We start from the raw sequence: 57,671 nt of genomic DNA, 5'->3' as shown, positions 1-57,671 counted from the left end.
ATAGTGATCACGGGAGCTGTAGCCGTCATGTCGTTCTCCTTTCGGTGGAATGCCCAAGCAGCAGATGCTCAGGGAAATATCGACGCGCATTATACCTTTCATAACCTAACCTGCAACCGCAGCGACCACGCACCAAGGCATTCAGCACGCGGCCAGCACATGGCAACGTTTTGCTATGCCAGTCGGCTAAGACGGGCCAGTTGTTCGAAATAATCAGGGAACGTTTTGGCAGTACATTTTGGGTCGAGGATAGTCACCGGGCTGGAAGAGAGCGCCACCAACGAGAAGCACATTGCCATGCGATGATCGTTGTAAGTACCGATTTCCGCGAATGCGATTTTCTCTGGAGGCGTAATACGAATGTAATCATGCCCCTCTTCAACTTCTGCCCCCACTTTGCGTAACTCAGTTGCCATCGCCGCCAGACGATCGGTCTCCTTAACACGCCAGTTATAAATATTACGCATCACCGTGGTGCCTTTTGCGAACAACGCCGTAGTGGCAATGGTCATGGCAGCATCAGGAATATGATTCATATCCAAATCGACTGCGTTAAGGTCACCACGCGTGCAGGCAATGTAATCATCGCCCCATTCCACACTGGCACCCATTTTTTCCAGCACATCGGCAAAACGAATATCGCCCTGCATGCTGTTACGACCAATACCAGTGACTTTGACCGTACCACCTTTGATCGCTGCTGCTGCCAGGAAGTAAGAAGCAGAAGAAGCATCACCTTCTACCAAATACTCACGCGTCGCCTGATACTGCTGCTGCCCACGGACGTGGAAGGTATGGTAATCGTTATTTTCCACTACCACGCCGAAAGTTGCCATCAGCTTGAGAGTGATATCAATATAGGGTTTAGAAACCAGATCGCCTTTGATCACGATCCGGGTATCATTGACTGCCAGCGGTGCTGCCATCAACAACGCGGTCAAAAACTGGCTGGAGACACTACCGTCTACCACGACTTCCCCACCGCTGAACCCGCCTTTAACATGCAGTGGCGGATAATTTTCCTGTTCCAGATACTCGACGTCAGCCCCGCCCTGGCGTAAGGCATCAACCAGATGTCCTATTGGACGCTCTTTCATTCGCGGCTCACCGGTAAGAACAACATCGCCGTTGCCAATACACAATGCTGCCGCAAGCGGGCGCATTGCGGTACCCGCATTACCAAGGAAAAGCTCAAGCGGCTCTTTTGCCTGTAGTGGCCCACCCTGACCCACTATCTCACAACGGGTGCGGTCGGCAGACAGCGAATACTTTACGCCGATCGCCTTCAACGCATCCAGCATATGACGCACATCATCACTGTCGAGCAGGTTGGTCAGACGGGTCGTTCCCTTTGCCAGCGCAGCCAGCAGTAAAGCACGGTTAGATACGCTCTTGGAGCCAGGAAGGTTAACGGTGCCGTCGACCAGGGCGATAGGTTGTAACGTCAGGGAATCCTGCATGTGAAACGTACTCTCCAAAATAATTGCAATAAAACCCCGCCGTGAGGCGAGGTTTCAGATTATAAAGCCTGCTATGGTTGCGGATGTACCTTAGCCGTGACGACGTTCGAAGTCGACCATAAAGTCAGTGAGCGTTTTTACCCCTTCCAGGGGCATCGCATTGTAGATCGAAGCACGCATACCACCGACAACCCGATGACCTTTTAAGGCATGTAATCCGGCAGCAAATGACTCTTCAAGGAACAGTTTATCCAGCGCTGCATCCGCCAGCTGGAACGGCACGTTCATGCGCGAACGGTTAGCAGCAACCACATCGTTGCGGTAAAAGTCGCTGCTGTCGATGGTACCATAAAGCAGGTCGGCTTTAGCCTGATTGCGTCTGTCCAGCTCACCAACGCCCCCCTGTTCTTTGAGCCATTTAAATACCAGACCAGACAGATACCATGCAAAGGTCGGAGGGGTGTTAAACATTGAATCGTTTTCCGCCAGCACTTTGTAATCAAGGATGGAAGGCAGCTCTTTACGCGCCTGGCCCAGCAGATCCTCACGCACCACCACCAGCGTTAAGCCAGCAGGACCGATATTTTTTTGTGCTCCGGCGTACAGCACGCCATAGCGACTCACGTCAATCGGCGTCGAGAGGATCGTAGATGAGAGATCGGCAACAACGGTCTTATCGCCGAAGTCGGGTGTTTCATGGATAGCGATACCATCAATCGTTTCATTCGGGCAAAAATGAACGTAGGCAGAATCATCGGAAAGCGCCCAGCTGCTCATCGGGCTAATCGCACGCAGGCCCTTTAGCGTCGTTTTGGCTTCAATCACGTTAAGCGTACAGTATTTTTGCGCCTCTTTGATTGCACTGGCTGCCCAATAGCCGCCATCAACATAATCCGCCTTACTGTGCTCACCCAGCAAATTTAACGGCACCGCTGCAAACTGCCCACGCGCACCGCCATGACAGAATAAAACTTTGTAGTTGGAGGGGATCTTCAGCAGATCGCGAAAATCTTTTTCAGCCTCTTCAGCAACCTGAATAAATTCTTTACTGCGATGGCTGATCTCCATTACGGAGGTCCCTAAACCATGCCAGTTGCAAAGTTCCTGCTCAGCACGACGAAGCACTTCTACCGGCAACATAGCCGGGCCAGAGCTAAAATTGAAAATCTGACTCATTTCCCCTCACCACCTTCAGAACAATCGGTTTGATTCCTTTATCGGTTTTATCATTGCCACCCCATTGCTGCAATAATTTATCCGCTAAACAACCTGGTTCTACGGGGAGTGCCGCAACAGCTTGTAGGGTAAATGTAACAGAGGACGATATTTTGTGAGGCACTATCCTGATAACAGAACGACCTGGTTCACTTTTCACTGAAATATGGCAATCTTCCCGCTATGAAATTTCCGCTGCCAGATAGCGATTCCAGCGGAAAACCCGTATCATTGCGCGCTTTCCGCACAATCAATCACGAGTGGGCAAAATGACTCAAACTTATATTCCAGGCAAAGACGCCGCGCTGGAAGTTTCCATCGCACGCTTTCAGCAAAAATTGCAGGATCTCGGCTTCAATATTGAGGAGGCATCCTGGCTGAACCCGGTTCCGAACGTCTGGTCAGTCCATATTCGCGACCGCGACTGCCCGCTATGTTTCACAAACGGAAAAGGTGCCAGCAAAAAAGCGGCGCTGGCCTCTGCGCTGGGTGAGTATTTTGAACGTTTGTCCACCAACTATTTCTTTGCAGACTTCTGGCTGGGCCAACAGATCGCCAACGACGATTTTGTCCATTACCCTGACGAGAAGTGGTTCCCACTGCCGGATGATGACCAGCTGCCCGATGGCATTCTTGATGCGCGTCTGCGTCAATTCTATGACCCGGAAAATGAAGTCAGCGCCAGCGAACTGGTCGATTTGCAATCTGGTAATGCCGCACGGGGTATCTGCGCCCTGCCTTTTACCCGCCAGTCGGACCTTCAAACCGTCTATATCCCGATGAATATCATCGGCAACCTGTATGTGTCGAACGGCATGTCGGCGGGTAATACCGCCAACGAGGCCCGCGTACAGGGCCTTTCAGAAGTGTTTGAACGCCATATTAAGAACCGTATTATCGCCGAATCCATCAGCCTGCCAACCATTCCACAAGAGGTGCTTAACCGCTATCCTGGCGTAGTGGAAGCGATTGCGACGCTTGAAGCAGAAGGTTTCCCAATCTTCTCTTACGATGCTTCACTGGGCGGCAAGTATCCGGTGATCTGCGTGGTATTGTTCAACCCCGCGAACGGTACCTGTTTTGCCTCGTTCGGTGCACATCCAGACTTTGGCGTGGCCCTGGAGCGTACCGTCACCGAACTGTTACAAGGGCGCGGCCTGAAGGATCTGGACGTCTTTACTCCGCCAACCTTTGACGATGAGGAAGTGGCAGAACATGCTAATCTGGAAACCCATTTCATCGACTCAAGCGGCCTGATTTCCTGGGATATGTTTAAGGACGATGCCGATTACGACTTCGCGGACTGGAGCTTTAAAGGTTCTACTGAAGAAGAATTCGCCACGTTGATGGCTATCTTTAAGTCGGAAGGTCAGGAAGTTTATATTGCTGATTACGAACATCTTGATGTTTACGCCTGCCGTATCATCGTTCCGGGCATGTCCGATATCTACCCGGCAGAAGATCTGCTGCTGGCCAATAACAGCATGGGCGCTTACCTGCGTGACACCTTGCTTAGCCTGCCGGAAAACAGCTGGGAAAAGGCAGACTACCTGTCGCTGTTAGAACAGCTGGACGAAGATGGCCACGACGACTTCACCCGCGTGCGCGAACTGCTGGGCCTGGCAACAGGCAAAGATAATGGCTGGTATACGCTGCGTATTGGCGAACTAAAAGCCATGCTGGCTCTGGCGGGTGGAGACCTGCAACAGGCGCTCATCTGGACCGAATGGACTATGGAGTTCAACCAATCGATCTTCAGCGCAGAACGTGCAAACTACTACCGCTGTTTACAGACGCTGCTGCTGCTAAGTCAGGAAGAAGAACGCGATCCGCAGCAGTACTATGGCGCTTTTGTACGCATGTATGGTCAGAGCGCTGTAGATGCAGCATCGGCCGCTATTTCGGGTGAAACACCGTTCTATGATTTGCAGAACGTGGATAGCGATCTGAAAGCATTCCCGGCGCACCAGTCCCTGCTGGCTGCTTATGAAAAACTTCAGGTAGCTAAACGCCGTTACTGGAAATAATATCGCCAAAATATCACACTGTTTTTAGCACAGTGATGCTGCTCTGACGCGCTATCAAAGAAAGGTAACCGTGAAAACGGTTGCCTTTTTTATCGTCAGTATTTTATCTTGCCATGAAAAATCAAATGAGTACAAAGCAATAAATATGTGAATTCTACCCTCTTCCCCGATTGGTAATGCGGGTGAAAACAGGTAGGCTGCTATGACTTTACAGATACTTCTATAAATAAATTTTAAAAAATAAAAATTATTTAATAATTAAAAAACATAAACTTAGCCTTCACTCTTCCCGTTCCTGATACCCTTCACCCAGCCTATACCAAACCAGTATGATCCATATCAATTCCTCCCATTGCCACCTTTGTTAGGCTTTCCTGGTTGACGACTTCCGGGAGGATCTTAGAGTGAATGCGGGCAACCCCTTTGATCTCATCGTACCTTCTGAAATGGCGAAAATTGCTGAAGAAGCTGGTGTTTACAAGGCTACGAAACATCCCTTTACGACCTTTTTCCTCGCTATTACAGCTGGAGTATTTATTTCCATTGCTTTCACCTTCTATATCACTGCCACAACAGGCAGTGAGGCCCTTCCGTGGGGGCTGGCAAAACTGATTGGCGGCGTTTGCTTCTCTTTGGGCCTGATGCTAGTGGTGGTCTGCGGCGCTGACCTGTTTACCTCCACCGTCTTAACGGTAGTGGCAAAGGCCAGCGGGCGCATTAGCTGGGTACAACTGGCACGCAACTGGATGCTGGTTTATGTCGGTAATTTTATCGGTGCAATTTTCTTTGTCGCTTTGGTCTGGTTTGCCGCGCAGCATATGGCCGCTAACGGGGCATGGGGACTGAATGTTCTTCAAACTGCCGACCACAAAATGCATCACTCCTTCGTGGAGGCAGTATGTCTGGGCATTCTTGCCAATCTGATGGTGTGCATGGCGGTATGGATGAGTTATTCCGGCCGCAGTCTGCTGGATAAGATGTTCGCGATGATATTGCCAGTGGCGATGTTTGTCGCCAGCGGTTTTGAGCACAGCATCGCCAATATGTTTCTTATTCCGATGGCCATCATTATTAAAAATTTCTCTGCACCGGATTTTTGGATCGCTACAGGCACAACTGCCGGGCAGTTTTCACATCTCACCATTAGCCAGTTTATCAACGACAACCTGATCCCCGTGACGCTCGGCAATATCATCGGCGGTGGTTTGCTGGTTGGGCTGACTTACTGGGTCATTTATTTACGAGATGGCGATCGTCGTTAATTTTTCCTCACTGGATTTTGTCATCGCCTGATGTAGCTCTTCGGCGAGACGACACAACGGATTTTACTTTATAGGGTAGGTATCTAATGACTGATCTCAAACAAAAGATGGCAGCAGCATGGCAACACTTTGCACCGGGCGAGTGGCAAAACAGTGTCGATTTGCGTGACTTCATCCAAAAAAATTACACCCCTTATGAAGGTGACGAAGCGTTTCTCACCGGGGCAAGCGAAGCGACCACCAGCCTGTGGGATAAGGTGATGGAAGGTATCAAGCTTGAAAATCGCACCCACGCGCCGGTTGATTTCGATACGGACCTGGCTTCGACAATCACCTCACACAATGCTGGCTATATTAACCGCGAGCTGGAAAAAATCGTTGGTCTGCAAACCGATGCCCCGCTAAAACGCGCTCTTATCCCCTTCGGCGGGATCAAGATGGTTGAAGGCTCATGCAAGGTATATGGCCGGGAACTCGATCCGTCGCTGAAGAAAGTATTTTCTGAATACCGTAAGACTCACAACCAAGGGGTGTTCGATGTCTATACGCCGGATATCCTGCGCTGCCGTAAATCGGGTGTGCTGACCGGCTTGCCAGATGCCTATGGCCGTGGCCGCATTATCGGTGACTATCGCCGCGTGGCGCTTTACGGCATTGATATGCTGCTGAAAGACAAATTTGCTCAGTTCACATCGCTCCAGGACGATCTGGAAAATGGCGTTAATCTGGAAGCAACCATTCGCCTGCGCGAAGAGATTGCAGAGCAGCATCTTGCCCTGCGACAGATGAAAGAGATGGCGGCAAAATATGGCTGCGATATCTCCGGGCCGGCGACTAACGCACAGCAAGCGGTACAGTGGACCTACTTCGGCTACCTGGCGGCGGTGAAATCACAAAACGGTGCGGCAATGTCATTTGGCCGCGTTTCAACCTTCCTTGATATTTATATCGAACGCGATCTTAAAGCCGGCGTCATCAATGAACAACAAGCGCAGGAGCTGATCGACCATCTGGTGATGAAACTGCGTATGGTGCGTTTCCTCCGCACGCCAGAATATGACGAATTGTTCTCTGGAGACCCAATCTGGGCAACCGAATCGCTGGCTGGTATGGGCGTTGATGGTCGTACTCTGGTCACCAAAAGCACTTTCCGCTTTCTGAATACTCTCTACACCATGGGGCCTTCACCGGAACCCAACATGACCATACTGTGGTCGGAAAAACTACCGCAGAAATTCAAACAGTATGCGGCAAAAGTCTCAATCGATACTTCTTCTCTGCAATATGAGAATGACGATCTGATGCGACCGGACTTCAACAGCGATGACTACGCTATCGCCTGCTGCGTCAGCCCGATGATCGTCGGTAAACAGATGCAATTCTTCGGTGCGCGCGCCAATCTGGCAAAAACCATGCTTTACGCCATTAACGGCGGCATGGATGAAAAACTCAAAATGCAGGTCGGGCCTGAAGAAGCTCCGATGATGGATGAAGTGCTGGACTACGAGAAAGTGATGGATCGCATGGATCACTTTATGGACTGGCTGGCAAAACAGTACGTTACCGCACTTAACATCATCCACTACATGCACGACAAATACAGTTACGAAGCTGCTCTTATGGCGCTTCACGATCGTGATGTCTATCGCACTATGGCCTGCGGAATTGCGGGGCTGTCGGTCGCGGCTGACTCACTGTCAGCGATCAAATATGCCAAAGTTTCTACCATTCGTGATGAAGACGGTTTGGCGATTGATTTCAAAATCGAAGGAGAATACCCACAGTTTGGTAACAATGATGCACGCGTGGATGACATCGCCTGCGATCTTGTTGAGCGTTTTATGACGAAAATTCAGAAAATGCAGACTTACCGTCACGCCGTTCCAACGCAATCCGTCCTGACTATTACCTCTAACGTGGTCTATGGTAAGAAAACGGGTAATACGCCTGACGGCCGCCGCGCAGGGGCACCATTTGGTCCTGGGGCCAACCCGATGCACGGGCGCGATCAGAAGGGTGCCGTTGCCTCGCTGACCTCGGTGGCAAAATTGCCGTTTGCCTATGCTAAGGACGGTATCTCTTACACCTTCTCTATTGTGCCGAACGCTCTGGGGAAAAGTGACGATGTCCGCAAAGCCAATCTCGCAGGGTTAATGGACGGTTATTTCCACCACGAAGCCAGCATTGAGGGAGGACAGCATCTCAATGTCAACGTGATGAACCGCGATATGCTGCTGGAAGCGATGGAAAACCCGGAAAAATACCCACAGCTGACTATCCGTGTCTCTGGTTATGCCGTGCGCTTCAATTCCCTAACCAAAGAACAACAGCAGGATGTGATCACTCGCACCTTTACGCAATCTATGTAAGCGGGTCCGGCTCCCGCAAGGGAGCCTGAACGCCCCGGCAGGTTGTTTTGCCGGTAGCCTGAATCAGACTACCGGCAAAACAGACTTAACACGGCTCAAGACCGTGTCACCTGGAGAAATCATCGCCATGTCAATAACTGGACGCATTCACTCAATTGAATCCTGTGGCACCGTTGACGGTCCCGGCATTCGCTTTATTACCTTTTTTCAAGGGTGCCTGATGCGCTGCCTGTACTGTCACAACCGTGATACCTGGGATACGCATGGAGGTAAGCAAGTTAGCGTAGAGGATTTGATGAGTGACGTCCTCTCCTATCGTCACTTTATCAATGCCTCCGGTGGTGGCGTGACCGCCTCTGGCGGCGAAGCTATTTTGCAGGCTGAATTTGTCCGGGACTGGTTTCGCGCCTGCCGTGCAAAGGGGATCCATACTTGCCTTGATACTAACGGCTTCGTGCGCCGCTATGATGAAGTGATAGACGAACTACTGGATGTCACCGACCTGGTGATGCTGGATCTCAAGCAGGTCAATGATGAAATACACCAACCGCTGGTGGGCGTTTCTAACCGCCGTACGCTCGATTTTGCCCGCTATCTGGCGCGGCGCAACATTCGCACCTGGATACGCTATGTGGTGGTTCCGGGTTACACCGACGACAATGAATCGGCGCAGCAACTCGGTGAGTTCACCCGCGATATGGCCAACGTAGAGAAGATAGAACTACTTCCCTATCATGAGCTTGGCAAGCATAAATGGCTGTCAATGGGAGAGGCATACGGGCTCGAAGGTGTACACCCGCCCACAGCCGAAACGATGGAGCGGGTAAAGCACATTCTGGAAAGCTATGGGCACAGCGTGGTGTATTAACCGTGCCTGCCCCCTGTGGCTGCCCGTTTGCTTACGCGTGTGCGATCGGCGTTGCCTGGCGATCGGCTTTTCGTAGTAGCATGACCAGATAGACCAAAGCCACGCCGCCAATCATGACAAACAGCAGACTGTCGGAGTAATTTTGCATTAATATTGATGTCATTGCCGGGCCAACCAGACTACCCAAAGTATAGCTTAGCAATAGCGCCTGGTTCATCGCCACCAGCTCGTGGTTGGCCACCGTTTCGCAAGCCCAGGACATGGCGACTGGGTATAAGGTAAACCCGGCACAGCCGAGGATAAATAGCGAAGGAGCCATAGCGGCATGACTTAGCATGGCCAGGGCGCCCAGAATAACCACAAACACCTGTACACGCAGTACCAGCAGGCGGCCATAGCGGTCCGCGAGGCGACCAATCGGCCATTGACCTATAATACCTGCACTGACCAGTAACGCCATCCAGTAACCGACCCCAGCGTCGCTCATGCCTAGATGTGAAAGATAAAGCGGCATTAAACCGTACAGGGAGCCAAGTACAATACCGGAGATAATACAGCCATTAATGCCTAAACGAGCGCTACGGCGGCGCAACATCGGCCACATCCGCCCTGCCGGCGACTCTTCTTCGCCCTGATTCGCCGTTACGCGGCAGAATACCAGCGGGAGCATTGCCGCTAACACTACCCCGGTTACCCACGGCAGCACATACATGACTTCGGTAGAAACCTTGCTCACTAACAGCTGCCCCACTACGGTGCCGAGGTAATAAACGATCATATAGGCTGCCAGCATGCGCCCACGATTACGCACAGTTCCGTTGCACATCAGCGCACTTTCGACCACCACCCAAATCAGCGCACAACCTATTCCGGCAATAAAACGCCACAGCGCCCATAATCCAAAGTTAGTGCCTAATCCCAACGCGACAATCGCCAGCGCAAATATCAGTGATGCAAGATAATAGCTGCGGTTAAAACCGTATCGTTTAATCACCCAGCCAGCGGTTAACGTACCCAGCAGATTGCCACAATAGTATGAGGAGCTAACGATGCCCACCTGCCAGGTTGGCAAGGCGTCATGCGTCATCCACAGAGGAACCAAGGTATTGAGCACGGCAATAGAAACCGTGAGCAGCAGCAGGCCGCAAAGCAATACCCGTACAGGGCGTGACCAGGTAGACATAGTAGTGAATAACCAAAACGAGGGGGATAATTTGCGCGCATCATGCCATTGCACTGACGATTGGAGAAGCGTAATACATTAGCAATAGCACAATTTGCACTTGGCCGATTTAAGATTTTTATCTGCTCAGATCCAGAAACAGCCTTATTATTACTGAAAATCAATTAACTTGTTGTATTAACTGAAACAAGAAAGAATGAGATGGAAATTATCCATCATTTATTTTGCTTAACCGCAGCCATAAAAAAACCCGCCGGGGGCGGGTTTTGTCACCGGATATCAGCATGCAGATTTAGCCAATAGAGCTTAAACCCTTCATATAAGGGCGAAGAACTTCCGGCACTTCAATACGACCATCGGCCTGCTGATAGTTTTCCAGTACCGCAACCAGGGTACGACCGACTGCCAGACCAGAACCGTTCAGGGTATGCACTAAACGGGTTTTGCTTTCGCCCTTAGGACGACAGCGCGCTTTCATGCGACGGGCCTGGAAATCTCCCATATTTGAGCAGGAAGATATTTCACGGTAGGTATCCTGCGCTGGCAGCCACACTTCCAGATCGTAGGTTTTTTGTGCACCAAAGCCCATATCACCGGTACATAGCAGCACCTTACGGTACGGCAGGTTCAAAAGCTGGAGGACTTTTTCAGCATGCCCCACCAACTCTTCCAACGCATCCATCGAATCTTCCGGGCGAGTGATATGCACCATTTCTACTTTATCGAACTGGTGCATGCGGATCAAACCACGCGTATCACGGCCATAGGCACCGGCTTCGGAACGGAAGCAAGGCGTGTGCGCGGTCATTTTCAGCGGCAGCGTTTCTTCTTCCAAAATTTCATCGCGTACCAGATTGGTCAACGGCACTTCGGAAGTGGGGATCAGCGCATAATTGCTGCTTGAAGCTTCTTCTTCCAGCGGACGCGTATGGAAAAGATCTTCGCCAAACTTCGGTAACTGCCCGGTGCCATAAAGGCTGGCCTGATTGACCAGATAAGGTACATAGGTTTCCTGGTAGCCATGCTGCTCAGTGTGCAGATCGAGCATAAACTGGCTCAAAGCACGGTGCATCAGCGCAATCTGGCCTTTCATCACGATAAAACGTGAACCGGTGAGCTTCACCGCAGCGGCAAAATCCAGACCAGCAGCCATCTCACCCAGCTCAACATGGTCGCGCACGGTAAAGTCGAACGTACGCGGCTCACCCCAGCGGGAAATTTCCTGGTTTTCACTGTCATCTTTGCCCAGTGGTACTATATCAGCCGGAATATTTGGGATCGCCATTGAAAAGTCGTTGATACTGGTCAGCAGCGCATCCAGCTCTGCTTTCGCCGCATCCAAACGCTCACCCAGCGCATTCACTTCCTGACGCAATGGCTCGATATCTTCCCCGCGTGCCTTGGCCTGGCCGATGGATTTGGATCGTGAATTACGCTCGGCCTGCAGATTCTCTGTTTCAACCTGTAGCACTTTGCGGCGCTCTTCATGCGCGCGCAGCGTGTCAACGTCCAGCTTATAGCCCCGGCGTGCCAGTTTTTCAGCGACTGCGTCTGGCTCATTACGCAGTAGATTGGGATCGAGCATGGTTGTCCTGTGAATAGTTATTGAATAAAAAAGAGGGGACACATCCACCCTGTGAATGTATTGATTTCATTACTAACCTTACCGCAACGCTACGATCAGCGGTAGCGTTTTGTCGGGCTATTTTGATCCTGTTCGGCTAGCCAGGCAAGCTTTTCACCAATCTTACCCTCCAGCCCGCGAGATGTTGGCTGATAATATCGCGTATGGGCCAGCTCCGGCGGAAAATAACTTTCACCAGCGGCATAAGCGTTAACTTCATCATGGGCATAACGATATTCCGCTCCCAGCCCCATTTCTTTCATCAATTTGGTTGGCGCATTACGTAAATGCTCAGGAACATCATAATCAGGATTCTCACGCGCATCGCGTATTGCCGCCTTGAAAGCGTTGTACACCGCGTTGCTTTTCGGGGCGCAGGCAAGATAGACGATTGCTTGCGCAATAGCGCGCTCCCCTTCTGCCGGCCCAACGCGGGTAAAACAGTCCCAGGCAGAAATAGCCACCTGCATGCCACGTGGGTCGGCATTGCCCACATCTTCAGAGGCTATCGCCAGCAAACGACGTGCGACGTAAAGCGGGTCGCCCCCCGCCGTGATAATACGCGCATACCAGTACAGGGCGGCGTCCGGTGCCGATCCGCGTACCGACTTATGCAAGGCCGAAATCAGGTCGTAGAAGCGGTCACCTTTGTTGTCGAAGCGTGCGCTGCGCTCCCCGGAAACTTCATTGAGTAAGGTCGAGGTCAGTTCACGCTTGCCTTTCTTGTTAACCTCGGCCATGTCGGCCATCATTTCCAACGTATTCAGCGCCCGGCGCGCATCGCCGTTAACCAGTTGTGCAATCATATCGCGGGTGTTGTCTGGCAATACAATGTTGTCCTTACCATAACCGCGCTCGCTGTCCTGCATTGCCTGGTTGAGCACCGCCGCAATATCTTCACTGGTTAGCGATTTCAATAAGTAGACGCGGGCGCGGGATAGCAGAGCAGAATTCAACTCAAACGAAGGATTTTCCGTCGTGGCACCAATAAAGGTGATGGTGCCATCCTCGATATGCGGCAGGAAGGCATCCTGCTGGCTTTTATTGAAGCGATGGACTTCATCGACAAACAGAATCGTGCGGCGTCCGGCATGGCGACTTTGTCGCGCACGCTCAATTGCCTCGCGGATATCTTTTATCCCGGAGGTAACGGCAGAAATGCGTTCAACATCCGCCTGACCATAGTGACCGATAATCTCCGCCAGCGTAGTTTTACCCGTTCCCGGCGGCCCCCATAAAATCATGGAGTGGAGGTGCCCGGCTTCAATGGCACGCGGCAACGGTTTCCCCACTGCCAGAAGATGCTGCTGGCCGATATATTCAGCCAGCGTGCGTGGCCGCATGCGTGCGGCCAATGGTTGAAACTCATTGTGGGCAAAGTCGAGGGACAGGTTACTCACGGAAACCTCACTGTCGCTGGTCGTCCACGGTCACGCCTTTCGGCGGTGTGAACTTAAATTTGTCGGCGCTTATCGGCCCGTTCTGCTGGCTTTTCAAGGCATAATTACTGCGCTGCCCATCCTGTTCAACCGCGCTGAACTGATTAATGGTTCCGTTTTGCGCCACGTTGATGGTGAACTGTTTCAGGTTGCCATCTGTTGATTTGGGCGTCAGCGAGAAATCGTCACCTTTTTGTGCCACATGATACTGTTTCCAGTCGCTGGCCTGGTTGCGTGCTATCAGCATAAACGGCGTGTTGCTGGTGGCATCTTTAAGCAGGCTGGCGCTGACCTGCTCAACGAATGGATTATAGAACCACAGGGTTTTTCCATCGGAGATAAGGATACTTTCATCAGGCGTGGTCATGTGCCAGTTAAATAGATTCGGGCGCTGCACCCACATCTCACCTTCGCCGTCCTGCACAGATGAACCGCTGCCATCTGTCACTTTCTGGTCAAAGGTGGCGTGGAAGCTTTTCACCTTATCCAGACGCTGTTGCAGATCGCTTGCTGCATCCGCCCACGCGCCAGCAGCAGAAAAAGTCGCCAGCAGACAGCAGGAAATGATTAATTTTTTCATTACGGCATCCTTATTGAAGCTCTTGTATCCCCTTTCGGGTTAAGCGTGACAGGGATAACTTTAGCCAGGGAGTGACTGGAACAACAGGAGAAAAAACTGATTCCTCCGAACATACCCTAAGATATGGTGATAGAAAGGGGAAAAATCAACGGGCAAGGCGAGCCTCACCCGTTGCTAACTGCTGGTTAATACAGAGAGTTATCTCTCATGCGGAGGGGGGGCAAGCACTTCACGGTTTCCGTTGTGGCCTGGAGACGAAACAATGCCCTGCGCTTCCATCTGTTCGATTATGCGCGCCGCACGGTTGTAGCCAATACGGAACTGGCGCTGTACGCCGGAGATCGAGGCGCGGCGTTTATCTACCACAAACTCAACCGCCTGATCGAACAGCTGATCCAGCTCTTCTTCACCGTCAATGCCACCAGCCGCACCCTCGCTATCCTCACCACCGCTAAGGATCCCCTCTTTATACTGAGGTCGTTCACGCGCTTTCCAGTCCTTGACCACCGCATGGACTTCCTGATCGCGCACAAACGCACCGTGCACACGCACCGGGATCGACGAGTTAGGTGCCAGATACAACATATCGCCCATCCCCAGCAGCGACTCTGCGCCGCCCTGATCGAGGATCGTGCGAGAGTCAATTTTACTGGAAACGGTAAAGGCGATACGCGTCGGGATATTGGCTTTAATCAAGCCGGTGATAACATCCACTGACGGTCGCTGGGTTGCCAGTACCAGATGGATGCCGGCAGCACGTGCTTTCTGGGCCAGGCGGGCGATCAGCTCTTCCACCTTTTTACCCACGGTCATGATCAGGTCGGCGAACTCATCCACCATCACCACGATATAAGGCTCTTTCTCTAACACTGGCGGATTCATGTCCATGCTGTCAGTTGGCTTCCAGAACGGATCGGGGATTGGACGACCCATAGCATCCGCCATATCCACTTTTTCGTTGTAGCCTGCAATATTTCGCACGCCCAAAGCCGACATCAGTTTATAACGCCGTTCCATCTCGACCACGCACCAGCGCAGCGCGTTAGCCGCGTCTTTCATGTCGGTGACCACATCAGTTAACAGATGCGGGATGCCTTCATAGACCGACAGCTCAAGCATCTTGGGATCGATCATGATAAAGCGCACTTCTTTCGGCGTGGCTTTATACAAAATACTCAGGATCATGGCGTTCACGCCCACCGATTTACCGGAACCCGTGGTCCCCGCGACAAGCAGATGAGGCATTTTGCCCAAGTCGGCAACCACCGGATCGCCGGAGATATCCTTACCCAGCACGATTGACAGCGGTGACGGATTGTCACGAAACGCCGGGCAGTCCAGCACTTCACGTAAATAGACCGTCTGACGATGCACGTTGGGCAGTTCCAGCCCGACATAAGGTCGCCCAGGGATCACCTCCACGATACGCACCGCTACCGCCGACAGTGAACGTGCCAGATCGCGTGACAGGTTGGAAATGCGCGCGGCTTTTACTCCTGGCGCTAAATCCAGTTCGAAACGTGTGATCACCGGGCCAGGAGAATACCCAACCACCTCCGCTTTAACCCGATAATCGGCGAGACGGGCTTCAATAAGACGGGCGGTCTGTTCAAGCGCAAACTGGTCGACCGGTTCGGTTTCTGACGGTGGCGATGCCAGCAGATCGAGAGTTGGCAGTGGCGTGGTTGGCCTGTGTGTCGGCTGCTCATGACGCATCAGGAACGGATGGATGAGGCTATCCATATCCGGCTCCTGTGGCTTAGCAGGCGGCGCACTTGCTGGATGAACCGCTTCAGCGGCTGGCGACTGTTGCCACGCCAGAGCCGCAGCGTGCGTTGTTTCAGTCGCTGGCGGCTGCTGCCATGCCGGAACCGCAGCGTGCGCCGTTCAGGAGCGGGCGGCTGCTGCCGTGCCGGAACCGCAGCGTGCGCCGGTTCAGGAGCTGGCGGCTGTTGCCATGCCGGAACCGCAGCGTGCGCCGTTCCAGTAGATGGCGACTGCTGCCACGCCGGAACCGGAGCAACAGCAGCAGGCTGCTGTTGCTCAGACTCGACGCTGGACAGTGTCAACAGCGGCTCAATCAGGCCTTCCTCTACAAAATCGTCTTTTGGAGAGAAATCAAATGCACCGCGCGTATCTAGCATAAAGGCGGAATCGTCGTTTTTCGCTTCAGGCCTGGTTTCAGAGGCATAACGCTGCTGCTGCTGCGCGGCGAACTGATTAGCCAGCTCGGCCTGTTGCACAGCGTCTTCATCTTCCACAACCTGATTGTCATTACTATGTTGCTGCGCCTGGAGCTGCTCCTGCTCTTTGGCCTTCTCTTCAGCCATGCGCTGTGAAGGAAGCTTAATGCCGTAAGAAGCGAGCTCACGGCGCGTGGGCAGCTTGACCGGCTTAGGCCGAGGCAGTTCTGGACCAATTCCCTGCTTAACCTGGCGATTAACATCGTCATCGCTGGTGGCGGTAAAACCAGGCATAAACGGCGTATTGCTCTTGGCGGAATGCGCAACTGCACCCAGCGCAGCCCCGGTGGCAGCAGCCGCCACTGAAGCAGGGTGAGAAGCATGCGGCGTAGAGAAATCAAACGGCGAAGCCGTTGATGCATCCCGCCAGTTGCCCATCTGCGGGCCTTCATCTTCATCAAGCGGCATTGATGGTGCAGGCGTCTGCACGTCGGATGGCATTTCAAAACGGTAGAGCGGCGGGTCAGCCGGATCGTTTTTAGTTGCAACAGCAGCCTGCTCCGGGTGTACCGCCTGCTGGCCAATCTCGATTGAAGAAGTTTGTCCAGGTGCAATAGCCGCAGTGGTAAGAGCATTCTGCTGAGCATGACCAGCCGTCGCCTCACCAGCAGGCTGCATGGTGGATTTTGCTAACTCTGCGGCGCTCTGCCCATTGGCCACTTTATCCAGCACGGCTTTTGGTTTAGAAAGAAGCACATCGTCAGCATGCGCGGAGTTTTCATGCCGGGGCATTATCGAACTCTCGTCTTGTTCATCGTCACTGTCATGCTCTTCGCGCTGCCATTCTTCGTCACCGCGCGAACGGTTACTGGCGAAGGTGAGTACGCCCATCACCACCGCACCGATTTTTTCAGCGATAGTGAGCCAAGACCAACCGGTATAAAGCGTCAGTCCAGCCGCCCAGATACACAGCAGCGTCAGGGTGGCGGCTGAACCGCTTAAATAGGGCGCGATAGCGTTGCTTAACAGGCTGCCAATGACCCCGCCAGAGGCGAAATACCAAATGTCATCAGCATTTAAAGCCGCTAAACCACAGGATGTGACGACCAGTGCCAGAACGCCGATCAGGCGCAGTGCCACGGCAAAATAGTCGATATAATCATGGGAATGGCGCTGCCGGAAAGTGATCCAGCACAGGCCCAAAATCACCGGAGGAATGGCGTAAGCCATCACGCCAAACATGAAGAACAGCGTGTCGGCAAGCCAGGCAGCCACTCCCCCTCCTATATTATGGATGGGTTCATGCCAAGCGGTTTGTGACCAGCTGGGATCGGAAGGATTGAAACTCACCAGCGCCACCATTAAATAAACGGCGAATAGAGCAACAATAATCAGTGAAGCCTCAAGCAGGCGGCGTCCGCCACTCAAGGGTTGTAACGTAACTTCTTTATCTTCTGAGTATTCCTGGCTCAAGAGTATCTCCAGGTGCCTGTAAACTATGAAGGAAACAGCGCCGGACATGTCCGACGCTTGACCTGTATGAATTCACAGGAGTGTAGCGAAAACGACAAGGTTTTGCACCTGTCCTGTGTTACCGGGTTTTAATCACTAACCGGTTACTCTGTTTTACTTCTTCCATGACCACATAGGTACGGGTATCGTTCACGCCCGGCAGACGTAACAAGGTTTCACCGAGCAATTTACGATATGCCGACATGTCCGGCACACGGGTTTTTAATAAATAGTCGAAATCACCTGAAACAAGGTGACACTCTTGAGTTTCCTCAAGTTTTTGCACGGCGGCGTTAAATTGCTCAAACACATCCGGCGCACCACGATTCAGAGTAATCTCAACGAATACCAGTAATGAAGCATCAAGATAATGCGGATTGAGCTGCGCAGTATAGCCGAGAATAAACCCCTGTCGCTCCAGACGGCGTACACGCTCCAGGCACGGTGTTGGTGATAGGCCAACGCGTTTGGATAGTTCGACATTAGAAATACGGCCATCTTTTTGCAGTTCATTTAAGATATTGCGATCGATTCTATCCAGATCTTTACCGGGTCGCTTTTTATTTTCTACCATCATTATTGTCTCTCATAGACTTCTTCCCTATACCTGCCAAAACCTGAACGACATCACCGTAACAGGTTTGATCATAAGTTGAAGACATATAGCCTGTCGCGTGACTTAACGCATTATCCGCATGACGCATGTTGTCTGTCCACATCATGCGTCATTCCAAATAACAGACTGAGTTTATTCGACCTTAAATGTAAAGTTCGGGCGTAAACCCGGCTTTACCACCGAATACTCTCTGCTTCCCATAATGTTTTCGCAAAAGCGTAGCCGATTGTCAAAGCAAAACAGAAAAAATCAGTACAACATGCCAAACGAGTAGCTGCCTGTCTGTTTTCAATGACAATTCCCCCAGGACAACCGGTGCCATCCATACAGGTGCCCGTACTTTTTTACCAAAGACTGGCCTGCTTCTGCTGTTAATTGGCGCAAGCTTTTTCATTAATTGTTAACAACATCGCAGAATGCTTTTTTTGCCTCGTCAAATTCCCTACAATCCTCTTATCTGTTTGCCAGTTAAATAATGAGGGCCTCATGAGCACGGCTAAACACAGTAAGTTACTGATTTTGGGTTCCGGTCCGGCTGGATACACCGCTGCCGTCTATGCAGCTCGCGCTAACCTGAATCCGGTACTAATCACCGGATTGGAAAAAGGCGGTCAGTTGACCACCACGACCGACGTCGAAAACTGGCCGGGCGATGCGCATGATCTGACCGGCCCACTGCTGATGGAGCGCATGCAAGAACATGCGCTGAAATTCAATACCGAGATAATCTTCGATCATATCCACAGTGTCGATCTGCAAAACCGCCCTTTTCGCCTGAGCGGTGATGAAGGTGAGTACACTGCCGATGCGCTGATTATCGCCACCGGGGCGTCAGCACGCTATCTCGGCCTGCCCTCTGAGGAAGAGTTCAAAGGCCGTGGTGTGTCTGCCTGTGCCACCTGTGACGGCTTCTTCTATCGCAATCAGAAAGTTGCGGTGATCGGTGGGGGCAATACGGCGGTAGAAGAAGCGCTGTATCTTGCCAATATCGCTGCTGAAGTCCATTTGATCCATCGTCGCGACAGCTTCCGTGCTGAGAAGATTCTGATTGACCGTCTGAATGAAAAGGTGAAAAACGGCAACATCATTCTGCACACCGATCATACGCTGGACGAAGTGCTGGGCGATCAGATGGGCGTCAGCGCACTACGCCTGCGTTCAACGAAAGATGACCAGACAAAAGACCTCGCCGTCGCCGGTCTGTTCGTCGCCATCGGCCACAGCCCGAACACGACTATTTTTAACGGTCAGTTGGCGCTTGAAAACGGGTATATTAAGGTGCAATCGGGAATTCATGGCAACGCGACACAAACCAGTATCCCTGGCGTATTCGCTGCGGGTGATGTCATGGATCACATTTATCGTCAGGCCATTACTTCTGCCGGCACGGGCTGTATGGCTGCGCTTGACGCCGAACGCTATCTTGACGGCCTGGTTAAAAACAATCAGTAAGTTGTTAAGATTCTGAGCGAATTACACCTGAGGCGACGAGCAATTGTCGCCTTTCACCCCTCTGCGTTGTACCATTGCCAGGCTTCACACCAACCTTCCCAGGCTTCTGCCTGTCTACTGTTTACGTCAGGGCAATACGGCAACAGATGAACAAAACACGACAACAAGTACTCACCCGCTGGCTAAAGAGTCAGAGCGTGCACGGCCAACGCTGGCTGCGCCTCTCATTTTTGTTAGGTATTTTGAGCACACTGTTAATCCTTGCTCAGGCCTGGCTACTGGCCTCGTTGTTACAGGCGCTGCTAGTTGACCAACAGCCGCGTCACCACCTGCTGGCCGACTTCTACATGCTGCTGGCCTGCTTTGCCGGGCGTGCACTGCTGGCATGGCTGCGTGAAAAGGTGGGCTTCCGAGCCGGCCAGGGCATCCGACAGGCACTGCGCAAGCAGGTGCTGGATCGTCTTGCGCATCTTGGCCCCGCATGGATTCAGGGCAAACCTGCCGGAAGTTGGGCAACGCTGCTGATGGAACAGATCGAAGATATGCAGGACTATTATGGCCGCTATTTGCCGCAGATGATCCTCGCCGGGGCGATCCCGGTCATGGTGCTGCTAGTGTTGTTTCCGGTGAACTGGGTTGCGTCTCTGGTGCTGTTGGCGACGGCTCCGCTCATTCCGCTGTTTATGGCGATGGTCGGTATGGGTGCCGCTGATGCAAACCGCCGTAACTTTCTGGCGCTGTCTCGTCTTAGTGGACAGTTCCTTGACCGCCTGCGTGGGCTGGACACGCTACGTCTGTTCCATCGGGCTAAGGCGGAAACGGCCACTATCGCTACCGCTTCGGAACAGTTTCGTCTGCGCACTATGGAAGTCCTGCGGATGGCGTTTCTCTCTTCGGCGGTGCTGGAATTTTTTGCTTCAATTTCCATTGCGCTGATCGCCGTCTATTTTGGCTTCTCCTATCTTGGCATTTTTGACTTCGGTCACTATAACGGGCCGGTTACGCTGTTTGCAGGCTTCCTGGTGCTGATCCTCGCGCCGGAATTTTATCAACCGCTGCGCGACCTCGGTACATTTTATCATGCCAAAGCACAGGCCGTTGGCGCAGCCGACGTGCTGCAAACTTTCCTTGAAGAGAGTGAAGCGGCCGCCATACAGCGCGGCGAGTTAACCCCCCAGCTGGAAGGCGGTTTTAGCTTGGTGGCCAGCGATTTGACGATAATAACCGCCGACGGACAGCCGCTGGCAGGGCCGCTGAACTTCAGTTTACGGCCCGGGCAGCGTGTCGCACTGGTGGGACAGAGTGGAGCAGGTAAAACCTCATTAATCAACCTGCTACTCGGTAATCTGCCCTACCGTGGTTCACTGTTAGTGAATGGCACCGAACTGCGTGACATCGCCCTGCCCCACTGGCAGCAGCAACTCGCCTGGGTAGGGCAAAACCCGCATCTACCGGCGGCAACCGTGCGTCAGAATATTCTGTTAAGCGGCAACCATGATGCAACGCGTTTACAGCAGGTGCTTGAACTCGCAGGAGTGAGTGAGTTTTTGCCACGATTACCTGCGGGCCTGGACAGTGACACCGGAGATCAGGCCACTACGCTGTCAGTCGGCCAGGCACAGCGCGTCGCCGTTGCGCGAGCGCTGATGAAACCCTGTCAGTTACTGTTACTGGACGAACCTGATGCCAGCTTAGATGCGCACAGCGAGCAGCACGTCAACCGTGCACTGCTGGAGGCATCCAAAGCACAGACGACGTTGCTGATCACCCATCAGCTGGACCGCCTGGCGCAATGGGATGAAATCTGGCTCATGCGTGACGGCAAAATTGCACAGCAGGGAAGCTGGGATGTTCTGGTAAATCATCCCGGTCCCTTTGCCGAACTGTTAGCCCTACGTGGAGGATCGCTCGAGTGAAAACTCTGCTGCCATTTCTAAAGCTCTATCGCCGTCACAGTCTGCGGCTGTTTTGTGGCATCCTGCTGGCGGCGGTCACTCTGCTCGCCAGCATCGGCCTGCTGACGCTCTCCGGCTGGTTCCTTGCAGCCACTTCGCTGGTCGGCGTGGCGGGCATTTATAGCTTCAACTATATGCTGCCCGCCGCCGGCGTGCGTGGCGCGGCCATCACCCGTACCGTTGCCCGTTATCTTGAACGGCTGGTCAGCCATGATGGCACTTTCCGCGTATTACAACATCTTAGGGTATTCACATTCAGCAAGCTGTTACCGCTTTCGCCAGCGGGTATCACCCGCTTCCGTCAGGGAGATCTGCTTAATCGCGTGGTTGCAGACGTCGATACGCTGGACCATCTCTACCTGCGGGTTATCTCACCCCTGGTTGGGGCGCTGGTCGTCCTGATGGTGGTCACCACCGGTCTGAGCTGGCTGGACAGCCGTTTAGCGCTTACCCTCGGAGGATTGATGCTGCTGACTCTGCTGCTGCTGCCGCCTGTATTTTATCGCGCCGGGCTGCCGGTCGGTGCTGCTCTGACCCGCCTGCGCAGTGAGTACCGTGGCAGCCTGACCAGCTGGTTGAGCGGGCAGACGGAGCTTAGCCTTTATGGTGGTGCCATTCGTTTTCGTCAGGAGATGGACGCCACCGAAGCGGCATGGTTGACCGCTCAACGGCGGCAGGCCAGCCTGACCGGCATATCCCAGGGGCTGGTGATGCTGATGGGCGGCATCGCCGTGACGCTAATATTATGGTTAAGCGCCGGCGGTATCGGTGGAGATGCCCACCCCGGCGCATATATTGCCCTGTTTGTTTTTTGTGCCCTGGCCGCCTTCGAAGCGCTGGCCCCGGTGGGAACCGCATTCCAGCACCTCGGTCATGTTATCGCTTCAGCAAGGCGCGTTTCTGAAATTATTACCCAGCGCCCACAGGTCACGTTTAATGCCAATGCTGCACAGGCACACCAGGATACAGCGAGACTGAGTCTGCATAACGTCAGTTTCAGTTATGATGAAGGCCCGTTTGCCATTAAAAACCTGTCGCTTGATATTGCCGCCGGACAACATATCGCGCTGCTGGGGCGTACCGGCTGCGGCAAATCCACGCTGCTACAGCTGCTTACCCGCGCATGGGATGCGCAAAACGGCAGCATTATGCTTAACGATCGGCCGTTGCACGCCTGGAGTGAAGCCGAGCTGCGTTCCTGCACCAGCGTCGTTACGCAGCGCGTGCATCTCTTTAGCGCCAGCCTGCGGGATAACCTGCTACTGGCCGCGCCGACTGCGTGCGATGAGAAACTGTGCGACGCGCTGTGCCAGGTTGGGCTGGAGAAGCTGCTTGATAACAATCAGGGCCTTAATGCCTGGCTGGGTGAAGGCGGTCGGCAGCTTTCCGGCGGAGAATTGCGCCGTCTAGGTTTGGCTCGGGTGCTACTAAAGGATGCTCCGCTGATGTTGCTGGATGAACCTACCGAGGGGCTGGATGCTGAGACCGAGCAGCAAATCCTGGCTCTGCTGCGTAAAGTCGCCATCGGCAAAACCCTGATTATGGTCACTCACCGGCTACGTGGGCTGGCACACTTTGACCAAATTTGCGTGCTGGATGACGGACAGCTGATTGAGCAGGGAAATCACCAGGAATTAATCGCAAAACAGGGGCGCTACTGGACATTTCTTCAGCGCTTTGCGCTATAGTGATTATCATCGTCCTGATGAGCATATCCCGATGCGGCTAGCCCAACTCTCTCATGAATCGCTTAACTTCCCGCCGCCTGAAAAGGCGCTGCGGGAACCGAACGGCCTGTTGGCGATGGGTGGCGACCTCAGCCCCCAGCGGCTGCTTAACGCCTATCATCGCGGTATTTTTCCGTGGTTTTCGCCGGGCGACCCTATTCTCTGGTGGTCACCCGATCCGCGTGCGATTTTACTGCCGCAGCATTTCCACCTTAGCCGCAGCATGAAGCGTTTCCACCAGCAATCTCCCTATCGTGTCACCCTGAATCAACGGTTCCAACAGGTGATTGAAGGCTGCGCCAGCGCCCGTCAGGAAGGCACCTGGATTACCCATGAAGTGAAGCTTGCCTGGCAGCGGCTGCATGAACTTGGCCATGCCCAGTCGATAGAAGTCTGGCAAGGTGATGAGCTGGTTGGTGGTCTGTATGGCCTGGCACTGGGGCAAATATTTTGTGGCGAATCGATGTTCAGCCGCAGTGAGAATGCGTCAAAGACAGCGCTACTGGTATTCTGCCAATACTTTCTGCAACAGGGCGGCAAGCTGATTGATTGCCAGGTGCTGAATCCCCATACTCAGTCTTTGGGGGCACGGGAAATCCCGCGTACCAGTTATATGTCGTATATTGATTCCCTTGCGCTCCAGCCCCTTTCCTCTGAATGCTGGTGTTCGCAGCGGCTTTTTTAGTGCAATCGTCTGATGTTTTCCACGCAAGGCAATAAGAACAGTGATATAATATGCGCGTTTGGTATGTCGTCCGCCTTTCACCGGTACAAGATGGTGATGCGGAATACCAGGTTGAGAATCGCAACGCACCTTGTCAGAACTGTTTTTTAATCGTGCGATACAAGCATAGTTAAACAGATTCTTAGCCCGCTGTTCCCCCACGCTGACGCCATTTACTCCAGATTTATTCGTAACTCGTCTGCGCCAGGCGTGCGCAAGAGGGGTTGATGTGGGTGAATTCACCCGCAATTGTTTACTTAATACGTGAAATTCGGCATTATCTTGCCGGTTCAAAACTAAGGTAGTCCACCTAGAGGATTCGATGGCCAAAGAAGACAATATTGAAATGCAGGGTACCGTACTTGATACGTTACCTAACACCATGTTCCGCGTTGAATTAGAAAACGGTCATGTAGTTACCGCTCATATCTCCGGTAAAATGCGCAAAAACTATATCCGCATCCTGACGGGCGACAAAGTCACTGTAGAGCTGACCCCGTACGACCTGAGCAAAGGCCGCATTGTCTTCCGTAGTCGCTAATTTGCCCCATTCTGCCGTGCTGCTGTACTCACTGCAACACTGATACCAAGGCCGGACAGGTAACTGCCCGGCCTTTTCTTCAGCGCAATGTTATCAGCACGATTTATGACTGGCATAAAGCGAAAAAAAAACGCCTGACGAGATTTTATCTCGCCAGGCGTTTTGCTGTGATGACGGTGAATTAATGCACCGTACCTTCCGCCTTGCGCTTTTCTGCGCTCAGGAAATGGTAGGTCAGCTGATTTTTCTCTCTATCAAGCGCCACGGAGACCGATCCACCATCCACCAGTGAACCAAACAGCAATTCATTGGCCAACGGCTTCTTCAGGTTTTCCTGCACGGTACGCGCCATCGGACGGGCACCCATCGCCTTGTCGTAGCCCTTCTCTGCCAGCCAGTCGCGGGCATCATCGCTCACTTCCAGCGAAACGCCTTTGGCATCCAGCTGCGCCTGCAGTTCAACAATGAACTTGTCGACAACCTGATGAATAACAACCTGGTCGAGGTGTTTAAACCAGATGATGTTATCAAGACGGTTTCGGAATTCCGGCGTGAAGATCTTTTTAATCTCCTCCATCGCATCCGTGCTGTTATCCTGCTGGATCAGACCAATTGACTTACGCTCCGTTTCACGCACTCCGGCGTTGGTGGTCATGACCACCACCACGTTGCGGAAGTCCGCTTTGCGACCGTTGTTATCGGTCAGCATGCCATTATCCATCACCTGCAACAGGAGATTGAACACGTCGGGATGCGCTTTCTCAATTTCATCCAGCAGCACCACCGCATGAGGATGTTTGATCACGGCATCCGTTAACAAACCGCCCTGATCGAAGCCCACATAGCCAGGAGGCGCACCAATCAAACGACTGACGGTATGGCGTTCCATATACTCGGACATATCAAAACGCAGCAGCTCAATGCCCAGCGCTTTCGCCAGCTGGACCGTCACTTCGGTTTTCCCAACACCGGTTGGGCCGGCAAACAGGAAAGAACCTACCGGTTTGCGATCTTGCCCCAGTCCGGCCCGACTCATTTTGATGGCCTCGGTCAACACTTCAATGGCATTGTCCTGTCCAAACACCAGCATTTTCAGTCGGTCGCCAAGCGTTTTCAGCGAATCACGATCGGAAGCTGATACGCTCTTTTCCGGAATACGGGCAATGCGCGCCACCACGGTTTCTATATCCGCTACGTTGATGGTTTTCTTGCGTTTGCTGACCGGCATCAGGCGCGCACGCGCCCCGGCCTCATCGATAACATCGATAGCTTTATCAGGCAGATGACGGTCATTAATGTATTTCACCGCCAGCTCTACCGCCGCTCTCACTGCTTTCGCGGTGTAGCGTACGTCGTGATGCGCTTCGTACTTCGGCTTCAGGCCGGTAAGAATCTGTATCGTTTCATCGATGGAGGGTTCAGTGATATCTATTTTCTGGAAGCGGCGGGCCAGCGCACGATCTTTCTCAAAGATATTGCTGAATTCCTGATAGGTGGTAGAACCCATCACGCGTATTTTGCCGCTCGAGAGCAGCGGTTTAATCAGGTTTGCCGCATCCACCTGACCGCCGGAAGCCGCACCAGCACCGATGATAGTGTGAATTTCATCGATAAACAGGATGCTGTTTTGATCCTGCTCCAGCTGTTTCAGCAGGGCTTTAAAGCGTTTCTCAAAATCACCGCGATATTTAGTCCCGGCCAACAGCGAGCCGATATCCAGCGAGTAAATAGTACACTCTTTAATCACTTCCGGAACATCGCCCTGCACAATCCGCCAGGCCAGCCCTTCAGCAATCGCGGTTTTACCCACGCCTGACTCACCGACCAGCAGTGGATTATTTTTACGTCGGCGGCAGAGTACCTGAACAGTACGTTCCAGCTCTTTATCACGGCCGATCAGCGGGTCAATCCCTCCGACACGGGCAAGTTGGTTGAGGTTGGTGGTGAAGTTTTCCATACGCTCCTCCCCGCTTGCTTGCTCTTCGTTAACAGGATTTTCTGCACCCGAAGCCGGGCCAGGCTCATCTTTACGCGTACCGTGAGAAATAAAGTTCACTACATCAAGGCGGCTGACTTCATGTTTACGCAGCAAATAGGCAGCCTGCGACTCCTGTTCGCTAAAGATAGCGACCAATACGTTGGCTCCAGCCACTTCACTGCGGCCTGATGATTGCACATGAAATACCGCACGTTGCAGCACACGTTGGAAGCTCAGCGTTGGCTGCGTGTCGCGCTCTTCTTCGCTAACCGGCAGAACCGGGGTAGTTTGTTCAATAAAGGCTTCAAGCTCCTGGCGTAATGCCACGATATCCACCGCACAGGCTTCCAGTGCCTCTCTGGCCGACGGGTTACTTAACAGGGCCAGCAACAGATGTTCGACTGTCATAAACTCATGACGGTGCTCACGCGCTCTGGCGAAAGCCATATTTAAACTGAGTTCCAGTTCTTGGTTGAGCATAGGCACCTCTCACAGTAGATCGCCTTTTTCAGGCTTTTTCCAGCGTACATAGCAACGGATGCTCATTATCCCTGGCATACTTATTCACATGAGCGACTTTGGTTTCCGCCACTTCGGCGGTGAAAACACCACAAATCGCTTTACCCTGGTAGTGAACGGTAAGCATCAGTTGCGTTGCACGTTCAATATCATAAGAAAAGAACTTTTGCAGAACGTCAATAACAAATTCCATCGGCGTGAAATCGTCATTGTTCAAAATAACCTTATACATCGATGGCGGCTTAAGCTCTTCACGAACTTTATCGTCGGCGAGCTGTTCAAAATTAAGCCAGTCGTTAGTCTTTCCCATATTTATCCAGTGTGCTCAGTATAACTTTCGCCAGACTAACATTATTCAGGCCAGGAAAAACCAGAACAATATGTCGTACAAGTGGGTTGAGATGGTCTGGCGGCACCGTCAGTTGCGGCCTTTGTCCGTGAATTTGCAGCAGCTTTAACTGCCTTGAATATAGATGATTTTTTCCAGGGCATCGCCTTTCGTTTGATTGCCCCTGCATGGCAACGGTGTGCAGTGCAGTTTCTCTGGCCTGGGCCTGACAGGATATACACCACCGCTTTAAACAATATGGGTGGCTGTCTGCCGATTTCAAGTGCGGGTTTTATCTTCGTGTGCAAAACGGAAAGCAGCCACTGTCAGATTTGCGATCAATCCACCTTGCCGCGCGCCAGCCACTGTACCCGGGCAAACATTTTACGTAACAACAGCGGCACCGCCTCCGTCCCGCTTTCTGCCGCCTCCATCGCTACGGCAATCGCCAGCTCAGGCTTTGATGAGTGGTGAACTGCTTTTGTGATAATGCGCCGCATATTCATGGGTACGCCAGGAGGCAAGCGGGCGAAACGATGATAAACCTCAGAAAATCCCTGCTTGTACAGGAAATGCTCCATATCCAGTGCGGGTAATTGTGTTAGATGCTGCTGTTCGGCATCGCCTTCCAGCAGACTACGGGCTGTAGCGGCATATTTCCTTCCCGCTTCATCGCCATCGGTGAGCACATACCATTCAATTCCCATTCGCTCGGCAAACTTCAGCAACGGCCGCAGCCCACACTGGGCAAACTCAATCACTTTTATCCCTTCAGCAGCAAAATGGTAACCGCACTGGCGCGCCAGTTCGTTCATCACCCAGACTTCGGTTTCGCCTTCCACCAACAGCCAGCAGCGGGCAAATAGCGAAGATGGCCGATTGAAGCGGATATGAAAAGCGATGCGTCGGCTCTCTTCAGCGCTCATGCCACCGGGGCCAACACGCCAGACAGCGATCCGCTCCGGCTCACGCACCAGCCTACAGACCTGCTCTATAGGAACCTGCGACAGTAACTCTCCAGAATTAGTGGTGGTGATTTTTTGCAGCGGCAGCAGGTTAAGCAACCCCCACGCCACCGCCAGCATGATCGGATGCAGGCGCGTTTCCGGGTCTTCAATCAGCAGCAGCGGTCGTGCCATAGGATCAAGCTGATGCGCCCCTCGCACCTGCACCAGCAGAGCAAACATACGCAACAGGATCACTTTTCGACTGCGGCTGTCAGCCTCGGCTATCAGCTGATTAATATTATCCAGATAACGCCAGCCGCTGCGTGAGGCCAGCTGATGAGATAAGCGACCGCTTTGTGATGCGGCGGCCGGAGGCTGAAGTGAAAAATAGTGCTCCAGCAGTTGTTGCATGGTCGTCAGCCCCTGACGCAATGCGCTGTCGGTCAAATTTTGCGGGCGTGACTGCAAATCACGGGTCAGGTTATCAATTTGCTCTGCCAGCGCATTAAAATCGGCCTCGTCGCTGTGCTGCGTCGGCTCAAGATGCATACGGCGGTTAAACCGCGCATCTCGCAGGCGTAAAACCGGATGCAGGCGCTTGAGAGCATGCACCAACGTGGAACGATCTCCCGCCAGCACCTCTCCCCGGGCATCTAAAAATTGATGGTGGGTCATGACCGTGCCTTCCTTCAGCAGTTCTCCCTGCACCTGATAACAAAGTTGATAGGCGCCGCCGTCTCCCCGCTGCCAAAGGCCGCTAAACGCCGCATAGCGCGGTGCCTGGCGCTGTCCGGCTTCGAACTCACGGAAAGTAAAACGGATATGGATATTGCGCTCCCGTCTGTGGGCATCGCCCGGCGGGAAATGAAAATCTCCGGAGCTGAATTGATAAGGTTCTCCGGGGGCCAACAACAGCGTCAACGCATCCAGCAGGCTGGATTTCCCCCAGGCATTTTCACCAATTAAAACGTTGTCTTCTTCCAGCCGCAGCGACAACTTGTTGATACCACGAAAGCCGGTAACGACGATTTTTTCCAGGATCATTTCTGCCTCTCCCTGCCCCTTATATATTGAGAATGGTTGGCAGCAACCGCCTGGTCAAGGAGAAACAGCTTGTTTCATCCCGCTTCCCCCCGCTTGCGCTAACCTAAACTATGCTTGTGCTGCAACTTATCCCTTCCGGCTGAAGGATAATGCCCTAACTGAGGAGAAAAGCATGAAGCAAACCGTTGCATCACTGGTGGCAAAAACGCTGGAAAGCGCAGGCGTTAAACGAATCTGGGGCGTCACCGGCGATTCACTGAACGGCCTGAATGACAGCCTGAACAAAATGGGTACCATTGCATGGATGCCTACCCGCCACGAAGAGGTGGCTGCCTTCGCCGCTGGCGCAGAGGCGCATTTGACTGGTGAACTGGCGGTCTGCGCCGGTTCTTGCGGGCCGGGTAATCTTCACCTGATTAATGGTCTTTTTGACTGTCACCGCAACCATGTTCCGGTACTGGCGATCGCAGCGCATATTCCTTCAAGCGAAATCGGCAGTAACTATTTCCAGGAAACACACCCACAGGACCTGTTCCGTGAGTGCAGTCACTATTGCGAAATGGTTTCCAATGCGGAACAGCTGCCACAGGTGCTGGGCATCGCGATGCGTAAAGCGATCCTCAATCGTGGCGTGTCGGTCGTGGTGTTACCCGGTGATGTGGCGCTACAGTCTGCCCCTGAAAATGCCACCCCGGACTGGTATCCACCACGGCTACCGCAGGTGCTGCCGGTGCCCGATGAACTGGCCAGGCTGGCGGAGACGCTCAATCAGTCCGGGAAAATTACCCTGCTTTGCGGCAGCGGTTGTGCCGGTGCCCACGCCGAAGTGGTTAAACTGGCTGAATCCCTAAAAGCACCCATCGTACATGCGCTGCGCGGCAAGGAATACATCGAGTACGACAATCCTTATGACGTTGGGATGACCGGCCTGATCGGCTTTTCTTCCGGCTATCATGCCATGATGAATGCCGATACGCTGCTGGTGCTGGGTAGCCAGTTCCCTTATCGCGCGTTCTATCCACCGAAGGCGAAAATCATCCAGATCGATATCAATCCCGGCAGCATTGGCAGCCATTCTCATGTCGATATGGCGCTGGTTGGCGATATCAAGACCACCGTCAGTGCCCTGCTGCCGCAGCTGACGGTGAAAACCGACCGTCAGTTCCTCGATAAAGCGCTAAAGCACTATGTTGAGGCGCGCAAAGACCTGGATTCACTGGCCACCGCCAATGATAATCAGGCGATCCATCCACAGTATCTCGCGCAGCAAATCAGTCAACATGCCAGTGAGGACGCAATCTTCACCTGCGATGTCGGTACGCCGACCGTTTGGGCAGCGCGCTATTTGAAAATGAACGGCAAGCGGCGTCTGGTCGGTTCCTTCAGCCACGGTTCTATGGCCAATGCCATGCCGCAGGCCATTGGCGCACAGGCGATTGACCCACAACGCCAGGTCATTGCCCTGTGCGGTGACGGCGGTTTCAGCATGTTGATGGGTGACTTCCTGTCGCTGGCGCAGCTCAAGCTACCGGTTAAAATCGTGGTATTTAACAACAGCGTGCTGGGATTTGTGGCGATGGAGATGAAAGCGGGCGGCTACCTGACCGATGGAACCGAGCTGGACAATCCCAACTTCGCCGCTATTGCCAACGCCTGCGGGGTAAAAGGCATTCGCGTGGAGCGGGCATCGCAGCTGGATGAAGCCTTGCGCGAGGCGCTGGCCCACGATGGCCCGGCACTGGTTGATGTGGTCACCGCAACCGACGAATTGGCGATGCCGCCACAGATAAAACTGGAACAGGCCAAAGGTTTCAGCCTGTATATGCTGCGGGCGATTATTAGCGGTCGTGGTGATGAAGTGGTTGATCTGGCTAAAACCAACTGGCTGAGGTAAAACCGTTAAGGGCTATGTGACGGACGCTGCGGCGTCCGTTTTACTTTGAACAGGAGAGCAACGTGATTGATTTACGTAGTGATACCGTGACCCGTCCGACACCCGCTATGCTGGAAGCGATGATGCGCGCTGAAACCGGCGACGATGTTTACGGCGATGATCCGACGGTCAACCGGCTGGAAGCTGAAATCGCTCGTCTGAGTGGTAAAGCCGCCGCGCTGTTTCTGCCAACCGGCACGCAGGCTAATCTGGTGGCGCTGCTGTGCCACTGTCAGCGTGGCGAGGAGTATATCGTCGGGCAGCTGGCCCATAACTATAAATATGAAGCGGGCGGCGCGGCGGTTCTCGGTAGTATTCAGCCCCAGCCGGTGCTCGCGGCCAGCGACGGCACGCTGCCGCTGGATGTGGTGGCGCAGTTTATCAAGCCTGACGATATCCATTTTGCCATCACTCGCCTGTTAAGCCTGGAAAATACCTATAACGGCAAAGTGCTGCCGATGAGCTACCTGCAACAGGCATGGGCGTTCACCCGTGAACGCCAGCTGGCGCTGCATATTGACGGGGCGCGCATTTTCAACGCGGCGGTGGCGCTTGACGTTCCGCTCGCAGCACTGACCCGTTACTGCGATACGCTTACCATCTGCCTGTCGAAAGGGCTGGGCACACCGGTGGGATCAATGCTGTGCGGCAGTGAGGCGTTTATTCAGCGGGCGCGGCGCTGGCGCAAAATGACCGGCGGCGGGCTGCGCCAGGCCGGTATTCTCGCGGCAGCCGGACTGTATGCGCTGGAGCATAACGTGGCGCGTTTAAAAGATGATCACCACAACGCCGCATGGCTGGCTACTGCATTACGCGCCATCGGCGTTGATGTGACCCGTCAGGATACCAACATGGTCTTTCTGCGCCTGCCGCCAGCACAGGTTGCGACGCTGGGGCAGTGGATGCGCGAGCGTGGCATTCTGCTCAGCACTGGCGCGGTGACGCGGCTGGTCACGCATCTGGACGTTGACCGGGCGGCGCTGCAAACTCTGGTTAGCGCGTGGCAATCGTTTTTAGCCGCAGGCTAAACTTCTACTGCCCACCGTATTTTTCCACCAGCGCGGCGGCGATAGCTTCAGTTTCAGCATCGGCTACGCCACGATAATCTGTCGGACGAAAGTGCATCTGAAATGCCGTAATCAGCGCCTGCTGCTGGTACGGCAACATCTGCGGCGGCACTTCATAGCCGTAGCTCGCCAGCAGGCCCAGCAGTTTCGCCTTATCTGCCCGTTGATTAGCCGACCGTCCGGCCAGATAAAACGCCACACGGTCATCATCAGGCCACGCCCCCACACCCTGCGCGGCAAGCCAGCGCCACGGAAACAGCGGCCCCGGATCCTGCTTGCGCAGCGGAGCGATATCGCTGTGCGCCACCACGTCCTGCGGGCTGATGCCATAGCGCTGCACAATATCACGCATCAGCGGCAGCAGCGCCGCCATCTGCGCAGCAGGAAACGGTGCCCAGTTTATACCGGAACCGGTGCGCTCCCAGCCTGCGTTTTCCAGCTCAATGCCGATCGAGGTATCGTTCAGTCGGGTGGCACCGCGCCAGAAGCTGACCCCGGCATGCCAGGCCAGCATCGACTCTGGCACCAGCCGCCAAACCAGCGGTTGACCGTCATACTTAGGCGGCGCGGCGGGAAGCAAATAGTGCGCGCTAACGCTACGATCGGTCAGTACGTTGAGCGAACGCGAAAAATCACCGGCCGTGTAGTGAATAACCAGTACCTTAATGCGCGGGCGCGCACCGAAAGCCTCCTGTCGGGTATCCACCATATACCCTTGCTGCGGCTGAAGCCCCTGCGGAGTGATTGAGGTAAACAGGAAGATTGCTAACAGCACCCACAGCGGTCGAATGATGGACAGAGGACGCATCAGTGCCGCAGTTTCACCGCAGTGCCGCTGACACTGACCATCAGCATACTGCTGTCTTTCCCGACGGTTTCATAATCAATATCAATACCCACCACCGCCTGAGCGCCCAGCGCTTTTGCCTGTTCTTCCAGTTCGGCAAAGGCAATCTGGCGTGCTTTACGCAGCTCCTTTTCATAAGCGCCGGAGCGCCCGCCGACGATATCGCGTATCCCGGCGAAAAAGTCGCGGAAGATATTTGCGCCGAGGATTGCCTCGCCGGTGACTACGCCACAGTATTCAGCGATCGGCTGGCCTTCCAGCGTGGGGGTTGTGGAAAATTGCATACTGCTCTCCTTGTTCTATATGGGTTTAGCTCTTAGGGTTACACATAAGTCGCTATACTCAATGATAATGCACACCCGCTGATAACAATAAGGAAATCAGAATGAAATACCAGCCTTTCGCCGCCGTGGTGCCTTTGGCCCTGCTACTTAGCGCCTGTACCACCGTCGACCCTGCCTACAAAGATGCCGGTACACGCCTGGGTTCCTGCATCAATGGCGGCCCGGACAGCGTGGCGCAGCAGTTCTACGATCTGCATGAGCAACAACCTTCAACAGGCGTGCCGGATGCGCAGCTGCTGGCTAAATACCGCCCTTATTTCAGTGAAAAATTGTACCAGTCACTGATTGGCGCACAGCGCGATGGGCAGAAAAACGCCATGCTGAGCGGTGATATTTTTTCCAGCGCCCGTGACGGCGCCACTGATGCCAGCGTTGCCGATGCTTCTACCATCCCCAACCGCGATGCCCGCAATATTCCCCTTCGGGTAACGCTAAAAAACGGCAGCCGCAAGTGGCAGGATGAAGTCTTAATGGTACGCGAAGGGGCCTGTTGGACGGTGGATGACGTGCGGTATCTTGGCACTACCCCACATTTAGCCAACGGTTCACTCAATCAGCTACTGTCAAAATAAGTGTGACCTGCGTGCCTGCCTGGCGGCGCGCAGATTTGAATAACGACGACAGTCTGGCAGGTCAGAGAGGCCGGTACGCGCTATGATGTGCTGCGCTTCACTCTTCCCGCCAACAAAAATAAATTTTAACGCACAATGATTGCATAACTATTCTGTCAGCGTTAAGATTTGCGCCATCAATTGCTATTCACTTTAAGCGCATGAGTATTCAACTAAACGCTATTAACTGCTTCTACGGTGCCCACCAGGCGCTTTTTGACATTCAGCTATCCTGCCCGGAGGGCGAAACGCTGGTATTGCTCGGGCCGAGCGGTGCCGGAAAAAGCTCACTCCTGCGCGTGTTAAACCTGCTGGAAATGCCGCAGTCCGGTACGCTATCCATAGCTGGTAACAACTTTGATTTCAGCAAACCACCTGCTGACAACGCTATTCGTGAACTGCGGCAAAATGTCGGCATGGTATTCCAACAGTACAATCTCTGGCCGCATCTGACCGTCACCCACAATTTGATTGAAGCACCCTGCCGCGTGCTGGGCCTGAGCAAGGCACAGGCTCATGAACGGGCGAAAAAGCTGTTGGACAGGCTACGCCTGACTCCATATGCCGATCGATATCCACTGCATTTGTCGGGCGGTCAACAACAGCGTGTTGCCATAGCACGCGCGCTGATGATGGAACCTGCAGTGCTGCTGTTTGACGAACCCACAGCTGCACTCGATCCTGAAATTACCGCGCAGATCGTCAGTATTATCCGTGAACTGGCGCAGACCCATATTACCCAAGTGATTGTTACCCATGAAGTGGAAGTGGCACGTAAAACCGCCAGCCGTGTGGTATACATGGAAAACGGCTACATCGTGGAACAGGGTGATGAAAGCCGCTTTAACCAGCCGCAAACCGAGGCGTTTGCACATTATCTTTCGCACTGATTGCAGGATATAACGATGAAAAAAATGGTCATTGCCGCACTGTTAGCGGGTTTCAGCCTGAGCGCCACTGCTGGCCAGACGATTCGCTTCGCCGCCGAAGCGTCCTACCCTCCGTTCGAATTTATTGATGCGGATAACAAGATTCAGGGCTTTGATGTCGACCTGGCGAATGCCCTGTGTCAGGAAATTGACGCCGACTGTACCTTCACCAATCAGGCGTTTGACAGCCTTATCCCCAGCCTGAAATTCCGCCGTTTTGATGCAGTGATGTCAGGCATGGATATCACCCCCGAGCGTGAAAAACAGGTGCTGTTCAGCCAGCCCTATTACGAGAATTCAGCCCTGTTTATCACTCAGAAAGGTAAATTGGCCAATATGAATGCGCTGAAGGGTAAGCGTGTTGGCGTGCAAAATGGCACCACGCATCAGAAATACATTGGCGAAAAGCTGCCGGATGTCAAAGTCGTGCCTTATGACAGTTATCAGAATGCCATTCTCGATTTGAAAAATGGCCGTATTGATGCCGTGTTCGGTGATACCGCCGTGGTCAACGAGTGGTTGAAGAATAATCAGGATCTGGCACCGCTGGGTGAAAAGGTCACCGACAAAACTTACTTCGGTAACGGCCTCGGCATTGCCGTGCGTCAGGGTAACGCCGAGCTACAGAGCAAACTCAATGCGGCGTTGGATAAAGTAAAAGCCAACGGTACCTATAAAACTCTCTACAGCAAGTGGTTTCAGCAGTAATTAATGAACGAACTTTATACTCTTGCCAGCGCCGCCGGGATGACCGTCGGGCTGGCCGTTTGTGCCCTGGTCGCCGGATTAATGCTGGCGATGGTGTTTGCCGTTTGGGAATCCGCACGCTGGCGTCCACTGGCATGGGTCGGCACTGGTCTGGTTACGCTGTTTCGCGCTTTACCAGAAATTCTCGTGGTGCTGTTTATCTACTTCGGCGCTTCGCAGCTGTTGCTCACCCTGTCGGATGGTTTCACCATTAATCTGGCGTTTGTTCAGATCCCGATTCAGGTCAACATTGAGAATTTTGACGTCAGCCCCTTCCTCTGCGGGGTGATTGCACTGGCGATCCTCTACTCCTCCTACGCATCACAAACTCTGCGCGGTGCGCTGAAAGCGGTGCCGCAAGGGCAGTGGGAGTCGGGCCAGGCGTTAGGAATGAAAAAATCAGCCATCTTCGTGCGCCTGATCGTGCCGCAAATGTGGCGGCATGCGTTGCCCGGTCTGGGTAACCAGTGGCTGGTGTTGCTAAAAGATACCGCGCTGGTGTCGTTGATCAGCGTAAACGACATAATGCTACAAACCAAAAGTATCGCCACCCGCACCCAAGAACCTTTTACCTGGTATGTGGCTGCTGCGGCTATCTACCTTTTAATCACCCTGTTCAGCCAGCAGGTGCTGAAACGCATTGAACTGCGAACCACGCGCTTTGAGCGAGGAGATGCCTGATGCTGAGCTATTTTCCTGAACTGCTGAAGGGACTGCACACCAGCCTGTCACTTACTCTGGCATCATTGGTACTGGCGCTGGTGTTGGCGCTGCTTTTCACCGTGGTGCTGGCATTGAAAGTCCCGGTGCTGAGCCTGATAACCCGTGGTTATATCACCCTGTTTACCGGTACTCCGCTGCTGGTGCAGATCTTTCTGATTTACTACGGGCCAGGGCAGTTCCCGGCTATCCAGAGCATTCCCTGGCTATGGGGCCTGCTGTCACAACCCTGGCTGTGTGCTCTTTTGGCGCTGTCACTGAACAGTGCTGCCTACACCACGCTACTGTTTCACGGGGCGGTTCGCGCTATCCCGTCCGGACAGTGGCAGGCCTGTGCCGCACTGGGGATGGGGCGTAAAGATCAGCTGCGTATCCTGTTACCCTATGCGCTGAAACGGGCACTCTCCTCCTATTCCAACGAAGTGGTGCTGGTATTCAAAAGCACCTCGCTGGCCTATACCATTACCCTGATGGAAGTCATGGGCCACGGACAGCTGCTGTACGGACGCACTTACGATATAAGCGTGTTCGCTGCCGCTGGCGTGATCTATCTGTGCGTTAACGGTTTGCTGACCCTGTTGATGCGGATGGTCGAACGACGGGCGCTGGCCTTTGAGCGGCGTAACTGATCCTCGCCAACGGAAAATGCGTTAACAACTGTCATCACCACCCAAACAATAAGACCGCAAGGAACCGAGAAGATGAAAAAAATCATTCTGGCAGCCCTGATTGCCAGCGCTGCCTTTGGCGCCCAGGCCGCAGAACATATTCGTTTTGCCTCGTCGGCCACCTATCCGCCTTTTGAATCCCTCAACAGTGAAAATCAGATCGTCGGTTTCGATATCGATCTGGCTAACGCCCTGTGTGAACAGATAAAGGCGGAATGCAGCTTTACCAACAATCCGTTTGACAGCCTGGTACCGGCGCTGAAATTCCGCCGCTATGATGCCGTTATTTCCGGTATGGACATCACCGCAGAGCGCAGCAAGCAGGTGAGCTTCACCCAACCCTATTACGCCAATTCAGCGATTATCATTGCCCAGAAGGGCAAATTCACCCATCTGGATCAGCTGAAAGGGAAACGTGTCGGGGTTGAAAACGGCACCACACATCAGAAGTATTTGCAGGAAAAACACCCGGAGATTGTCACCGTCGCTTATGACAGCTATCAGAACGCCATTCTCGATCTGAAAAATAGCCGCCTCGACGGTATTCTGGGGGATAGCGCGGTGGTGGGTGCCTGGCTGAAAACCAATCCGAGTCTGGCCAGTGTCGGCGAACATATTACCGACCGCGACTTTTTCGGAACCGGGGTCGGTATCGCGGTACGCAAAGACAATGCGGCGCTACTGACACAGTTTAACGCGGCACTTGATGTGCTGAAAGCCAATGGCACTATCGAAAAATTGAATCAGCGCTGGTTTCCGCAATAATCTGCGTCACGGGTGGGCGCGGCCAAAAAATGCTGCGCCCACTGCGTGCGGTCAACGTTAACCGGTTAGCGATAAAAGCGTCGACTGCTCGCCGGGACGAACAGCAGCAGGAGTACCAGCAGGTCGGGGGATTTCTCCAGTAACAGTAAAGGGAGAACCTGACTGTCATGCTCCCTGACAATGCTAAACAGCTCCGGGTAGACCCAGCCCATTGAGGCAGCAAACATATACAGCAGCACTACTCCCTGAGTGGTAAGAAAAACCCATCTCCCCCAGTTATGCCCGCGCATTAAAGCGACCGCGCTACGCAGCTCGATCAACCACACCAGCTGGCTGGCAATAAAAATCAGCGTCGATCCCCAGGCCTGGGCGCTGCGATGGACAAGGTTCAGCAGCTCCTCAAGGCCGAGTTCATTAGCCAACAACAGTACGCCGAGGCAGCGAGTAGCGATGATGGAACTACCGGCGATCCACACCGGGACCGGGACAGGACTGGCACGACTGAACAACGTATGATTATCTCCATATATCTGTGACATGACTCCCCTACTTATTCCCCGCCGCGAGACTTGCGGATATCTTTCAGGCGCTGCTGCTCTTCACGCGCCATCAGTCGCCAGGCTATAAATCCGACGATCCCCACCACGAACAGGATCAGCGATGCCAGGGCATTAATTTCCGGGTTAACGCCACGGCGCACGCTGGCGAAAATCTGCATGGGCAGCGTGGTGGCTCCCGGTCCGGTGACAAAGCTGGAGATCACCAGATCGTCAAGGGACAACGTAAACGCCAGTAGCCAGCCGGTCACGATAGCCGGAGCAATCATCGGTACGGTGATCACAAAGAACACTTTCAGCGGCGTGGCGCCGAGATCCATCGCCGCCTCTTCAATCGATCTGTCCAATTCACGCAGCCGTGAGTTGATCACCACCGCCACATAGGCGGTGCAGAAGGTCACATGCGAAAGCCAGATAGTTAACATACCGCGATCGGCGGGCCAGCCAAAGGTGTTTGCCATTGCCACAAACAGCAGCAGTAGCGACAGCCCGGTGATCACATCCGGCATCACCAGTGGCGCGGTCAGCATAAAGGCGAAGCCCGTCGACATCCTGAACCGACCAAAGCGCACGATCACCACCGCCGCAATAGTGCCGAGGATAGCCGCCGCCGTTGCCGACATAGCGGCAATCGACAGGCTTAGCATTACTGCACTAATCATAGCATCGTCGTGGAACAATACGCTGTACCAGCGCAGTGAGAAGCTCTCCCATGCGACCAGCTGCGATGAGTTAAATGAATAAACCACCAGGAGCAGCATCGGCGCATACAGAAAGAAGAAACAAACCGCCAGGATCGCCGTGCGCCATTTCGAGCGAATAACAGGCAAGGTATTCACGCCTTGTCCCCCATCTCTTTGTTCTGGTGCTTATGGAACCAAATGATTGGCAGGATCAGGATCAGCAGGATAATCACTGCCAAAGCAGAAGCGACCGGCCAGTCACGGTTATTAAAGAACTCCTGCCACAGCACGCGGCCAATCATAATACTGTCCGGGCCGCCGAGCAGTTCTGGGATCACGTACTCCCCCACCGCCGGGATAAATACCAGCATCGAACCGGCAATAATCCCGCCTTTGGTCAACGGCACAATCACGCTAAAGAAGGTCTTCAACGGGCGCGCGCCAAGATCGAGCGCGGCTTCCACCAGCGAATAATCGATGCGCGTCAGCGCAGTATAGATGGGCAACACCATAAACGGCAGATAGCAGTAAACGATACCAATATATACCGCCAGATTGGTGTAGAGGATAGTCAGCGGATGGTCGGTGATGCCGCTCCACATCAGCAAACGATTTAACACGCCATTATCGTTGAGGATGCCCATCCACGCATAAACGCGCACCAGAAAAGAGGTCCACGAAGGCAGGATCACCAGCAGCAGCAGGATATTGCGCGTTGATGCCGGAGCGTGCGCGACCGCCCATGCCAGGGGATAGCCGATCAGCAGGCAGATCAAGGTCGAAATCGCCGCCACCTGCAAAGAGTGCAGATAGGCATCGATATACAGCGGATCGTCGGTCAGGGTGAAATAGTTGCCAAAATTCAGCACCAGGTTCAACTGGCCGTCGGCCCAGCTGAGCAGTTCGCTATACGGTGGGATGGCACGCGCCACTTCCGCGAAGCTGATCTTAAGTACAATCAGGAACGGCAGCAGAAACAACAGTGAAAGCCACAGGTATGGCAGCGCAATCACCAGCTTACGCCCGTGCGCCATCTGTATACGGGTCAACAGACCACTGATACCGGTTTGCCGGGCGCTGGGATTTGGCGTAGGACGTTCAGAAAATAAGCTCATCATCCCCCCTATAGCGTCAGGATCACGCAACTGTCGGCATCCCAACACAGCTGCACTTCATCACCCCAGGTCGGCGTTCCCTGACGGAAGCGATGCGCGTTTTGCAGCTGGGCGCTGATCATCTGGCCGTTACCGAGGCGCACATGGTAGATGGACAAGTCACCGAGATAGGCAATATGTACCACTTCGCCGACGGCATAATTACAGCCATCGGCCGTTGGCTGCGTGCACAGCATCACTTTTTCCGGACGCAGCGCCACGCTAACCGGCACACCATCCACTACCGAAGCATCAGAGAGCACTTTCAGTGGACAGGCAAGCACGGGGCTGTCAATCAGCAGATGTTCAGGCTGACGTTCGCGCAGAACCCCCTCAAACAGGTTAACCGAACCAATAAATTCGGCGCTGAAGCGCGTCGCCGGGTGCTCGTAAATCTCTTCCGGTTCACCGATCTGGACGAATTTACCCCGGTTCATAATCGCAATACGCCCGGCCATCGTCATTGCTTCTTCCTGATCATGAGTCACCATGACGCAGGTTGCTCCCACGCGCTCAAGAATATCCACCACTTCGTGCTGCATACGGTCGCGCAGTTTTTTATCCAGCGCGCCCATCGGTTCATCAAGCAGCAGCAGCTTTGGCCGTTTCGCCAGGCTGCGTGCCAGCGCCACGCGCTGACGCTGGCCGCCAGAGAGCTGGTGGGGTTTACGTTTGGCGTAATCCTGCATATGTACCAGTGTCAACATCTCGGCGACGCGTGCACTGATTTCACCCTTCGCCAGACGATCCTGTTTCAGGCCAAAGGCGATGTTTTGCTCCACCGTCATATGCGGGAAAAGCGCATATGACTGGAACATCATATTGATCGGGCGTTGGTAAGGTGGCACATGGGAAAGGTCAAGCCCGTCCAGCACAACCTGCCCCTGGGTCGGGGGTTCAAACCCTGCCAGCATGCGCAGCAAGGTTGACTTACCACAGCCTGACGGCCCGAGCAGCGCAAAAATCTCGCCTTTATAGATGGTGAGATTGACATCATCTACCGCATGCTGTCCGTCAAAGGATTTGGTCAGATTACGGATCTCCAGCAACGGGTTTAGCGCCTTGCCAGCTTTGCTTTGAGAACGGGGAATTAGATCATTCACTGCCATGATACTCCGGCACCAGAAGTGCGGCCTGCAGTTAGCAAGCCCGCTGAAATGACAAGACAGAGGCCGCTATGCGCGCCTCTGTTGCTTATGCGCAGTTGAGATGATTCTCAGCTACTGGCCACTCTTCACTTTAGTCCATGCGCGCGTGCGCACACGGTCAAGTTTTGGCTCCTGCACCTTCAGGGTAAACAATTTTGCCATAATATCCGCCGGCGGATAGACGCCTGGATTATTACGGATGGCGGCATCGACAAACGGCACCGAGGCTTTATTACCGCTGGCATAGAAAACCGCGTTGGATATGTTCGCCATCACTTTAGGTTCCAGCAGATAGTTAATAAACTGCAAGGCTTCATCGACATTTTTCGCATCTTTAGGGATGGCAAGCGTATCGAAGAACGCCAGCGCGCCTTCTTTTGGGATGCTGTAGGCGATCTCAACACCATTTTTTGCGGCCTGCGCACGATTCTTCGCCTGTAGGATATCGCCTGCCCAGCCAATAGCCACGCAGGTATTGCCATTCTCAAGGTCATTAATATACTGCGATGAGTGGAAGTAACGAATGCTTGGGCGCAGCTTCAACAGCAGATCGGTTGCCGCCCCCGAGTAATCTTTTGCATCGCTGCTGTTCGGGTCTTTACCCTGATAGTTCAGCACGGTGGCAAAGATCTCTTCAGGAGCGTCAAGGAAGGAGACGCCACAGCTTTTCAGTTTGGCGAGATTTTCAGGCTTGAGTACCAGATCCCAGCTATTCACCGGTGCATCTTTGCCCAGCGCGGCCTTCACTTTTTCCACGTTGTAGCCGATGCCGGTAGTGGCCCACAGGTAAGGGATAGCATATTTGTTGCCCGGATCGTGTTGTTCCAGCTTCTTCAGCAGATCCGCATCAAGATTTTTATAGTTTGGCAGCTTACTACGATCCAGCGGCTGAAACACACCGGACTGCAACTGACGCGCCAGGAAGCTGGATGAAGGCACCACCACGTCGTAGCCGGTATTACCCGCCATCAATTTCCCCTCAAGCACTTCATTGGAGTCGAAGACGTCGTACACCACTTTAATGCCGGTCTGCTTTTCAAAATCCGCTACGGTATTCGGCGCGATGTAATCAGACCAGTTATAGACGTGTAGCGTCTTGTCTGCCGCCAGTGAGCCAGCGGAAGCCACCATCAGCATTGCTACAGCAACGCCTGACAACCATTTTTTATCTTGGCTGAACATCTTCCATCCTCCTGAACAAGGGTAATCTTTATGCCACGCAGAACTGGCGTCACGTGATGAAATCATCATGCATCATTATTCATGCTAATGCTCATACTGTTAACCGGAATGTTTAGCGGTATGGCGCGATGAAGCAGGATAAACAAAGATAGCGCCAGTCAGTCATCCAAACCAGTCTCTGGATTAAAAAACGCGGTAAGCGATTTATTATGCATTTATTCCCTACAGGTGAGGCATCGGAGGCGAAAATGCGGATAAATATCTGGCAATAAAGGACAAAACGCAGAATAAAACAGGGTATGGCAGGGAGGATAGCGACAGTTGAAAAGCCTTGCTCACTTTTTCAGCGACAGAAAAAACCGAGGCAGACGGGCAGAAGCCAATCCACCCGAAGGCAATGATACGTCACGGGCAGATTAATGTAGCAGCGAATGGCTGGCTATCATCGGCGGCCGTTCGTCCTCTTCTGCAATCATCAACAAATGATTGGCGAACGCCTCCATGACGATCATTGAAATCTGTTCTTCACTCTGTTTCATAAAGTGCATGAACTGAGCGTAGGTTACACCGGCCGCGACGCTCAACGACTGGCAGACAATCAGCTTAGGGAGATTATCGTCCTGAATATCCAGAAATGCTTTCACCGTCAGTGAACTGGCATTGATTTGTGACAGGTCTCCCGCCAACGGGATCAGCGCAGTCGGCTTAACCTCGGCCAGTGCCGAAAAAAGAATAACCTCATCCACAAGGTCAATCTTGGCATCAAACACGCCGTCAAAATTTTGCATATGCGGCAAATGAAGAGCCTGACACGAATCACACTCAAACCAGGTAATACTTTGTTGATCCAGCCAACGTCGTAACACGTCGAGGTCCGGAACGACGAGTGAAGCCATATAGAATTGTCTCTTAAGCCATAAAATTGCGTACTAGCTTACGGAAAAACGGCAGCAAAAACTACGATTAACACATAAATATGAGGTTAAAACGCGCAATTAAGACAGAACCTATGTTACGTAGCCTGACAATCCTGAGGCCATTATGTCCGCCCCAATCCCAGTACGCTGCTTTTGTTATCACCGCCGTCTCACCGACAGCGTGAACGTCATTTCAACGATACGCTGTGCGGTATTCCCGTCTTATCAGAACAGGATTAAGCCTGAGTTAGCGCGTGGCCCATCCCTGCTGATGCAAATAATCGAGAATAAATGGGCGGCTCTCTTTACTAAGCGTCTTCTGAATGTGTTCACTCCAGCTTTCAGAACGAGGGTTACTTTCGCGTTTCTGATAATACTGCACCAGCTCATCGTCATACTGCGCCAGCAGTTCGCTGTTCAAAGGCTGATAGCGGTTTTCATGCACTAATAGCTCCGCCGGCATACGGGGTTTGCACTGCGGATCTTGAGCGGGCTTACCCAGGCACAGGCCAAACAACGGCAGCACAAATTTCGGCAAGCCCAATACTTCCGTGACTTCCGCAATATGATTACGAATGCCGCCAATGTACACACCGCCGAAGCCGAGGGATTCTGCGGCTATCATCGCGTTTTGTGCCATTAGCGCCGTATCAACACATCCCAGCAACAGCTGCTCTGCCAGCCCCAACTCCGCCTGCGGGCTGATCTGCTGCAAACGATTAAAATCAGCACAAAAAACCCAGAATTCAGCAGCTTGCGCAACGTAATGCTGACCACCGCTCAGTTTGACCAAGGTTTCGCGCAGCGCGCGATCGCTGATGCGAATAATCGAGGAGCACTGCAAAAAGCTGGAAGTGGAAGCGGACTGGGCCGCATCAATGATGGCAGCACGCTGCCCGGGGGCGATCTGCTCGTCGGTGAAAGAGCGAATCGATCGATGGGAACGCAGTAATTCAATAGTTGGCGTCATGGGGATCTCCTTATTGACGTTTGTCGCGTGCCGATCGCGCGTTAAATAATTCGGGAGCCATTATTTTGGCGGTACGCCAGATCATGACTATGGCGGCCGGCAGTATCAGGGCAATTCCTACAAACAGCAATGTCGTTGCCGCCGCCTTACCGTTTAACGGCGCAAACAGCAGCATCTCACGCAGTGCGAGAGGGGAGGCAACCAGCAGCACAATACCCAATATTTCCAACAGCAATATCGGGCGGGGTAATTGACTAAAGGCACGCATTAACACTCTCCTGACTGCGGCGGGTTGACACTTTACAAGTCGGTTAAAGGTGTGGCTTAAACCGCTTAGTATAGATCTGGCGAATCAGACTAACAGGTAATTCCCTCTTTCTTTAAGCGGGAGATGCGGGCATCATTGGCCCCATTAACTTAAATTTCTTTATAAGATTTCAGGAGATACCATGTTTGCAGTCATTTTTGGCCGCCCGGGCTGCCCTTATTGTGTCCGTGCTAAAGAGCTTGCCGAGAAGTTGACCGAAGAGCGCGACGACTTCAATTTCCGTTATATCGATATTCATGCTGAAGGTATTACCAAAGCCGACCTGGAAAAAACCGTTGGTAAACCGGTTGAGACAGTCCCACAGATTTTCCTCGATCAGAACCATATCGGTGGCTGTACTGAATTCGAAGCTTACGCCAAAGAAAATCTGGGCCTGTTCCAGTAATTTCTGACGGCGGCAGGCGCTGTGTCCACACCCAGCGTCTGCGCTTTTCAGCCCTGACGCAACGCCTTCGTGGTTTGACCCGCCCCTCCGCTCGTCACTGCTTCCCCTTTCTCGTCAGCTCAGCGTCTCGTCATGCGTATCGAATTTAAATAAAGCATGGTTAATAAATAAATATACCGCAAGGTGGCTGTCTGACCCGGTAACGATTAAAATAGTCGGTGTTTGCATTAAGCCTGCCCATCGCGCCGTCTACATCGCCTGATAGGCAGCATCACCGGGTTAAATTTAGCGTATATGCCCTTTCCATCATCAGTTTATTCGTCAACAAGAAGTGACATGTGAATATAAACGTTGCAGATTTGTTAAGTGGAAATTACATTCTGTTATTATTCGTCGTACTGGCATTAGGGTTGTGTTTAGGCAAACTCCGGTTAGGCTCTGTTCAACTCGGTAATTCTATTGGCGTTTTAGTCGTTTCTTTATTACTCGGTCAGCAGCACTTCTCTATTAACACTGACGCCCTTAATCTGGGCTTTATGTTATTTATCTTCTGTGTAGGCGTTGAAGCCGGCCCCAACTTCTTTTCTATTTTCTTCCGCGATGGCAAAAACTATTTGATGCTGGCGATAGTGATGGTCAGTAGCGCGATGGTGCTGGCTCTCGGGCTGGGTAAACTGTTCGGCTGGGATATTGGCCTGACTGCCGGGATGCTGGCCGGATCGATGACTTCGACTCCGGTACTGGTTGGCGCTGGCGATACCCTGCGCCAGACGCTGCCGGACGGTAAAAGCCTGAGTATTGCTCAGGACCATCTTAGTCTGGGATACGCACTGACTTACCTGATTGGCCTGGTCAGTTTAATTTTCGGCGCGCGCTACCTGCCAAAATTACAGCATCAGGATCTGCCTACCAGCGCACAGCAGATTGCACGCGAACGTGGGCTGGACCCAGACAGTAAACGTAAGGTCTATCTGCCGGTGATCCGCGCATATCGCGTAGGCCCGGAGTTGGTGGCCTGGAGCGATGGGAAAAACCTGCGCGAGCTGGGCATCTATCGCCAGACCGGTTGTTACATTGAACGTATTCGCCGTAACGGCATTCTGGCCAGTCCGGATGGCGACGCCGTGTTACAGCCGGGCGACGAAATATCGTTGGTTGGCTACCCGGATGCCCATGCCCGCCTAGATCCCAGCTTCCGCAATGGTAAAGAGGTGTTCGACCGTGACCTGCTGGATATGCGCATTGTTAACGAAGAGATCGTGGTAAAGAATAACAACGCGGTCAACAGACGGCTGAGCCAGCTGAAGCTGACCGATCACGGCTGCTTTCTTAATCGAGTGATCCGTAGTCAGATTGAAATGCCCATTGATGAAAGCATCATTCTCAATAAAGGCGATGTGCTGCATATCAGCGGAGAAGCAAGACGCGTCAAATCCGTCGCCGACCGTATCGGCTTTATCTCCATAAACAGCCAGGTCACCGACCTGCTGGCATTCTGCGCCTTCTTTATTGTCGGCCTGATGATCGGCATGATCACTTTCCAGTTCAGCAACTTCAACTTTGGTATCGGCAATGCGGCCGGACTGCTCTTCGCAGGGATTATGCTGGGCTTCCTGCGTGCTAACCATCCCACCTTTGGTTATATTCCACAGGGCGCTCTGACAATGGTGAAAGAGTTCGGACTGATGGTGTTTATGGCGGGTGTCGGTTTAAGCGCCGGTAGCGGGATAACCCAGGGGCTGGGCGAAACCGGGCTGCTCATGCTGGGGGCGGGGTTAGTGGTCAGCTTGGTCCCGGTGGTTATCTGTTTCCTGTTTGGTGCCTGGGTGCTAAAAATGAACCGCGCTCTGCTCTTTGGCGCAATCATGGGTGCACGTACCTGTGCTCCGGCGATGGAGATTATCAGCGATACGGCACGCAGTAACATCCCGGCACTCGGTTATGCGGGAACCTACGCGATTGCTAACGTATTACTCACCCTGGCAGGGACGCTGATCGTCATAATCTGGCCAATCCTCGGCGGATGAAAATAATCTCATTCTGCACAGAACTTTCTTTTGATGCTGAAGTCTTAATTAGTGCCACTGCTTTTCTTTGAAATTCCCGCATTGAGGAGCCCGTTAATCGACTGATTAACGGGTTTTTTTCATGCCCATTTGGCCCTGTCTGCTGCCACATGCCCGCCAACTCTTAATGTTTCCTTAATCGCCACCCGGCAGAATAGCATGATGTTTATCAGCCAGTCGAAAACGACATGAAACCATTAGCCATTCTAAACAGAAGCCAAACGGCCCGTGACATTCAGCGCGATCCTCTTTACCCACTGCCCGCACGCTTTTATCTTAAACAGTTCGTGTTACTGGTACTTACCGCCCTGTTTTTTATCTGGCTGTCGCGGGACGAGAGTTGGGATATGGCGCTGACCAGACTGTGGTTCGATCCGGTCATCCATCAGTTTCCGTGGAAGGATAACCGCTGGCTGGATGTGATTAATCACCGGCTGCTAAAAGAAGTGCTGATTGGCGGCGGCGTCCTGCTGCTGCTGGCCGGTCTGCTGCGCCGCCAGCCTCGGTGGGTACTGGTAGCCCTGATGATGGGGACCGGCCCGCTGGTAGTCGGCATATTGAAGGCCAGCAGCGCGCACTCCTGTCCGTGGGACCTGGTACAATTTGGCGGCCAAGCCGTCTCTTATCCGCTGTTCGGCCATGTCCCTGCTCAGAGCGGGCCGGGGCATTGCTTCCCGGGCGGGCACGCTTCCAGCGGCTTTAGCGCCATGGCGCTGTTTTTTTTGTTCTATCCGCGTCGCCCGCGTTTTGCTCTCTTTTGCTGGTGGATAGCGATCGCGTTCGGTCTGGTAATGGGTTTTGGCCAGGTGATGCGCGGCGCGCACTTTCTTTCCCACAATTTGTGGGCGGCATGGTGGGTATGGTTGACGCAATGTGTCACTTTCGGGAGCGTAACGCACCTGCTTAAAAGAAAAAGAGGAAATTATTATGATGGAAGCGCTAAACCGGTCGCTGTTTCTCAGCATTAACGCCGGTGCAGAGTCTCCCGGCTGGCTCATTGGGCTGGCGACCTTTTTCGCACGCGACCTCATCGCTATCGTGCCGTTACTGATTATTGGCCTGTGGCTGTGGGGGCCGCGCAGCCAGTTAACCTCGCAGCGCGTAGTGGTGGCGAAAACTGGCGTTGCGCTGCTCTACGCGCTGTCAATTGCATGGTGCCTGGCACAGCTGTTCCCGCATTCGCGCCCTTTTGCTGTTGGTATGGGTCATCAATTGTTAGCCCACGCGCCGGACGGTTCTTATCCCAGCGATCATGGTACGGTGATCTTCACCTTCGCGATTGCGTTTATCAGCTGGCATCGTGTCTGGTCGGGCGCAGTGCTGATGCTGGCTGGCGTACTGATAGCCTGGTCTCGCGTGTATTTGGGCGTACACTGGCCGCTGGATATGCTGGGCGCTGTGCTTGTGGGGCTGCTCTCATGTCTGTTTGTACAGGTCGTCTGGCCGCTTTATGGAACGCGTCTTCTTCAGCGGCTTTCATCCTTGTATCGTATCCTGTTTGCTTTTCCTATTAATAAAGGCTGGGTGCAGGGTTAATCAGATGACGGGGTCTGAATGTTCAGGCCCTGAAATCAGCTACCAGCTTACTCGGAACTTCCTTATCATCTCCTGAAATTAATTCCCCCAACCTGCTTTATTGCGCAAATCCCCCTGTTTAAGAGGTTATTTATTTTTCTATTTGCGCAAATGATTAAATTCCCGGCAATAGAGGCAGTTGCTGCTGTTATAAATTGATTTATATCAATCACTTCTCACATAACGATAATTAATGCATTTACCAGAAAACTTTTTAACCTCGCAGAAAAATAAATAATCAGCGCAATCATCTATCTGATAATAATCAATTGAAATAAATAGCCAAAAAAGTGATGCTATTTAGATGGCAATACTAAAAAGGTGCTGGAAGTGTGATTGCGATCACCGGCTATTAATCATTGAGTGCTTTCTTCTATTTTCTCCGGTGGTAGAGTGTGCGCCTCAAATCACAGAGATTAATTAAACCCGTCATCAGGGCATTAATTTTGCTGTAACGGGTAGCCTGGGATTGCGTTAATTTATCATGCTTTAACACTGGAGAATTTATGGATACATCCCAAACGGCGGTACTCACCCCCGAATCAACGCAGGATGACAGCATATGGCGTAAAACGGATACCATGTGGATGCTGGGCCTGTACGGTACTGCCATCGGTGCAGGCGTGTTGTTTCTGCCAATCAATGCCGGTATCGGTGGGCTGATCCCGCTGGTGATTATGGCGCTGCTGGCATTCCCCATGACCTTTTTTGCTCACCGTGGTCTGTGCCGCTTTGTGCTTTCCGGGCGTAAACCCGGCGAGGATATTACCGAGGTGGTCGAAGAGCACTTTGGCGTCGGCGCTGGTAAGCTCATTACCCTGCTCTACTTCTTTGCTATCTATCCCATCCTGCTGGTTTACAGCGTTGCTATCACCAATACCGTCGAAAGCTTTATGACCCATCAGCTACAGATGCAGCCCCCACCGCGTGCGCTGCTGTCGCTGATCCTGATCGTTGGCCTGATGACCATTGTACGCTTCGGCAAAGATATCATCGTCAAGACCATGAGCGTACTGGTCTATCCGTTTGTGCTGGTGCTGATGCTGTTGGCGCTGTATCTGATCCCACACTGGAGTAGCGCGATTTTTGACAATGTCAGCCTGGAAGGCAGCGGTAAAGGGCTGATGATGACTCTGTGGCTGGCCATCCCGGTGATGGTGTTCTCCTTCAACCACTCGCCAATAATTTCCGCATTCGCCGTAGCCAAGCGTGAAGAGTACGGCGACCAGGCGGAACCTAAGTGCTCTCGCATTCTGGCGCGCAGTCATATCATGATGGTTGCCACGGTCATGTTCTTCGTCTTCAGCTGCGTGTTAAGCCTGACGCCTGAAAATCTGGCGGAAGCCAAATCACAGAACATTTCCATTCTGTCTTACCTGGCGAACCACTTTAATACGCCGCTGATGGCGTGGCTGGCTCCTATTATCGCCATCGTAGCCATTACCAAATCTTTCCTCGGACACTATCTCGGCGCGCGTGAAGGATTTAACGGCACGGTAACCAAAATGCTGCGTAGCCGTGGAAAAACCATTGCCGATCACAAACTGAATCGTTTTACCGCCCTGTTTATGCTGGTGACGACCTGGATTGTGGCAACGCTGGACCCGAGCATTCTCGGCCTGATCGAAAGTCTGGGTGGGCCGATTATCGCCGTACTGCTGTTCCTGATGCCGATGTACGCGATCAATAAAGTCCCGGCTATGCGCAAATACAGCGGTAAGCTCAGTAATGTATTTGTGGTGATGATTGGGCTGGTGGCGATTTCTGCGGTGGCCTGGAATCTGTTCTGATATCAATACGCGGCGGTGATAATCGTGTTTATCACCGTACACCACACGACGGGGCATTCGCCCCGTCTGCCACCGTGCAACGGGTCGTCAGGAAAACCACTTACCGAACCAGCCGTTTATCTTCATCATCACGAAATCCCAGATACGGCTAAAGAATCCACCTTCCTCCACCGCTTCCAGCGCCACCAGCGGGCGCTGTTCGATGGACTGACCATCCAGCTGGAAATCAATCGTTCCAACCACCTGATTTTTCGCCAGCGGAGCGGTCAATGGCGGCTGGCTTAGGGTAAAGCTGGCTTTCAGGCCCTTTAGCTGCCCATTAGGCAGTGTGATTGCGGCGTCCTGAGCAACGCCGAGATTGACCTCTTTGCGATCGCCATACCAGACGCGCTGCGTGACAAAAGCCTTACCGGCTTTAATTGGCGTCACGGTTTCAAAATTGCTTAGCCCCCAGGTCAGCAGCTTCTCGCTTTCGCGGAATCGAACCGCATCGGTTGCCGCCCCCAGCACCACGGAAATCATACGCCGATCGCCATCGACCGCCGAAGCGACAAGGTTGTTTCCAGCACCGGAAGTATGACCGGTTTTTATACCGTCCACCTGGAGGTTACTGCTCCACAGCAGGCGGTTACGGTTATATTGACGGATCTGATTGAAGGTAAACTCTTTTTCTTTATGCAATGCGTACTCATCAGGCACATCACGGATTAGCGCCTGACCAATCAGCGCCATATCCCGCGCGGTGCTGAACTGCCCGTCGGCATCAAGCCCGTGCACGGTCTTAAAATGGGTGTTTTTTAATCCCAGCATCTGCACATAATTGTTCATCAGGCTAACAAAGGCATCCTGACTGCCGGCGACATAGTCGGCCAGTGCAATACTGGCATCGTTACCCGACTGAATAACAATGCCTTTGTTAAGATCGGACAGGGCAATACGATCCCCTGGTTTCAGGAACATCAATGATGACCCTTTTAATACGGGATTTCCGGCCCCCCAGGCATCTGTACCTACGGTGACCAGATCATCCTTACCGATCTTGCCCGCTTTCAGCGCCTGGCCAACGACATAGCTGGACATCATTTTCGTCAGACTGGCCGGATCAAGGCGCATATCGGCGTTGGACTCCGCCAGCACCTTGCCGCTGTGGTAGTCCATCAGAAACCAGGCTTTAGCATCAACCTGCGGCGCAACAGGAGGCTGCTGCGCCCATGCGCTGGAGAAAGTGAGCAGTAACAGTGAAACGGTGCAGACCTGAGTATGTACACCGGTAAGGAAGAGCGTTTTTTTCTTCATGGTATTGCCAGGTATCCCTCTGAAAGACCAAGATAATTGACGCGATGTCAGGTGATTAGCCTTTCTACACTAAGGCGATACTGCCTTAAAAAGAACCATGCAAGAGTAAAGTTTTCTGATGTTTGTTCAATATAATCGACTCTGTACGACGGCCAGGCCCTTTGCCGCCAATGAGTTAGCATCTTAAATAGCTTAATTCTGATTTTTCACCGAATGGGTAAGATGTCACATAAATAAGCTAACCTGAAAAAAAACAGCCAGAGGAGTCACCACGATGGATTTAGCGCTGTTCGATCTTGATGAAACGCTGATTAGTGAAGACAGCACGGGTTTGTGGCTGCGCTGGTTGGTGTCGCAAGGTTTTGCTCCCGCCGCGCTGCTGGAGCAGGAGCGGCTATTGATGGAGCAATATTACCGGGGTTCACTCTCAATGGAAGAGTATATGCAAATCACCCTCTCTCCGTTGGTCGGCAAGGGCATGTTAACCGTTCAAGGTTGGGTACGTCGTTTTATCCAGCGCGACATTCTGCCGCGTGTGTACCCTGCCGCCCGCGAACGCCTGCACTGGCATCAACAGCGAGGTGATACAGTGATGATCATCTCCGCCAGCGGCGAGCATCTGGTATCGCCCATTGCTCAACAGCTGGGCGCGCACGGAGCGCTGGCTATCGGTGTAGAAATCCTTGACGACCGCTACAGCGGTCAGACCTATGGCACTATGACATACCAGCAGGGTAAGGTCACCAGGCTGAAAGACTGGTTGGCCTGGCAGAAGCCTTTTGAGCAAACCTGGGCCTACAGTGATTCAATAAACGATCTGCCCATGCTGGAGCATGCCGATCGGGCTTACGTCATTAATCCGCAGGCGAAACTGGATCTGCTGGCACAACAGCGCGGCTGGGATGTTTGTCACTGGGTAAAATGATATTCGGGCCGACAGCAATGTCAGCCCGTTTAATGTCGCTACCGGTTGATGTTTGCCCCTGCGGTCTGGCGCTTTGCCACGGCGTAATTTGCTTCAAACTTTCAGTTTCGGGTCCAGCGCATCGCGCAAACCGTCCCCCAACAGATTGAAGGCCAGCACGGTAAGAAAAATCGCCAGACTGGGGAAAATAGCCACATGGGGTGCCAGCACCATATCCGCCTGCGCTTCATTCAGCATCGCGCCCCACTCCGGGGTTGGTGGCTGCGCCCCCAGTCCGAGGAATGACAGACTGGCAGCAGAAATAATCGAAGTACCGATGCGCATGGTAAAATAGACGACAATTGACGAAAGTGTGCCGGGCAGAATATGACGCGTGATGATGGTGAAATCAGATGCGCCGATACTGCGCGCCGACTCGATAAATGTCTGATGTTTCAGCACCAGTGTGTTGCCGCGCACCAGACGGGCAAAGGCTGGAATGCTGAAAATGGCCACCGCCAGAATCACGTTCGACATGCCGCTACCCATCACCGCCACCACCGCGATTGCCAGCAGAATGCCGGGAAAGGCAAACAGCACGTCACAAATACGCATAATCACCCGGTCCCACCAGCCTTCATAATAGCCGGCCAGCAGTCCAAGCACGCTGCCCATCACCGCCCCGACGGCGACCGAAAAGAAGCCGGCGACCAGAGAGAGACGGCTACCCAGCAGCACGCGACTGAAGATATCGCGCCCCAGCGCATCGACGCCAAACCAGTGCAGCAATGAAGGCCCCTCGTTTAGCCGATCGTAGTCAAAATAGTTTTCTGCATCGAACGGTGCCAGTAACGGGGCAAACAGGGCAATCAGAATCAGCAGTGATACAAAGACCGCAGCCACCATCGCCACATGCTGTTGACGAAAACGGCGGCAGAACTCACGCCACGGGGTGCGAACCCGATCGGGGGAAACTTCAGGCAGCGAGGAGAGTAAGGCATTACGTCGCCAGTTAATCATGGTACATCCTTACTGGTAGCGAATGGCTGGATTGATTGCCGCATAAAGCATATCGACCAGCAGATTGATCAGAATAAATTCCAGCGAAAACAGCAGCACCTCGGCCTGGATCACCGGATAATCACGCATTTCTACCGAATCTATCAGCAGCCGCCCCAGCCCCGGCCAGTTAAATACCACTTCAACCACGATAGAGCCGCCAAGCAGAAAACCAAACTGTAGGCCCATCATGGTCACGACCGGGATCATCGCATTACGCAGACCGTGTTTGACCATCACCACCGATTCGCGCACCCCTTTTGCCCGTGCGGTACGCATATAGTCTTCCTGGATAACCTCAACAAATGAGGCGCGGGTAAAACGTGCCATCACCGCCGCTACCGCCGCTCCAAGCGTGAGGGAAGGTAAGATATAATGTTGCCAGCTATCAGCCCCCACGGTGGGCAGCCAGCCAAGCTGAACGGAAAATACCTGCATCAGCAAAATACCCAGCGCAAAAGCCGGGAACGAAATGCCCGATACCGCCAGCGTCATCCCCAGACGATCGGGCCAGCGGTTGCGCCATACGGCGGAAACCACCCCAATGACCATGCCGAAGATCACCGACCACAGCATACTGCTCAACGTCAGGCCCAGCGTGGGCAAGAAACGTTGAGCGATCTCCTCAGAAACTGGCCGTTTAGACACCATTGAAACGCCTAAATCTCCCTGTAACGCATGGGTGATATAGTGCCAAAACTGCTGCGGCAGCGGCAAATCGAGACCTAATTGCTGGCGCACCATTGCCACCACTTCGGCATCAGCTTCGCGTCCGGCAATCAGCCGCGCCGGATCGCCCGGCAGCAGATGCACAAAAAGAAACACCAGCACGGCGACAATCAGCAGCGTGGGGATCAGGCCCAGCAGTCTTTTCAGAAAATAATTAAGCATGTTGTACCCTGCGCCCCCCGGAGGAGGCGCGCTAAACCGTTACTTCAGATCGGCATCGTCAAAGTTGAACGACGTATCCGGCATCACGTAGAAACCGCTCAAATTACGGGTGTTGGCCGAAATCAGCTTTTCAACCACCAGCGGTGCCCAAGGCCGATCGTGCCAGATACGATCCTGTGCATCTTTATACAGCGCGGCTTTTTTCTCGCCGTCGGTGGTATTCAGCGCATCGCTCAAATCTTTATCGACCTGAGGATTGCTGTAAAAAGCGGTATTAAAGATGGTTGGTGGCCAGGACTGGGTGGCAAACAGCGGCGTCAACGCCCAGTTAGCCTCGCCGGTTGATGCCGACCAGCCGGTATAGAACATGCGTACGCCGCTCTCTTTCTGGCCTTTATCTTCGACCTGGGCCGCGCGCTGACCGGCATCCATTGCCGTCACCACAACCTTAATCCCTACCTGGGCCAGCTGCTGCTGGGTAAACTGCAACACTTTCTGCGCCGTACTGTGATTATGTGAAGACCACAGCGTGGTGGTGAAGCCATTTGGATAGCCCGCTTCCTTCAGCAATTCACGCGCTTTCGCCGGGTTGTATTCCGGTGCCGGATACTGCTGTGCATACTGGATTGACGGCGGCACAATGCCGGTGGCCGGCGTGGCATATCCGGCGAACGCGACCTTCGCCAGCGCCTCACGGTTGATGGCGTAGCCAATCGCGGCGCGCACCTTGGGGTCATCAAACGGTTTCTGCGTGACGTTAAAGCTGATATAGCGCTGCATAATCGACGGAGAAGCCACCAGGTTCAGCTTACTGTTTTTCTCCAGCAGCTTAGCCTGCTCAAACGGGATCGGGAAAGCAAAGTTGGCCTCGCCGGTTTGCAGCATCGCGGAACGGGTATTGTTATCCACCACCGGACGCCAGGTAATGCTGTCCAGTTTAGGGTAACCCGGTTTCCAGTAACCGCTGAATTTCGCCACTTTGACAAAATCGGTCTGATTCCAGGCGACAAACTGGTACGGACCGGTACCGACAGGATGGAAGCCGATGTCCTTACCGTATTTTTTAAGCGCCTCGGGTGAAATCATTGCCGCAGCCGGGCTGGCAAGGTTATTAATAAACGCCGAGAACGGCTGTTTCAGCGTGACTTTCACCGTACTGGCATCAACCACTTCCGTGCTGGCGATGGTTTTAAACAGGTTATAACGCTTGAGATGGTTTTCCGGGTTACTGGCGCGATCGAGATTCGCTTTAACCGCTGCGGCATTAAAATCCGTTCCGTCCTGGAACTTAATCCCTTTCTTGAGCTTGATGACGTAGCTTAATCCGTCCGGACTGGCCTGATAGCTGTCTGCCAGCACATTTTCCAGTTTCATCTCTTTATCAAAACCGAACAGCCCCTGATAGAAGGACTTGGAGACCGCCTGCGACAAGGTGTCATTGGCATCGTAAGGATCGAGAGTGGTAAAATTAGAGGCGACCGCAATAGTGACATCTTTCGCCGCCCAGGCGGGGAGTGCGGCACAGCTACCCAACAGGCCAGCCGTTAACAACAACTTACGTGTATGTTTATTGATCATCTTAGCTTATCCCTTGTTTTTGTTATGCAGCAATCAGGTCCGGCTGATGGTGTGGCGCGCCACAAAGTGCCCGCTACCCACCTCAACCAACGGAGCCACGTCCGGTTCATCGCCCAGGGCGCGGATCGGACTGGGTATTTCATCAACTAACAGAGCACGTTCACGTCGACGGCGAGTCGGGTCGGCCACCGGCACCGATGCCATCAGCTTGCGGGTGTAAGGGTGTTGCGGATGCTCAAACACCGCCTGGCGAGGCCCGATCTCCACAATCTGCCCAAGATACATCACCGCGACCCGGTGGCTGATACGCTCTACCACCGCCATATCGTGGGAGATAAACAGAAACGCAATACTGAACTCCCGCTGGAGGTCTAGCATCAGATTAACGATCTGCGCCTGAACCGAAACGTCCAGCGCTGAAACCGCTTCATCGGCAATCACCACTTTGGGGTTGAGCGCCAGCGCGCGCGCAATACAGATACGCTGGCGCTGCCCGCCGGAGAACTCATGCGGATAGCGCCGGGCATGCTCCGCCAGCAACCCGACGCGCTCCAGCAGGCTGGCCACCCGCTGCTCAGCCTCCCGGCCGCGCGCAATGCCGTGAACCAGAAGCGGCTCCATTATCGAATAGCCCACGGTCTGGCGAGGATCGAGGGAGGCATACGGATCCTGGAAGATAAACTGGATATCGCGGCGCAGATGCGCCAGAGCGGAGCCATGCAGGCGGTCAATACGCTGGCCGTTAAACATGATGCTGCCGCCCTGGCTCGCCACCAGACGTAACAAAGAGCGCCCGGTGGTGGATTTGCCGCAGCCGGACTCCCCGACCAGTGCCAGCGTTTCACCGGCACGCAAATCGAAGCTCACCTTTTCAACGGCATGTACCCGCCGCTGCACCCGGTTGAAAATACCGCCGCGAATATCGAAGCGGGTGATCAGGTCACGCACCTGTAGGATCGGGGCGTCATGGTGATTGACCGTATCCTGCGGTGCTTCTGCCACCG

The 57,671-nt window shown here is 53.3% G+C and carries 49 protein-coding genes and 1 pseudogene (2 of these 50 running past the window's edge); 23 read left to right on the top strand and 27 right to left on the bottom strand.

The genetic code is table 11. The annotated features are described in order from the left end of the window. The 3 genes from cmk to serC all read right to left on the bottom strand — a co-directional run. Nucleotides 1-29, bottom strand: partial view of a (d)CMP kinase gene (gene cmk, locus EPIR_RS06920; RefSeq protein WP_023654617.1) — the beginning only. The gene continues 655 nt to the left of window position 1, outside the view; the window shows 29 of its 684 coding nt (coding positions 1-29); it begins with the start codon at nucleotides 27-29; its stop codon lies beyond the left edge, outside the window. Between the two features lie 144 nt (nucleotides 30-173). Next, nucleotides 174-1,460 carry a 3-phosphoshikimate 1-carboxyvinyltransferase gene (gene aroA / locus EPIR_RS06915; RefSeq protein ID WP_023654616.1) on the bottom strand — a complete coding sequence of 429 codons (1,287 nt, stop codon included), beginning with the start codon at nucleotides 1,458-1,460 and terminating at the stop codon, nucleotides 174-176. Nucleotides 1,461-1,550: 90 nt separating this feature from the next. After that, entirely contained in the window at nucleotides 1,551-2,636 is a 1,086-nt protein-coding gene (gene serC / locus EPIR_RS06910) for a 3-phosphoserine/phosphohydroxythreonine transaminase (protein WP_023654615.1), read from the bottom strand. Between the two features lie 308 nt (nucleotides 2,637-2,944). Here serC and ycaO point away from each other — a divergent pair, with 308 nt between their 5' ends. From ycaO to pflA, 4 genes are all read left to right on the top strand, one after another. Continuing rightward, nucleotides 2,945-4,702, top strand: coding sequence for a 30S ribosomal protein S12 methylthiotransferase accessory factor YcaO (ycaO, locus tag EPIR_RS06905; protein WP_023654614.1), 1,758 nt, complete (start codon nucleotides 2,945-2,947; stop codon nucleotides 4,700-4,702). 404 nt (nucleotides 4,703-5,106) lie between these two features. Continuing rightward, nucleotides 5,107-5,964, top strand: a complete 858-nt coding sequence (gene focA / locus EPIR_RS06900) for a formate transporter FocA (RefSeq protein ID WP_023654613.1) — start codon at nucleotides 5,107-5,109, stop codon at nucleotides 5,962-5,964. An 86-nt stretch (nucleotides 5,965-6,050) separates the two neighbouring features. Further along, nucleotides 6,051-8,333, top strand: a complete 2,283-nt coding sequence (pflB, locus tag EPIR_RS06895; protein ID WP_023654612.1) for a formate C-acetyltransferase — start codon at nucleotides 6,051-6,053, stop codon at nucleotides 8,331-8,333. A gap of 127 nt (nucleotides 8,334-8,460) precedes the next feature. Beyond that, entirely contained in the window at nucleotides 8,461-9,201 is a 741-nt protein-coding gene (pflA, locus tag EPIR_RS06890) for a pyruvate formate lyase 1-activating protein (protein ID WP_023654611.1), read from the top strand. Nucleotides 9,202-9,232: 31 nt separating this feature from the next. On the opposite strand, the gene EPIR_RS06885 is transcribed toward pflA, so the two are convergent. The 6 genes and pseudogenes from EPIR_RS06885 to lrp form a co-directional block, all read right to left on the bottom strand. Continuing rightward, complete coding sequence (locus tag EPIR_RS06885; protein ID WP_023654610.1) at nucleotides 9,233-10,384, bottom strand: MFS transporter; 1,152 nt, start codon at nucleotides 10,382-10,384, stop codon at nucleotides 9,233-9,235. A gap of 292 nt (nucleotides 10,385-10,676) precedes the next feature. Then, complete coding sequence (gene serS / locus EPIR_RS06880; protein ID WP_023654609.1) at nucleotides 10,677-11,969, bottom strand: serine--tRNA ligase; 1,293 nt, start codon at nucleotides 11,967-11,969, stop codon at nucleotides 10,677-10,679. Nucleotides 11,970-12,064: 95 nt separating this feature from the next. Further along, entirely contained in the window at nucleotides 12,065-13,408 is a 1,344-nt protein-coding gene (locus tag EPIR_RS06875; RefSeq protein ID WP_023654608.1) for a replication-associated recombination protein A, read from the bottom strand. A gap of 7 nt (nucleotides 13,409-13,415) precedes the next feature. After that, nucleotides 13,416-14,027, bottom strand: a complete 612-nt coding sequence (gene lolA, locus EPIR_RS06870) for an outer membrane lipoprotein periplasmic chaperone LolA (protein WP_023654607.1) — start codon at nucleotides 14,025-14,027, stop codon at nucleotides 13,416-13,418. Nucleotides 14,028-14,225: 198 nt separating this feature from the next. Next, a pseudogene (locus tag EPIR_RS06865) lies at nucleotides 14,226-17,683 on the bottom strand (DNA translocase FtsK 4TM domain-containing protein). A gap of 118 nt (nucleotides 17,684-17,801) precedes the next feature. Then, on the bottom strand, nucleotides 17,802-18,296 hold the full coding sequence (gene lrp / locus EPIR_RS06860) for a leucine-responsive transcriptional regulator Lrp (protein ID WP_004156893.1): 495 nt from the start codon (nucleotides 18,294-18,296) through the stop codon (nucleotides 17,802-17,804). Nucleotides 18,297-18,824: 528 nt separating this feature from the next. On the opposite strand from lrp, the gene trxB reads away from it, so the two are divergent. The 5 genes from trxB to infA all read left to right on the top strand — a co-directional run bounded on the left by trxB (nucleotide 18,825) and on the right by infA (nucleotide 24,737). Then, nucleotides 18,825-19,790: a thioredoxin-disulfide reductase gene (gene trxB / locus EPIR_RS06855; RefSeq protein WP_023654603.1), complete on the top strand. Its 966-nt coding sequence runs from the start codon at nucleotides 18,825-18,827 to the stop codon at nucleotides 19,788-19,790. Between the two features lie 146 nt (nucleotides 19,791-19,936). Then, entirely contained in the window at nucleotides 19,937-21,706 is a 1,770-nt protein-coding gene (gene cydD / locus EPIR_RS06850; RefSeq protein WP_023654602.1) for a heme ABC transporter permease/ATP-binding protein CydD, read from the top strand. Beyond that, nucleotides 21,703-23,433: a heme ABC transporter ATP-binding protein/permease CydC gene (gene cydC, locus EPIR_RS06845; protein WP_023654601.1), complete on the top strand. Its 1,731-nt coding sequence runs from the start codon at nucleotides 21,703-21,705 to the stop codon at nucleotides 23,431-23,433. Before cydD ends, cydC begins: the two co-directional genes overlap by 4 nt. Nucleotides 23,434-23,464: 31 nt before the next feature. Further along, on the top strand, nucleotides 23,465-24,157 hold the full coding sequence (gene aat / locus EPIR_RS06840; RefSeq protein ID WP_023654600.1) for a leucyl/phenylalanyl-tRNA--protein transferase: 693 nt from the start codon (nucleotides 23,465-23,467) through the stop codon (nucleotides 24,155-24,157). Nucleotides 24,158-24,518: 361 nt separating this feature from the next. Then, on the top strand, nucleotides 24,519-24,737 hold the full coding sequence (infA, locus tag EPIR_RS06835; RefSeq protein WP_002211347.1) for a translation initiation factor IF-1: 219 nt from the start codon (nucleotides 24,519-24,521) through the stop codon (nucleotides 24,735-24,737). A 181-nt stretch (nucleotides 24,738-24,918) separates the two neighbouring features. On the opposite strand, the gene clpA is transcribed toward infA, so the two are convergent. The 3 genes from clpA to EPIR_RS06820 all read right to left on the bottom strand — a co-directional run bounded on the left by clpA (nucleotide 24,919) and on the right by EPIR_RS06820 (nucleotide 29,553). Next, nucleotides 24,919-27,195 (bottom strand): ATP-dependent Clp protease ATP-binding subunit ClpA, encoded by a 2,277-nt coding sequence (clpA, locus tag EPIR_RS06830; protein WP_023654599.1) that lies wholly within the window; start codon nucleotides 27,193-27,195, stop codon nucleotides 24,919-24,921. A 28-nt stretch (nucleotides 27,196-27,223) separates the two neighbouring features. Then, nucleotides 27,224-27,544: an ATP-dependent Clp protease adapter ClpS gene (gene clpS / locus EPIR_RS06825; protein WP_012441877.1), complete on the bottom strand. Its 321-nt coding sequence runs from the start codon at nucleotides 27,542-27,544 to the stop codon at nucleotides 27,224-27,226. Nucleotides 27,545-27,900: 356 nt separating this feature from the next. Further along, a complete protein-coding gene (locus EPIR_RS06820; RefSeq protein WP_023654598.1) occupies nucleotides 27,901-29,553 on the bottom strand; it encodes an ATP-dependent nuclease in 1,653 nt (550 codons plus the stop codon). A 172-nt stretch (nucleotides 29,554-29,725) separates the two neighbouring features. On the opposite strand from EPIR_RS06820, the gene poxB reads away from it, so the two are divergent. Next, nucleotides 29,726-31,447, top strand: a complete 1,722-nt coding sequence (gene poxB / locus EPIR_RS06815) for a ubiquinone-dependent pyruvate dehydrogenase (RefSeq protein WP_023654597.1) — start codon at nucleotides 29,726-29,728, stop codon at nucleotides 31,445-31,447. A 62-nt stretch (nucleotides 31,448-31,509) separates the two neighbouring features. Further along, entirely contained in the window at nucleotides 31,510-32,514 is a 1,005-nt protein-coding gene (ltaE, locus tag EPIR_RS06810) for a low-specificity L-threonine aldolase (protein ID WP_023654596.1), read from the top strand. Nucleotides 32,515-32,518: 4 nt separating this feature from the next. On the opposite strand, the gene EPIR_RS06805 is transcribed toward ltaE, so the two are convergent. Further along, a complete protein-coding gene (locus tag EPIR_RS06805) occupies nucleotides 32,519-33,361 on the bottom strand; it encodes an N-acetylmuramoyl-L-alanine amidase (protein WP_023654595.1) in 843 nt (280 codons plus the stop codon). Further along, nucleotides 33,361-33,684 (bottom strand): heavy metal-binding domain-containing protein, encoded by a 324-nt coding sequence (locus EPIR_RS06800; RefSeq protein WP_023654594.1) that lies wholly within the window; start codon nucleotides 33,682-33,684, stop codon nucleotides 33,361-33,363. Before EPIR_RS06800 ends, EPIR_RS06805 begins: the two co-directional genes overlap by 1 nt. A 101-nt stretch (nucleotides 33,685-33,785) precedes the next feature. On the opposite strand from EPIR_RS06800, the gene EPIR_RS06795 reads away from it, so the two are divergent. From EPIR_RS06795 to EPIR_RS06770, 6 genes are all read left to right on the top strand, one after another. Beyond that, nucleotides 33,786-34,316, top strand: a complete 531-nt coding sequence (locus EPIR_RS06795) for a lipoprotein (RefSeq protein WP_023654593.1) — start codon at nucleotides 33,786-33,788, stop codon at nucleotides 34,314-34,316. A gap of 200 nt (nucleotides 34,317-34,516) precedes the next feature. Further along, entirely contained in the window at nucleotides 34,517-35,245 is a 729-nt protein-coding gene (gene artP, locus EPIR_RS06790; RefSeq protein WP_023654592.1) for an arginine ABC transporter ATP-binding protein ArtP, read from the top strand. 15 nt (nucleotides 35,246-35,260) lie between these two features. Next, nucleotides 35,261-35,992: an arginine ABC transporter substrate-binding protein gene (gene artJ / locus EPIR_RS06785; protein WP_023654591.1), complete on the top strand. Its 732-nt coding sequence runs from the start codon at nucleotides 35,261-35,263 to the stop codon at nucleotides 35,990-35,992. 3 nt (nucleotides 35,993-35,995) lie between these two features. Then, nucleotides 35,996-36,712, top strand: coding sequence for an arginine ABC transporter permease ArtQ (gene artQ, locus EPIR_RS06780; RefSeq protein WP_023654590.1), 717 nt, complete (start codon nucleotides 35,996-35,998; stop codon nucleotides 36,710-36,712). Beyond that, nucleotides 36,712-37,380: an arginine ABC transporter permease ArtM gene (gene artM / locus EPIR_RS06775; RefSeq protein WP_023654589.1), complete on the top strand. Its 669-nt coding sequence runs from the start codon at nucleotides 36,712-36,714 to the stop codon at nucleotides 37,378-37,380. Before artQ ends, artM begins: the two co-directional genes overlap by 1 nt. A 72-nt stretch (nucleotides 37,381-37,452) precedes the next feature. Continuing rightward, complete coding sequence (locus EPIR_RS06770) at nucleotides 37,453-38,184, top strand: arginine ABC transporter substrate-binding protein (protein WP_023654588.1); 732 nt, start codon at nucleotides 37,453-37,455, stop codon at nucleotides 38,182-38,184. A 65-nt stretch (nucleotides 38,185-38,249) separates the two neighbouring features. Here the strand turns inward: EPIR_RS06770 and EPIR_RS06765 are convergent, their stop codons facing one another. The 8 genes from EPIR_RS06765 to EPIR_RS06730 all read right to left on the bottom strand — a co-directional run bounded on the left by EPIR_RS06765 (nucleotide 38,250) and on the right by EPIR_RS06730 (nucleotide 45,063). After that, nucleotides 38,250-38,723 (bottom strand): YbjO family protein, encoded by a 474-nt coding sequence (locus EPIR_RS06765; protein ID WP_023654587.1) that lies wholly within the window; start codon nucleotides 38,721-38,723, stop codon nucleotides 38,250-38,252. An 11-nt stretch (nucleotides 38,724-38,734) separates the two neighbouring features. Further along, the gene (potI, locus tag EPIR_RS06760) at nucleotides 38,735-39,580 is read right to left on the bottom strand and encodes a putrescine ABC transporter permease PotI (RefSeq protein WP_023654586.1); all 846 of its coding nucleotides are present in this window, start codon (nucleotides 39,578-39,580) and stop codon (nucleotides 38,735-38,737) included. Next, the gene (gene potH / locus EPIR_RS06755) at nucleotides 39,577-40,539 is read right to left on the bottom strand and encodes a putrescine ABC transporter permease PotH (protein ID WP_023654585.1); all 963 of its coding nucleotides are present in this window, start codon (nucleotides 40,537-40,539) and stop codon (nucleotides 39,577-39,579) included. The genes potI and potH overlap by 4 nt, the downstream gene beginning before the upstream one ends. An 8-nt stretch (nucleotides 40,540-40,547) precedes the next feature. After that, nucleotides 40,548-41,681, bottom strand: a complete 1,134-nt coding sequence (potG, locus tag EPIR_RS06750) for a putrescine ABC transporter ATP-binding subunit PotG (RefSeq protein WP_157037512.1) — start codon at nucleotides 41,679-41,681, stop codon at nucleotides 40,548-40,550. Nucleotides 41,682-41,798: 117 nt separating this feature from the next. Continuing rightward, on the bottom strand, nucleotides 41,799-42,908 hold the full coding sequence (gene potF, locus EPIR_RS06745) for a spermidine/putrescine ABC transporter substrate-binding protein PotF (protein WP_023654583.1): 1,110 nt from the start codon (nucleotides 42,906-42,908) through the stop codon (nucleotides 41,799-41,801). A gap of 416 nt (nucleotides 42,909-43,324) precedes the next feature. Then, on the bottom strand, nucleotides 43,325-43,804 hold the full coding sequence (locus EPIR_RS06740; protein ID WP_023654581.1) for a YbjN domain-containing protein: 480 nt from the start codon (nucleotides 43,802-43,804) through the stop codon (nucleotides 43,325-43,327). Nucleotides 43,805-44,072: 268 nt separating this feature from the next. Continuing rightward, nucleotides 44,073-44,795 (bottom strand): oxygen-insensitive NADPH nitroreductase, encoded by a 723-nt coding sequence (nfsA, locus tag EPIR_RS06735; RefSeq protein ID WP_023654580.1) that lies wholly within the window; start codon nucleotides 44,793-44,795, stop codon nucleotides 44,073-44,075. Between the two features lie 10 nt (nucleotides 44,796-44,805). Next, entirely contained in the window at nucleotides 44,806-45,063 is a 258-nt protein-coding gene (locus tag EPIR_RS06730; RefSeq protein WP_023654579.1) for a YbjC family protein, read from the bottom strand. Nucleotides 45,064-45,244: 181 nt separating this feature from the next. On the opposite strand from EPIR_RS06730, the gene EPIR_RS06725 reads away from it, so the two are divergent. The 5 genes from EPIR_RS06725 to EPIR_RS06705 all read left to right on the top strand — a co-directional run bounded on the left by EPIR_RS06725 (nucleotide 45,245) and on the right by EPIR_RS06705 (nucleotide 50,939). Further along, on the top strand, nucleotides 45,245-45,508 hold the full coding sequence (locus EPIR_RS06725) for a GrxA family glutaredoxin (protein ID WP_023654578.1): 264 nt from the start codon (nucleotides 45,245-45,247) through the stop codon (nucleotides 45,506-45,508). Between the two features lie 338 nt (nucleotides 45,509-45,846). Next, the gene (locus EPIR_RS06720; protein WP_023654576.1) at nucleotides 45,847-47,535 is read left to right on the top strand and encodes an aspartate:alanine antiporter; all 1,689 of its coding nucleotides are present in this window, start codon (nucleotides 45,847-45,849) and stop codon (nucleotides 47,533-47,535) included. Nucleotides 47,536-47,762: 227 nt separating this feature from the next. Continuing rightward, nucleotides 47,763-48,542, top strand: coding sequence for a phosphatase PAP2 family protein (locus tag EPIR_RS06715; RefSeq protein ID WP_023654575.1), 780 nt, complete (start codon nucleotides 47,763-47,765; stop codon nucleotides 48,540-48,542). Beyond that, a complete protein-coding gene (gene ybjG / locus EPIR_RS06710; RefSeq protein ID WP_048697170.1) occupies nucleotides 48,505-49,110 on the top strand; it encodes an undecaprenyl-diphosphate phosphatase in 606 nt (201 codons plus the stop codon). The genes EPIR_RS06715 and ybjG overlap by 38 nt, the downstream gene beginning before the upstream one ends. 545 nt (nucleotides 49,111-49,655) lie before the next feature. After that, nucleotides 49,656-50,939 carry an HAAAP family serine/threonine permease gene (locus EPIR_RS06705; protein ID WP_023654573.1) on the top strand — a complete coding sequence of 428 codons (1,284 nt, stop codon included), beginning with the start codon at nucleotides 49,656-49,658 and terminating at the stop codon, nucleotides 50,937-50,939. An 87-nt stretch (nucleotides 50,940-51,026) separates the two neighbouring features. Here the strand turns inward: EPIR_RS06705 and EPIR_RS06700 are convergent, their stop codons facing one another. After that, nucleotides 51,027-52,235 carry a serine hydrolase gene (locus EPIR_RS06700; RefSeq protein WP_023654572.1) on the bottom strand — a complete coding sequence of 403 codons (1,209 nt, stop codon included), beginning with the start codon at nucleotides 52,233-52,235 and terminating at the stop codon, nucleotides 51,027-51,029. Between the two features lie 274 nt (nucleotides 52,236-52,509). Between EPIR_RS06700 and EPIR_RS06695 the strand changes: the two genes are divergently transcribed. Next, nucleotides 52,510-53,160 (top strand): HAD family hydrolase, encoded by a 651-nt coding sequence (locus EPIR_RS06695; RefSeq protein ID WP_023654571.1) that lies wholly within the window; start codon nucleotides 52,510-52,512, stop codon nucleotides 53,158-53,160. Between the two features lie 93 nt (nucleotides 53,161-53,253). Here the strand turns inward: EPIR_RS06695 and gsiD are convergent, their stop codons facing one another. The 4 genes in view from gsiD to EPIR_RS06675 are tightly spaced (at most 39 nt apart) and all read right to left on the bottom strand, a layout consistent with a single transcriptional unit that may run on beyond the window. Continuing rightward, nucleotides 53,254-54,159, bottom strand: a complete 906-nt coding sequence (gene gsiD, locus EPIR_RS06690; RefSeq protein ID WP_023654570.1) for a glutathione ABC transporter permease GsiD — start codon at nucleotides 54,157-54,159, stop codon at nucleotides 53,254-53,256. 9 nt (nucleotides 54,160-54,168) lie between these two features. After that, nucleotides 54,169-55,089 carry a glutathione ABC transporter permease GsiC gene (gene gsiC, locus EPIR_RS06685; RefSeq protein ID WP_023654569.1) on the bottom strand — a complete coding sequence of 307 codons (921 nt, stop codon included), beginning with the start codon at nucleotides 55,087-55,089 and terminating at the stop codon, nucleotides 54,169-54,171. 39 nt (nucleotides 55,090-55,128) lie between these two features. Further along, complete coding sequence (gene gsiB, locus EPIR_RS06680; RefSeq protein ID WP_023654568.1) at nucleotides 55,129-56,667, bottom strand: glutathione ABC transporter substrate-binding protein GsiB; 1,539 nt, start codon at nucleotides 56,665-56,667, stop codon at nucleotides 55,129-55,131. A gap of 33 nt (nucleotides 56,668-56,700) precedes the next feature. Beyond that, nucleotides 56,701-57,671, bottom strand: the 3' portion of a protein-coding gene (locus EPIR_RS06675; RefSeq protein ID WP_023654567.1) for a dipeptide ABC transporter ATP-binding protein. 883 nt of this gene lie beyond the right edge of the window; 971 of the gene's 1,854 nt are visible here — the last part of the coding sequence; the start codon falls outside the window, past its right edge; the stop codon is at nucleotides 56,701-56,703.

This window comes from Erwinia piriflorinigrans CFBP 5888 (assembly GCF_001050515.1).
Classification (GTDB): domain Bacteria; phylum Pseudomonadota; class Gammaproteobacteria; order Enterobacterales; family Enterobacteriaceae; genus Erwinia; species Erwinia piriflorinigrans.
Note: the sequence above shows the minus strand (reverse complement) of the source record. Positions and strands in the feature narration are given on the sequence as shown.

Coding starts and splice junctions, on each gene's coding strand:
- aroA (WP_023654616.1), bottom strand. CDS start 1,460: ATGCAGGATTCCCTGACGTTACAACCTATCGCCCTGGTCGACGGCACC.
- serC (WP_023654615.1), bottom strand. CDS start 2,636: ATGAGTCAGATTTTCAATTTTAGCTCTGGCCCGGCTATGTTGCCGGTA.
- ycaO (WP_023654614.1), top strand. CDS start 2,945: ATGACTCAAACTTATATTCCAGGCAAAGACGCCGCGCTGGAAGTTTCC.
- pflB (WP_023654612.1), top strand. CDS start 6,051: ATGACTGATCTCAAACAAAAGATGGCAGCAGCATGGCAACACTTTGCA.
- pflA (WP_023654611.1), top strand. CDS start 8,461: ATGTCAATAACTGGACGCATTCACTCAATTGAATCCTGTGGCACCGTT.
- EPIR_RS06885 (WP_023654610.1), bottom strand. CDS start 10,384: ATGTCTACCTGGTCACGCCCTGTACGGGTATTGCTTTGCGGCCTGCTG.
- serS (WP_023654609.1), bottom strand. CDS start 11,969: ATGCTCGATCCCAATCTACTGCGTAATGAGCCAGACGCAGTCGCTGAA.
- lolA (WP_023654607.1), bottom strand. CDS start 14,027: ATGAAAAAATTAATCATTTCCTGCTGTCTGCTGGCGACTTTTTCTGCT.
- lrp (WP_004156893.1), bottom strand. CDS start 18,296: ATGGTAGAAAATAAAAAGCGACCCGGTAAAGATCTGGATAGAATCGAT.
- trxB (WP_023654603.1), top strand. CDS start 18,825: ATGAGCACGGCTAAACACAGTAAGTTACTGATTTTGGGTTCCGGTCCG.
- cydD (WP_023654602.1), top strand. CDS start 19,937: ATGAACAAAACACGACAACAAGTACTCACCCGCTGGCTAAAGAGTCAG.
- aat (WP_023654600.1), top strand. CDS start 23,465: ATGCGGCTAGCCCAACTCTCTCATGAATCGCTTAACTTCCCGCCGCCT.
- infA (WP_002211347.1), top strand. CDS start 24,519: ATGGCCAAAGAAGACAATATTGAAATGCAGGGTACCGTACTTGATACG.
- clpA (WP_023654599.1), bottom strand. CDS start 27,195: ATGCTCAACCAAGAACTGGAACTCAGTTTAAATATGGCTTTCGCCAGA.
- clpS (WP_012441877.1), bottom strand. CDS start 27,544: ATGGGAAAGACTAACGACTGGCTTAATTTTGAACAGCTCGCCGACGAT.
- EPIR_RS06820 (WP_023654598.1), bottom strand. CDS start 29,553: ATGATCCTGGAAAAAATCGTCGTTACCGGCTTTCGTGGTATCAACAAG.
- poxB (WP_023654597.1), top strand. CDS start 29,726: ATGAAGCAAACCGTTGCATCACTGGTGGCAAAAACGCTGGAAAGCGCA.
- EPIR_RS06805 (WP_023654595.1), bottom strand. CDS start 33,361: ATGCGTCCTCTGTCCATCATTCGACCGCTGTGGGTGCTGTTAGCAATC.
- EPIR_RS06800 (WP_023654594.1), bottom strand. CDS start 33,684: ATGCAATTTTCCACAACCCCCACGCTGGAAGGCCAGCCGATCGCTGAA.
- EPIR_RS06795 (WP_023654593.1), top strand. CDS start 33,786: ATGAAATACCAGCCTTTCGCCGCCGTGGTGCCTTTGGCCCTGCTACTT.
- artP (WP_023654592.1), top strand. CDS start 34,517: ATGAGTATTCAACTAAACGCTATTAACTGCTTCTACGGTGCCCACCAG.
- artJ (WP_023654591.1), top strand. CDS start 35,261: ATGAAAAAAATGGTCATTGCCGCACTGTTAGCGGGTTTCAGCCTGAGC.
- artQ (WP_023654590.1), top strand. CDS start 35,996: ATGAACGAACTTTATACTCTTGCCAGCGCCGCCGGGATGACCGTCGGG.
- artM (WP_023654589.1), top strand. CDS start 36,712: ATGCTGAGCTATTTTCCTGAACTGCTGAAGGGACTGCACACCAGCCTG.
- EPIR_RS06770 (WP_023654588.1), top strand. CDS start 37,453: ATGAAAAAAATCATTCTGGCAGCCCTGATTGCCAGCGCTGCCTTTGGC.
- EPIR_RS06765 (WP_023654587.1), bottom strand. CDS start 38,723: ATGTCACAGATATATGGAGATAATCATACGTTGTTCAGTCGTGCCAGT.
- potH (WP_023654585.1), bottom strand. CDS start 40,539: ATGAGCTTATTTTCTGAACGTCCTACGCCAAATCCCAGCGCCCGGCAA.
- potF (WP_023654583.1), bottom strand. CDS start 42,908: ATGTTCAGCCAAGATAAAAAATGGTTGTCAGGCGTTGCTGTAGCAATG.
- EPIR_RS06740 (WP_023654581.1), bottom strand. CDS start 43,804: ATGGCTTCACTCGTCGTTCCGGACCTCGACGTGTTACGACGTTGGCTG.
- nfsA (WP_023654580.1), bottom strand. CDS start 44,795: ATGACGCCAACTATTGAATTACTGCGTTCCCATCGATCGATTCGCTCT.
- EPIR_RS06730 (WP_023654579.1), bottom strand. CDS start 45,063: ATGCGTGCCTTTAGTCAATTACCCCGCCCGATATTGCTGTTGGAAATA.
- EPIR_RS06725 (WP_023654578.1), top strand. CDS start 45,245: ATGTTTGCAGTCATTTTTGGCCGCCCGGGCTGCCCTTATTGTGTCCGT.
- EPIR_RS06715 (WP_023654575.1), top strand. CDS start 47,763: ATGAAACCATTAGCCATTCTAAACAGAAGCCAAACGGCCCGTGACATT.
- ybjG (WP_048697170.1), top strand. CDS start 48,505: ATGGAAGCGCTAAACCGGTCGCTGTTTCTCAGCATTAACGCCGGTGCA.
- EPIR_RS06705 (WP_023654573.1), top strand. CDS start 49,656: ATGGATACATCCCAAACGGCGGTACTCACCCCCGAATCAACGCAGGAT.
- EPIR_RS06700 (WP_023654572.1), bottom strand. CDS start 52,235: ATGAAGAAAAAAACGCTCTTCCTTACCGGTGTACATACTCAGGTCTGC.
- EPIR_RS06695 (WP_023654571.1), top strand. CDS start 52,510: ATGGATTTAGCGCTGTTCGATCTTGATGAAACGCTGATTAGTGAAGAC.
- gsiD (WP_023654570.1), bottom strand. CDS start 54,159: ATGATTAACTGGCGACGTAATGCCTTACTCTCCTCGCTGCCTGAAGTT.
- gsiC (WP_023654569.1), bottom strand. CDS start 55,089: ATGCTTAATTATTTTCTGAAAAGACTGCTGGGCCTGATCCCCACGCTG.
- gsiB (WP_023654568.1), bottom strand. CDS start 56,667: ATGATCAATAAACATACACGTAAGTTGTTGTTAACGGCTGGCCTGTTG.